Here is a 57,671-nt window from a genome sequence, read left to right on the forward strand (position 1 = left end):
GGGACCGCAGGAAAAGCAGAAGCCCAGCGTCGGCAAGAAGCTGTTCGGACGCGGACGTATGAATACAGTGACCGAAATGGAACCGTTCTATCCAGGCTTCTTCATCCACTTCGTGCCGGGCGACGATCCCCAGAACAAGAAGGGTCATCCGTATGCCATGCTGTTGCTGCGAGCCGATGAACGGGGGCACGAAATGCAGGGACCGGTCATCGAGACTCCGGGCTGGTGGACGCTGGGAATGTCTGTCACACCAGATGGCCGCGTTCACTACTACGCCCATGCCGGTGTCGAAGACCTGACTCAGGCCGACTACATCCGCTCTTCACTCCCGTACAGCATCCGCGGAACGACGTTCAACACGATCTTCTTCAACGTCTGTTCGGCAGACAACGGGCAGTCCTGGTCAACTCCCTGGATTCTGGACGAGCCCAGCGTGTACTACGGCAGTGCTCCATCGGTCATCCAGGCTCAACGCCCTGGGACCACCAGCCAGCAGCAGTAACAATCACGTCACTGCTTGAATGTCGCGATGAAAAACGAAAATCCCCCGGCATGTTCCCGGGGGATTTTTCTATTGGAAGACCACGATTCTCGACGGGATTCAGGTCTATTTGACTTCGCCATGCAGGCCGGCATCGTGCAGTGCCTTCAAGGTCGCAGCGAGATTGATCTTCTCTCCCTTGATCGTCAATGTCCCTTTCTTCTGGACAGCTTCAACCGATCTCACTCCCGCGACAGACGCAGCTGCATCTTTCGCAACGTCCACACAACCGCCGCAGCACAGGTGGACTCCGGTGACCTGAACTTCGTCAGCGGTTTTGTCGGGATCGATTTTGGACTCCGGGCCGGGGACGGAGGTTTTTCCGTAAAATCCGCTGGACGCTAATGCCTTCAGGCCTCGCTGAGCTGCAGCATCGTCAGCGGCCTCGAAGGTCACCGTTTCGTGATCCTTGTCGACATTGACGGCTGAGACACCGTCGACTTTGGAAAGGGACTGGCTGGCAGCTTTCACGCACCCGCCACAGCACAGATGCACCCCTTCCACTTTGATTTCGGCAGCCCAGACACTGGACGTTGCCATCACCATGAAAGCAAATGCAGCATGCGACAACGTAGCGAGTTTGACTCTGAACATGAGACAGGATCCATTTAACGCCGGACAGGTGTGGAGAAGTGACACACCTGAAAGATAACAGGACATTCCAGGGACCGCCAGATTTTTCTGACAGCCAGACCAGTTTGGTCTATCATGTGCAGGCGATTGAGGATTTTCACCGCATGAAAGTCCATATGATCGCCTGCGGAACGTAATAGATTATTAGCAAAACCGCTCTAGCGTTGATGGACGAGCCGGGGGGTGTTTTACCGGTCCGAGATCGAGCAGATTGATGCGAAATCGGCATCATCGTCCATCGCGAGGTCATCATCCCCCGCTGCCAGACGGAGTTGAGGCCGACCCTGCACACTCGCGAGAGCAGCACGCCGAGCGTCGGAAGAGGATTCGTCATTCCCTGAATTGAACAGGGTGAGTTCCGGGCCAGCCGGCTGATCATGCTCCTTGAGCACAGCTTCCAGTCGATCCCTCTGTTCCCGGAGAAGCAACATCCCGGTGATACCTGCCAGAAGCCCCCAGCTTCCCAGAAATGCCACCGTATTGGCTTTGACGTTGCTGCTGGAAATCTGCCGAAGGACCTGCGAGCGTTCTTCTCCCAGCTTCGACAGGACCACGGAATTCACCACGTCGGCATGAACCTGAAAATGCAGCCAGAAGCCGACCGCCAGACACAACCCCTGTGCCAGGACCAGACGGAGGTAGAACAGGTGAAAGGGCGACATCAAAATGAGTTCCATAGGGAAAAAGTTCTCCCGAAAACTAGCCTCCGAAGTCGTGATCCGCTCGAAAAAGCCGAATTTCACAATGGAAATTGCATGATGCCAATTCGCAACATGCGGTTTGTAGCGATGAGGTTGGCAACGCCCGCTGTATCGGTCACAATTTTTGACTGATTCAGGTCGAAGAAAATTCTGACACGAGAGTCGGGAGGTCGCTGACCGACCTGCTCTGGACTCTCGTCTCTTGACTCACGACGCGTCCTGAATGTGCTCCTGCTACCTCCCTACGGTGAATTGTGCCCGCTGAACTGACTGACAATATCGAACTGGCTGCCGGGCGGCTGAAAACAGGGGGACTGGTCGCGTTCGCCACGGAGACCGTTTACGGTCTGGGAGCCAATGCGCTGGATGTGACGGCAGTCGCCAAAGTCTTTGCCGCGAAGAAGCGTCCGCACTTCGACCCACTCATCGTCCACATTGCTGACGTCTCGGAGATCGAAACGCTGGTGACTGACGTCCCTGAGGTCGCCAGAACGCTGATGCAGAAGTTCTGGCCGGGGCCGCTGACTCTCGTGCTGCCGAAGGCACCTTGCGTCCCCGATCTGGTGACAGCAGGACTCCCGGGGGTCGCTGTCCGGGTCCCAGATCATCCACAGGCCCGCGAATTGATCAGACGCAGCGGAGTCCCCGTCGCGGCTCCGAGTGCCAACCCGTTTGGTCGAATCAGCCCGACCACCGCGGAACACGTGATGGATTCTCTCGGGGAACAGATTGATCTGGTCCTGCAGGGGGGCGCGTGCCGGATCGGAGTGGAGTCAACAGTATTGCACGTGCTTCAGGGTGAAGTCCCGCTGCTGTTACGTCCCGGAGGTCTGCCGCGAGAGGCCATTGAAGCTGAGATTGGTCCCATCGCGGTCCCGACCAGTGAAGGTGACGACGGGACAGCACAGGTCGCCCCGGGCCGACTGCTGAAGCATTACGCTCCCCGCAAACGTCTTCTCATCGTCGAAGACTGGACCGGAATTGATGCCAGCCCATCCGATGGGGCATTGAGCCTGCAGCCGTTTCAGGCCTCTGATCGATTCGGACAGGTGGAAGTCCTTTCCGAGTCCGGGAACCTCAATGAAGCGGCCGCCAGCTTCTTCGCAGCTCTGCGCAGACTCGATGAGAATCCCGGCATCGACCGGATCTTTGCCACCCGTTTACCCGATGAAGGGCTCGGACTGGCCTTGAACGACCGTCTGACCCGGGCTGCGCGATAGCCGACTCGCTTGAGCCCGGACACGGTTTATTTCCTGACGTGGCCGGTCTTCGGATCGATGTCGAGATTCAGCTGTTCATCATCATCCGTATAGAAAAGGAAGGCGTACATCATTTCATCGAACGACTGGTCCCCTTCTTTCACAGTGACCGTCGGATCCGGGTTAAAGGGATTGAACACGGAGTTATCGAAGTGAGCGGTTGCCTGAATGCGGGTTCCTTTGGCGAACTTCTTTGTCCCTTTCGGCCAGCGGTAGAACATCTGCCAGTTGAAGTCGTAATTGGGAATCGCCAGGAGAATTTCCCGCTTGCCGGCGGGATCAATGGCTTCGAAGACCATGTCCTTCCCCCGCAGGTGCATGTGCGTGAACATTCCGACTCCTGTGGCATTGCAGTTGATTTCTTCCGACGCCGATAAGGGAAAATGCGGATCGCCCGGCGGAATGGCAATGTGGTGATTAATACACGGAGCATGCTGCAGCCGCTTCTGGATCTTCTCTTTGGCAAAGACGATCCCAACTGAGGTTCGGTCCGTGGTCGCTTCCCCCGTCGGAACGTAATGCATTTGAAGCACCAGCAACGAACCGGCTGGGATGCATTGACCGACTCCGTCCTCCAACACGAGTGCCTCCCCCCCGGGAACATAGCCGGAAATGAGGTTTTGGGTGCTGACTTTCTCACCCGGCCGAACGTAGCCGAGATTGCAGTGATGCATCACCTCGAGATTGCTCGGCAGGATTTCGACCCGCTGTACCCATGTATCTTTGAGAAAGATTGTGGGAAGGACAGCAATCCGGTAAGGCAGAACTCCGGTCGCGGGGATCTCGGATTCGACAAGAGTCTGAATAACCAAATCGGGCTCACCGATTTTCCATTTCAACTGGGAAAATTCTCGCGGCGGCGGAAGTTTCGCGGGATCCCCTTCGACCTTCCCCTTCTGAGCCCACGCCATGATCAGTGCCCGGTCCTGGGGAGACATTTCCCGCAGGTTCTCGAATTTTCCGTGCTCGCGGGATGCGAAGTGGGGAGGCATCTGTCCCGACCGGACCACTTCGGCAATCATCCCGGCATGTGAAATCGCGTCAGAGTAAGTGATCAGGCTGAAGGGAGCTGCAGTCCCCGGGCGATGGCAATCCTGACAGTGCTTCGCCAACAAGGGGGCGATGTGTTCGTTGAAGGTCACCTGTTCCGGAACGCTGGCAGGCAGGGTGCGGAGTCCATCGAATTCAATCTGACAGCCGTCCACAGGTGTCTCGGGCACAGCGACCTCCCGGCCGGCAAGAACGTCCTCGATTGCGAGTTGCAGATCTTCGCGTGCAGTTCCCGGGTTGATCCCCCCGATCCGGACCTGGGTTCCGATGCGCCCGCGATACCGCAGTCGGAAATCGCTGTCCAGAACGACCACTTCCGGAGTTCTCAAGACCCCCAGCATGGCAGCAGCTTCCCCTTCAAAATCTTTTCCGACTGCAAACGGCAGATCTGCTTTGAGCGCCTGCCAGGCGACTTCCACAATCGGATCGCTCACTCCCACATTGAGCGCCAGAAACTGCACCTCCTGATCGCGAAACTTCTCTTCCATGGCTTTCAGCAGCGGCAGCGAGCGGCGTACCACAGGACACTGGAGCGTGGTGAAGACGACGACGTAAGCCCGCTTCTTGCCGAAATCGGAAAGAGTTCTCGGCAGGTAATGGGTGTCTGTGAACGTCCAGTTCGGGGCCACTTCGCCGATTTTCAGCCGACTTTGCGAAGGAGCGTCGGCGTGACAGACGGTTCCCAGAACGACGAGGAATCCAAGAATCTGGAAGAGCGATCGTGCCCGCATTCAGCTGTCTCCCGGCCACTTCATCCCGGGCCCCTGACAACAAATCACGTCCCGGCTCAACAGGTCTACCCTCTCACTCCCCAAATGGTTGCCAGAATCCCGCAAAAAGCAAAGCTTATCCCCTATCCACTATCCACAAAAAAAGAGCCGGAACTTTCATTCCGGCTCTCTGCTCTGGACTCTCCGTCGCACGACTCTCGACTAATTACATTCCGCCACCAGTGGACCGGCGAGCTCGTTCAGGAAGAACAGGCGGCCGGGCTGGGTGCACATGTAGCTGGAAGGAATCCAGGAGGTCGGCTCATGGCGGAGCGACATCCACAGGCTCAATCCCTGCCACAGCATGCCGCGGCCGAAGGTTCCATCGCAGCCGCCGATGATATGGTCGGCGTTGAGGAACAGGGCCGGGCCGATAGTGTTGGCGTATGCCGGAACTTTTGTCGTGCGGCTCTTGAAGCTGGTCACGGCGTTCTGCTCGATCGTCAGCGGGTGCAGTTTGGCACCGATCCGATGAGTCTGGGCCTTCCACTCTTTCTCGCTGGAGTATTCTCCGGCGAACTGCGGCTCCCAGAACGCGATATGGCAGACGCGGCCGATTCCGAAGACGACAGCGTGCTTGGCACCTTCCGCCTTCAGGTTGGCGATCTTCTCAGCGTAGGTTGGCAGGTTGTCTTTGGTTGCGAAGTTCCGCTGCTTCTTGGGGACGGTCAATTTTCCAAGAGGGCCGTAGAACGCTTCCTGCATGGCGTTCTGGAATCCGCCCGGTTCGTTCCCCGGCAGCGTGTTCCCCTTGGCATCGCTCCACTCGTCCATGTTGAAACCGTAAACGTGATCGCAGTTGACCTGCCACTCGTTCAGGAAGTAAACGGCCCAGCGATACATTCCCATCGGACCGACGGGGAGAATGATCGACAGCTTGCGACCTTCTTCGCGGGTGCGGCGGATGGTCATGGCGATCTCATGCCCCATCAAGGTGTCGAAATCCGACAGCGACGCACAGGGGACCGGAGTGAACTTCTTGTGCCACCACTTCTGACGAGTCGTGATCGTCGCGGGGTTTTCATCAATGCAGGCGTCGATCTTCGCCAGATCCCAGCCTTTGGGAAAAAAGTTCTCCAGCAGAGAACCTTCAATCGTTGACAGCAAATCCATTTTACTCTCCAGGTCGAATCGTTAGGGATACCAGTTGCAGGGAGTGTGAAATCGGTCGGAAGGCTCCTTGCAGCCAGCGGCCGGACTGCATTCCCTTCCCCGAAAATCAAAAAGTGCGATGTCACCGCATATTCCCGGGTAGTTCACGACTGTTATCGGCTACTCAGGATCCGCAGGATTCGCGACGTTATAGGTTTCCTCATCCACGTTCAACCAAGCCGGGATTTCCTCATCTTCGGGACGGCTCCGCAGGACCTGATGCGGATGAAAGCGGTTCTTATAAGCCATCGATGGGCATTCTCCGATCCAATATCCCAGATAGACGAAATCGAGGTTCAGACGCCGGGCAAGTTCGATCTCACACAGCAGGGAAAACGTCCCCGGCCCAAGATCCCGCCAGGCTGGGGCATGAAAGAAATAAACGCTCGATACCGAATGCGGAAGACAGTCGATCAGTCCCACGCCGACCAGCTCATCGCCGTCCCGATACTGCAGTTCGTGCAGGCTGGGGTACTCCCCGACCAGAAAGCTGCGGGCATAGCCTTTCATCGTGTGTCGCTGGGGTTTCCAGTCACGGCGTTCGGTCATGTCGACGTGCCAGTCGTTGTAGAGCCGAACGTGATCTTCACTGACCCCCGCCGGGTGCAGCGTGACGGTGATATGCGAATTCTTCTTCAGCGTTCTTCGCTGACTCTTGTTCGGGTGGAAGTCCTGCACCTTGACCCGGATCGGAACGCATTTCGTACAAGCTGCGCAGGCGGGACGGAAGATGTCGATTCCAAACCGTCGCCAGCCTCGCTCCAGCATTGATTCCAGCTGATGCGGACTCAGGCCGCGATAACTTCGGTATTCCAGTGCAGCGGTCTGATCCGGCAGATACGAACAGGTTCGCGGCGGTTCAGTCAGATGCAGGAGTTCTTCGGGAAGGGACAGGCCGGGCATAACGTCGACTCCCCTGAATCAGCGCGATGTCTGCACTTCCGCCGTCTTCGGCGACGCTTTCAGGCAAGAGAGGGTATGAAAACCGCGAAAGTAAACGCGTCCGTTGGCGACAGCGGGAGTCGAATAGGAAGCATCTCCCAGTTTCCCTCCCGGATACTCATGGAACGTCGGGCTGGCGTCGATCACTTTCACCAGTCCATCCTCAGAGATGCAATAGATCTTGCCGGCGATGACGACGGGGGACCCGCTGTAGTTCCCGCCGATGCGTTCCCGCCAGACGTTCTTGGAGAAGTCGCCCTGCATATCGACGCAACATGCGGTTCCATCATCGTTCCATAAATACAGGTGATCTCCGAAGACGACGGGAGTCGGAACGTACGGCATCAACTTCTTGCGGACCGAATGCACCAGCTTCTCCGGCTCCCCCTGCTTTGATGGATCAACGATGACCATTTCGGCACCGCGCCCGCCGGATCCGCAGCTTCCAAAAAGAAGTCCATTTCCGAATATGGGCGAACCGACCGTCCGTTCCGGCAAGGCTCCGGAAGCCCAGAGCTCTTCACCGGTCTTCGGATCGAGCCCTGCAAGGCCAGCGGCTCCGCTCAGGACAATCAACTGATCTTTTCCGTCCAGGTTCAAAACCATGGGAGTTGCATAGGAAGCGGTTTTTACTTTCCGGGGGGAACTCCAGCGGGTCTCCCCCGTTTTCAGATCCAGTGCTTCGATACTGCTGGGACCATTCTGATCGTTCGGGACGATGAGCAGTTCGCCATAGATCACCGGCGAGCCCCCGTATCCGTGCTCTGCCACGAAGGGGCCGAAATCCCGCTTCCAGACTTCGTTCCCCTGCATGTCGTACGCAGCGACAATGTAGTGCTCGGCATCAGCCTGAGCGACGTAGACCCGTTCGCCGTCTGTCACGGGAGTGCCGGATCCGTAGCTGTTCTTGGCATGCAGCTTGTTCGGATCGAGATGAGTGGACTTCGTCCAGCGAGTCTCTCCGGTGATCGCGTCCAGGCACAGGAGCAGTCGGGTCCCATCATCTTCGCCCGACGTCAGAAACAGGGTGTCTTTCCAGATCACAGGCGAGGAGTGACCTTTGCCGGGGAGTTTCACGACCCATTCGTAGTCCGATTCGGACCAGCTGGTGGGGACTCCCTGAAGCTGGCTGATCCCTTCACCATTGGGACCGCGAAAACGACTCCAGACCTCCTGAGCGGAAAGTGAATGTCCGATCGACACCGCAACAAGTGTGAATAACACCAAGGTTCCATGGCGCAGCATCGATCCAGTCCTGATTGTTTGGTCAATCCTGATGAACGGTCCTTAAAACAGAGTGTAACCCGCAGTCTCCAGGGACGGAACCCTCTCACTCTCGACGCGTGAAACCGAACTCACCAGGCTGCACGTCAATCACAGGCAGATTTCCATCGTCATGAATCGTTCCGGGGTTTTTGCATAGGACGCTGCCAGCTGTTGCAGGGTCTGCCAGCGCGTGGAGTGATGCGGACTTTCAAACTCAGGCGGCTCCTGGGGGAGGTTCTCAATCAGATCCTTGCGAATCAGCATGCTCCGAATCTTCTTCTGTTTGAGGTTGCCGGCCGCCTCGCAGGTCAGGCACAGCACGTATTCACGGCATTGAACGACCCCTCCCAGGTCCTGCTTCATCACTCCCGTCGCAAACCGCTCTGCAATTTCGTTGAGAACAGAATTCAGATAGTACCAGTCTTCTCCCTGCGGCAACTTGAGGAGTGGATCCTGAGCAGTCGTTCGCTGAGCTGCCTCGGTAACCACCCGAGCGGCAGCAGTGTTGAGGAAAACATCTTCACACCGCTTCTCGAGCAGCGTCCGAATCCGGAGACGGCCATCTCGAATCGAGTTCAAGGACACGTTGATGCGGTCGAAGAATTCGCGTCTCGTCCAGTCCCGTTTCGCTCGTCGGTGCCCGAGGAACCATCCGATCAGCGTGAACCCGGCAGCCACGACGATCTTGATCCAGTTCTCATTGAATTTCTCCAGCAGGAACTCGAGGACTTCTTTCATGAGAACGCTCCTTGGGTGAGGACTCAGTGAAACGGCGTGCTCGGAGAATAACAGACTTCATCCGGGAACGCAGATGGAGTCCCTGCGGAGCACATGTCCGTCAGACGGCAGGATGAGTGTCTTGAGGTGGCGGCCCCCAGTGATCTCTGGAGAGCGGCTCTGCGACACCACACACCCTCGCCGGTAACGACGGGCCGAGCGTCGACATCGACTCACCACACGGAGTGAACGGTCGACGGTTGTATCAACTGGACACCTCTGCGCTTTTGGCCGCCTCATAATCCATCCAAGCGCCACAGAGTTTCGCGAAACACATCACCCTCGATCTATTCCACCAATCGTCGACACAAAATGCAGTAAAAACACGCGGTTTGCGCAATCTGCGTAAGCACATAATTTCGTCAGAAGTGGTTAATCTGTCTGGTTTTGCTGCGACAGAAAATTCGAATTTATTTCTGGCAGATGAACTTTTCCTGTGCGACTTATTCGGAACCAGACTCCCAGAAAGCTTCTCCTGCCGCAGCAATCAATGTTTGACAGCCATTCCCAGCAAGACTCAGCTGATCAGGGTGAGTATCCCCGACTCACCCGGCTGCTGAACTTGGTGCAGCTCCTCGACAACGGCCTGCAACGCAACGCCGGCGAGCTGGCCGAGGTTCTGGGAGTCAGTCGCAGGACGGTCTTTCGAGACCTGAAAACGATGCAGAGTTGCGGCGTGCAAGTTGAATTCAACGAGCACACGAAGAAGTACCGGATGATGCGGCAGAGCAAAATCCCCTCAGCGCCGGTCAAGTCCGACGTCCTGAGTGTGGCAGCAGCACTTCTGACCTCGCAACTGAACTCTGAAATGAAGCGGGCAGTCGCCTTTCTGGAAGTCGCCTTCGCGCAGCAGCTCGGGGAATCCAAAGAACTGGAAGCCTTCGAAGCGGCCATGGAGTTCCTGAAGGACGAACGCGAGTCGCCCTCGCAACAGGTCCCCTGGCCGCTGATTCAGGTGCTGTTTCAGGGCTATCTGGAACGGAGCAAGGTTCGCATCAGCTTCACACATGACCGACAGGAGAGCACACTTCTCAGCCCATATCGCTTCGTACTCGGGGACGAAGGCTGGGAGGTCTCGGGATGGTCATCTCTGCATCGATCACGGATTCGCGTCAAAGCTGAACTGATCACCTCTGCAGAACTGACAGAGTTCAAGTTCGCGCTCCCCAGCGACTGAGCACCTGCTGCGTCATTCAACGGAAATTCACACTCCCGGAGCATCGCGGCCCCAGCGGCTGAATGCCTGAGAATCAATATCTTGCCGGGCGATTCTCGATTTGAACGATTGCAACGATCACTCCGCATCGTCCCGCTGCACAGCCTTGCACCGTCGGTGTTTTTCAAACGCCCGGATTTTCGATTTCTTAAGGAAAGTTGAGTGTCAGTGTGCCAACTGTTTGTCACTCATGCCGCGATATACACCTATGCCGACTGCAGTATGTTTGCGTATATCTGCGTGTTCCCTGCACTTGATGTTCCAGCGCTCGCGACACGGAGTGCAGCAGGTCCCGCGACGAGGCAAATGCCCTGGCGAAGATTGAGAAACACCAGTGAGGCATGAATCATGAAATCATTCACAGCTCCAGGAAATATCGCTCGCATGACCGCTTCCCCGCGATTGGGGAGCCGGGACTGCTCAGCTGTTTGAAATGGATTTCAGATCGTCACCTGAAGCGGCTTCGTGTTTCGGTGACTTCACAAGGACGGACCTTTTCATTCCCACGGATCGCACCATGCCTCTCCACCTTCGTCGAGCACTGATTATCGATGTTGCGCCGAGCAGACATCTGCCACTGAAGCATGCGCTTGGGGAACAAGGATTTCTCACGGACGTGGCAACGGACCAGTTCCAGGCCACTTCCCTGATGGAGGCTGGTGAGTTTGACCTCGTCATTCTCGACCTGAGAACTCCGCTGACGCAGGAACCGGAAATCCAGAAGACCATTCTGGCACTGGCGGTGAAATCCATCCTTGTGATTGTCAGGCCGCTGATCCTGGAAGGGGATCCCCTTGTCATCGAACAATGGCAGGAGCGAGCTGACGAACTCCTCTACCATCCCCTTGACTACCAGCGAGTCGGCTTCCGCATGAAAGGTCTGTTTGAGAAGCCCGCGACAGACTATGGGTCGGTCTCCATCTCTCAACAACGAGGGGGGCTTCGCAGGGGAGTCAGTCACGCACACTACACCGAACTTGAAGATCGCCTCGACTTCGAAGACCGATTGAAGTCGATTGATCGCTTCCTGCCCATCTCCTCCGTGGCTGCCGATGTGGTGCAGTACTGCTACTCCGGTTCCCTGAGCGCAGAAGGAGTCGCCGCACTGATTCAGCGTGACGCTGGACTGGCTGCTGAAGTTCTCCGCGTGGCACATGCCGCTCCTTATGCAGCGCGGACATCCTCCACGAAGCTGCAACTCCGCTCGGCCGTCACACGGCTGGGTCAACGCAGGGTGGCAGAGATCGCCCTGGCGGCTCAGACTCTGGGCAACGTCATGCCCATGGCGTTTCCGTGGATCGATTTCGCCACTCTGCAGAAGAGAAGTCAGGCCGCTGCGGTCGCTGCAGACTGGGTTGAGAGCCTCGACGAAGATCCCGAAGAACACGAACTCTTCCGACTGGCAGCAATGATGGCTCCCCTGGGACACGTCGTCCTCGGAACCTTGTTCGCAGAGGAATATGAAGCAGGCCTTCGGAACGGGGATTCAGAGTTCGAGAGTCTGGAAGATCTCGAAAGAACCGTCTTTCCGATGCGACACGCTCAGGCACTCGCGCACGTCTTTGCAAACTGGAATTTTCCTGAGCGGCTGACATTCCTGATCGCACACTCACAGGATTCGGAAGAAGAACTCTCACAGCTTGCCCCCCGGGATCAGAACAAGATCCGCGACCTGCAGGTGGCCATCTTTATCGGCAGGCTCGCAGTCAACAACTGGCAGCCATGGGACGAACTCCCGGCACCGCCTCCTCTGCTCAACCAGTATCTGCCAGATGAGCTGGATGAACTGTTTGCTTATCTTCACGACGAACTGAACGACAGCGTTCCGACATACGGACACGCGGCATCTGTTCAGACCCCTCAGATCGAATCCACGAGCCCGCTGGGTTATGTGAATCTGTCCCTGGGATTCGACCCGGCTCCCGCCTTGCTGGCGTCAGCCGGCATTGAAGCGACTCCATTCCGCTTCAGTCAGAATGGAAGCCAGCCTTTGTTCATCAACTGCCGGGGCATTGACCACGGCGAGTCACAGGCTCTCTCACTGGCCCGAAGTTTTCCGTCGATCATTCTCTGCGAACCGGATCAGAGAAGTTTCTACGAAGACGACGCTCAGGTCATTTCATTTCCGATCAGTTTCCGAGAGTTTCAGAATCGATGTCATGAGATTCTCAGTGGAAGCCGAAAAACTGAACGTCTCGGTTCAGTACGCACCACTTCTGTCAACGTGCGGCATTGAAGCGTCACTGAACCATCTTGATGTCGAACCGACGTCATGCAATGTCTGGTTCAACGGGACTCAGGTTCAGCCGGACACCTGACCGGGTTCGACACGACAGCTCACACTTTGCAGGCGATCAGATGGATTTTCACATTGCGAAGATCCTCAACCGCCTGCAATTCAGCGATTCAGGCGGTCCCGATCACCTGAGAAACATGGCGGGCAGGGAGCGTTCGCCCCTGACACGACTCTTCAGGGGAGTGAATTCCCCTGCCCGCCGGACGCTGTCATCTCGCACATCGTTCCTGTAGATTGCTGCAATTCCCATTACGAATGAGCAGTAATCAATGACACCCTGGATGGGGCAATTCCTCAGCGTCGTGACCTCCTGGCTGATTGGATCCATTCCATTCAGCCTGTTGATCGGTCGTATCGTGGGGGGAATCGACCTGCGGCAGCACGGCAGCGGGAATGTCGGAGCGACCAATGTCGCCCGCACGATGGGGGCGAAGTGGGGAATCCTCGCGCTCCTCCTGGACGCTGCGAAAGGGGCTCTCCCCGTCTGGCTGCTGCCAATGCTTTTTCAGATCCCACCGCATTCGCAGATCAATGTCAGCGTGATGTGCGGCATCGCTGCGATCCTGGGACACATGTTTCCCCCCTGGCTGGGATTTCGAGGAGGCAAAGGGGTCGCAACGGCGCTGGGGGTCGTCACCGTGCTGGCACCGGGCGCCATGGGATGCGCCTTTCTGGCGTTCGCAGTGACGTTCGCAATCTCTCGAATCGTCTCATTGTCTTCCATGGTCGCATCGCTGGTCTTCGCCATCGCACAGATTGTCATCGCGGGTCCGGAACTCTGGCTTCCTCAATCCCGCAGCCTGGGGATCTTCAGCATCGCAGTTCCCCTGCTCATCGTGCTGCGGCACCGCACTAACATCGTGAGACTCTGGCGCGGCGAAGAAAAGCAGCTGCGGTTCTCGAAGTCGGATCAAGTTCCGCCGGCCTCGGGCTCTGACACTGGTCGTCCTGACGCCAGTCCTCCCGGGACGTAGCGCCGCGATCCAAGTTCAATCCCGAAGCTGGGCGGGTGTTTTCCCTCCCGAACAGATCCTCGGTGGTCAACTTCAGCCGTCGACAGACTTCTCTTCAGCTCCAGCGCCGGGGCGAACTGCCGTCTTGGAAAGCTGAGAGTAGGCGGCGGCTGCCAGTCCTCGACGGGATTCGGCATTCATGAAGTGGATCAGGCGTTTACCTGCTTCCGTGGTCACGAGTTCTTCCAGCGCCTGCTTGATCTCCGCCCGGTCGAGCCCGGACCGGTAGATGATCTTGTAGGCCGCTTTGATCTCGTCTCGCTCTTTCGAGGAGAATCCGCCACGGATCAGGCCGACGCGGTTGACCCCGACCATCGCTCCTTCGTTGTCCGTCATGAAGAATGGCGGAATGTCTTGAACGATCTTTCCCAGACCGCTGATCATGCTCGCTTCGCCGATGCGGACAAACTGATGCACAGCGGCATTGCCGGAGATCACCGCCCGACGGCCGACGTGAACATACCCGCCCAGCAGCGAACCGCTGATCATGATCACTTCATCTTCCAGGCAGCAATTATGTCCAATGTGGGCATTGGTCATGATCATGCACCGATCACCGACTTTCGTGACCGATCCGGGGGTCGAGCCCCGATGGATGGTCACTCCTTCGCGAATGATGCAGTCCTGACCGATCTCAACCGATGAATCATCCCCTTTGAACGCACGGTCCTGAGGCAAGTCCCCCAGCACAGCATGGGAATGAACCCGTGTTCCAGCTCCGATCGAAAGCGGACCATAGAGAATGACACCCGCTGCGAGATGGCAACCGGCCCCCACCGTGACGGCACCTTCGATGACGACATAGGGGCCAATCGTGGCGCTGGGGTCGATCTGAGCCTGCGAATCGATAATCGCAGTGGAATGAATTGGCATCGTCCGTTGATCCCTTAAGGTTTTCGTAGATCGAAGCATTCTCGTTTACGATCATCCTGTCAATTCCAGCCGTGAAAATCTCACGGAGCCGATCCTTTGACGGCAGAATTGGCGGCATGAAGAGAAAATCGAGCGCATGAAAAAACCACCTTCCCGCACGCAGATTCATGGCGAGAAAGTGGTTGAAATTGGACTTCTGGATCATTTCGACATGTGAAAAGCGTCCGGATTTCAGGACGGGCTCACAAAATTTGTCCACCTGCCGGCGTCCGGTTCCCCGCTGGAACACTGGCCGAAACACTGCCGCCAGGCGGGCTGTGGCTCACCACCCTTATTTGGGGGGAGGATTCTCACCCAGGGGCTCGCGGCGTTCGGTGATGACCGGACACTGGGGGGCCATTTCGGCGTTCAGCTCTTTGTAGGGAGCCCATTCTTCCGGCAGATTGTCTTCGTGGAAGATCGCTGCCACCGGGCATTCCGGGACGCAGGCTTCGCAGTCGATACATTCGTCCGGATGAATGTAGAGGATCGCTTCTCCTTCGTAGAAGCATTCCACCGGGCAGACCACAACACAGTCAGTGTATTTACAGTTGAAACAGGGTTCGGCAACAACGTGTGTCATCTGCTTTTTTCCTTTAAGACCGCTGATGAACGAAGTGGAGTGTAGACTGGTCGAAGTTCGGTTTCTTCAGGAATGAGCCGGGACGACTTTGACTAGACGAATGCGACAGCCTGCTTCCCGTTGCACCTTCCATCGGAGTTGACACCGCCAGAGTTTGCACAGTTCGTTGCAGCCAATGAAAAAATCATCCCGGTTGCAGCGCTGCACGTGGTTTTAGGAGCGCGTTTCTGAACTGTCAAGATGACGGGCCGTTCTCTCAAGAGTGGCTTTGCACTATTGACATTGCGTCTCAGCGGGAAGGGGTTTCGGTGGGCAACCCAGCCTCAGTCCAGCCACGCCATCCGCCGTCCATCGAGATCACGTTCTGGTAACCCATTTTCTGAATGGCGTCGGCAGCCAAAGCGGACCGATAGCCCCCTCCACAGTACAGCACAATGGGCGTGGTGGGATCCGGGATTTTCGCTTCAATGTCCCGCTCGATCACCCCTTTACCCAGGTGCCGGGCTCCCGGGAGGTGACCTTTGGCGTACTCACTCTCTTCCCGTACGTCCACCAGTTCGAAACGTTCTCCGCTCTTCAGACGGGCATCGACATCCTGGACCGTGCATTCGCGAACCCGGGACCGGGAATCGTTGACAATCTCGAGAAACCGGGGTGCGTGTTGAGCAGCCATTGAAGGAACCTCCTGCAGGAAACGATCAGGGAACAGCTGTATTCTCGGAGAATCCCCCGCGGGGATCAATGGGATGAGCAGGGAGTCCAGAGCAGAGAGTCGAGTGCCTGAGGTATCGAACCAGACAGCTGTCCCCTGTCCCCTGTCCCCTCAACGATTCCTTGTAAGAAGTGCAAACCGTGTCGGCAGATGCCCCCCTTCATCTTGACCCTTTTTTTGGATTCTCCTAAAAATCCCGCCCACGCACTGCCGCGGCTGAATCAATCTCCTCTCTCAGCAACGGATCAACCTTTCAAAAACGCCTCTCATCCTCCTCCCAATAAAAATCAGGAAACCTCAGATGTTTGGAATTCGCACCCACGCCTGGACCGGGATCACTCTGCTGGCCACGACCTGCGGCCTGGCTGGCTCCGCCGAAGCCCAGCTCTTCCCCTGGATCAACCCCTGCGGTACCTGTGCTGCTCCTCCGATGCAGCAGATGGTCGCCGCCCCGGTCATGATGCAGACCGCTGCTGTCAGCGACTGCCCCTGCATGAAGCCGGTCACCGAGACCGTCTATCAGGACGTCGCCCGCGTCGAGTATCAGCCGGTTCAGCAGGTTCAGAAGGTCGCCAAAGTGGTGACTGTTATGGAAGACAAGCCGGTCACCACCTATCAGACTGTCAATGAAGCCCGGACCGTCGAAGTTCCGACCACCGTCGCTCAGCAGGTCACCGAAATGCAGACCGTGACCAGCAACCAGAGCTACTGGCAGACCAACTGGCAGCAGGTTCCCAAGTATTCACCATGCACCTACGATCCTCGACCAGGATTGCTCGGACAGATGAACCGCATGGGATACCAGATGCGGAATGCCTTCACCCCGAACTACGTCGCTCGTCGTGAATTCGTGCCCAATGTGGTTGCTCAGCAGGTTCCGGTCTCTCGAACCGTGCAGATCCCGACGACCCGCCAGGTGACCTACAACGTTTCCAAGCTGGTCCCGGTGACCACGACCCAGAAAGTTCCGGTTCAGCGGATGGTTTACGAAGACCAGACCGTGACCGCGATGGTCCCAGTCACCACCACTCAGAAAGTGGCTGTCGGAACCCGCACCCGGATGGTCTACTCCGGCGACCTGAACACCACCGCTTCAGCCAACTTTGATCCGGTCCCGACCGCTGCCAACAGCGCCGGCAGCACCACGGCTGGAAACGACAAGGGAACGATCCGGCAGCAGTCCGCTCCCAGCGAAGAAATGCCGATCCGCTACCCGACCTTCCAGAAGAACAACGAAGCAAATCCCGCTCCGACGGCTCACGAAGCTCCGGTGACCTCCAGCGAAGCAGCCCCCACGATCAAGGTGGCCGGCGGCTGGAAAGCGACCCGCGGTTCCGCTTCGGATCTGCAAGCCAATGCCCCCGTCCTGTCGGTGGTGCAGAAGTAGTTCACTTTGAAGTGATTCGCACGGAAGCGAAAAAAACTGAGAAAGCGGCGTCGGACGGATTCGACGCCGCTTTTTCGTTTTTGGGGATTACTGACGCTCCGATTCGATAGGGACTGCTGTTTGGGCGACTCGGCGAGAAGATGATTCAACCACGGAAAGCACGGAACTCACGGAAAAGTTCGATGACGGGCGTAAGCGGTGGGCCTCACTGAAGAGAGGTCCGCGTTCAGCTCCTCTGCGAGCGGAGAGGCGCATTGCGAGAAGGCCGCAACATTCCGTGAATTCCGTCTCTTCCGTGGTTCCTCTCTACCCCGGGTGGTCGGGCGGATATTCTCGGATTTTTGCGCATGCGGGCGGACATGCTGAACGAGACGGGAGTCGGTATACTTTCAGGCTGTAGCCAGATGCCTGCATCTGCCCACCCGATTGTTCACAGCTGATTGAATCGTTTCGCATGTCATCGATCCCGAAATCGTCCCCGCCACCGGTCGATTTGAAACCGTACTTCATGACCATGAACGACATTGATGAGTCGTTCGGAGGAAAACTGGACTGGGCAACCTTCTTCGGGAACGACAATCCGGTCGAAATTGACGTCGGGTGCGGTCGGGGACTGTTCCTCTTTCATGCCTCAGCTGCCAATCCGAATATCAACTATCTCGGGATCGAACTCGATTACAAAGAGGGTCGGCGCGGTGCCCGCCGCCTGCAGAAGCTGCAGGCCCCCAACGTTCGCGTTCTCGGGGGAGACGTCTTCTACGCGTTCAAGAAGTTCATCACGCCTCATTCGGTCGAAGCGATTCACGTTTATTTCCCCGACCCCTGGTGGAAGCGGAAACATCGCGGCCGCCGGGTCTTCAATGATCAGTTTGTGGATCTGGCAGCAGGCCTGATCCGTCATCAGGGACTTCTCCACTCGTGGACCGATGTGGAAGAGTACTTTGGCGTGATCTCCGGACTGATGGATCATCATCCGGAATTTGTCACGCTCCCCCCGCCGGAAGAACGTGCTCCGGAGGATGACATGGATTACCAGACGAGTTACGAACGCAAGAAGCGGCGGCTCGGCCTGCCGATCTATCGAGGAAAGTGGCAAAGGAAATAGACAGTTCCCGGAGTCTCTCCAAAGGGACGGGCATTCGGGATTGAATCACAAAGTGACTTAGACTTTCAAAGGGCGTCCATGTCTCAGAATGTCGTTTTGATTTCCATTCCCGGGTTGCGTCGCAGCGATCTGGCACGCATGCCCAACCTGTCCGCCCTGGCTGCCGGCGGATCGATCGCTGATCTGAAACCCACATTCCCCTGCATGACATGCCCGGTGCAGGCGAATCTGACCACGGGAGTCGGTCCGGAGAAACATGGCGTCATCGCCAACGGTTTCTTCCATCGCGAAACCGGCGAAGTGGAGATGTGGACCGCATGGAACAGCTGTTTCGAAGCCCCGCAGGTCTGGGAACTGCTGCATCGCCACGACCCAGCGATCACTTCCGCTGTCTGGTTTCCTCTGCACTCCAAAGGGGCCAGCTCCGACTACATCTGCACTCCCGCCCCGATTCACAATCCCGACGGTTCGGAATCGCTGTGGTGTTACACCAAGCCGACCGAACTGTACGGCGAACTGCGTGATCAACTCGGACACTTCCCCCTGATGAACTTCTGGGGGCCGATGGCCAACATCAAATCGACAGAGTGGATCGTGAATTCCGCAGTGATCGCAGCGGGCAAGTTCCATCCCCGATTCACCTACATCTACATCCCTCATCTGGACTACGCAGCCCAGAAGAACGGCCCCAACAGCCCCGAGGCCCTGCAGGCGGTCGTCGATGCCGATCGTGTGCTGGGTCAACTCGTCCAGGGATACAAAGATGCCGGAATGACGGACGTACATTGGCTCATCGCCAGCGAATACACGATTCAGGAAGTGACCGCTGTCGCTTATCCGAATCGTTTGCTGCAGCAGGCAGGTCTGCTCGCGATCCGCGAAGAGAATGGCCGTCAGCATCTGGTGCCCGGCGAATCCCCTGCATGGGCGCTTGTCGATCATCAGCTGGCCCATGTCTTCGTCAAAGATCCGGATGATATCGACTGGGTCGCAGACCTGTTCCGGGATCACCCGCTGGTGAAACATGTTCTGATCGGCGAAGAGCGGGCGAAGTTTTCACTCAACCATCCGCGCTCGGGCGATGTGGTTCTGATCGCGAAGCCACATGCGTGGTTCGCCTACTACTGGTGGGAACACGATTCACAGGCTCCGGAATTCGCCCAGACCGTCGACATTCATCGCAAGCCCGGTTACGACCCTGCTGAACTCTTCATCGAAATGCCCGCGAAGAAGATTCCGCTCGATGCCACACTCGTCCGCGGCTCACACGGTCATCCCGAAGAAAACGCAGCTTCCCAATGCGTGCTCGTTTCGTCCTCGCCGCTGCCCAGTCCGCAGTATCGGGATGTCGATGTCACTCCACTGATTCTCGCCGAATTCGGTGCGAACATGCCGAGGTAAACTGTCGAATGGATGCCCGTCCGCACTGCCGCGTGGCGGGCATCTCTCACTGCTTCTCCGTCGTTCCCGCTTCTGCTCCATGCAGCAACCGCTCAATTGCTTCGCGAACGGTTTTCGGGAGGAGTTTGTCGACATGCCCGCGTGACGTGTTGAGGTCGTCCAGTTCCAGTGCCCGTCGGGCTGCCCGAACCGCCTCATCCCGCTTCTGCCCCGCGTCCATTGCCAACGCAAGCTGGCTGTGCGCTCTGGAGAAGTTCGGATACAGCTGAACGGCCTTCTCCGCCGCCGAGATCGCTGCTTCAGCCGATGCGGGACTCTGGTCCTGTCGGTACTTCTGCAGCCACCAGTCAGAGAGTGTCAAGTACTCCTTTGCGGCGCGGGGGTTCAACCGGATCGCGAGCTCCTTCTCTCGAATTGCAGTATCGAACAGCTCCGCATGACTTTTTCCGGATCGCATCCATCGTTCAAAAGCGAGTGCTGCCAGCTCGTCATGCGGCGCCGAGGCCAGTCGATCCGCAGCAACGGCCTCTGCGTAAGTCTTCTCCGCCAGATTCATCCGATGTTCCACCAGCGACTCGTATCGCCCCTGTTCGAGGAGCCGCCCGACAGTCGCAACCGGGACAAGTCCCGTCCACAGACATCCCAGAAACAGCAGCACCCCGGCCCCCATCGAGACAGCGATCCCTCGAGACGTCCGGGAAACACCCTGCCCCACTGGAGTTGAGAACAGAAACAGGATCAGGATCAATTGCAGGATGGCCGGCATTCCGATTCCCCCCGCCCCCAGCAGGTGGACCAGAACAGCTGTCCCTGCCGTGAGAGCTGCCGGAAGACTCAGCACCCAGTCGCTGACCGCGCCGGTCTTGAGAGACCGGCCCTGCAAAAACTTCAGAACTGCAAAGGTGACATGGATCGCCAGCCAGCCCACGGCAATCCAGAACAGATTCCAGTCAAAAAAACCTTCGAGCAGCCATTCCTGTGCCAGCGTCAGTCCGAATGCGAATGCTCCGACAACACCTCCCGCTTTGAGAATGTCTTGCCCCGCAGACGTTGGCGCTTCAAAGTTCAGCGGAGCGCGAATCAACCGGTAGCCCCAGACACCCAGCAGGATCGTCAGCCCACCCAGCGCGAGTATTCCTCCGTTCGCCCAGACATCCAGCACCAGATTGTGCGGATCAAGAATCTCTTCACTCGCCCCGGGGAGCTTGTACTGAAAATAATGCTGCCGGAAGTTGCCCGGCCCCACGCCAAACCAGGGGTGATTAACAATCAGCCCCCACGTCGACCGCCAATATTCCTGTCGAAACGCCAGACTCTTGGGGGCCTCGCTGAGTATCTCCCAGTCGAGTCCGCCTGTCAGACTCAAAACGACAGCAAACACGACAAAGACCGCCAGCAGTCCGGCACCACCCAGCAGAATCTTCTTACGCTGCGTGCCGGGTCTGACGAGCAAACGCCCTCCTAGCCAAACGAGTGCAACCACGACGCCAACGACAGCAGTCCGGCTCTTCGTCAGGAGTAGACAACCGGAAATCACCCCGATCGCCAGCGTGATCCCCGTCGCCAGCGGAAATGAGTTCGACCGCCAGATGGGAACGTCAGCATCACTGCTCGCAGACTCTTCATCCTGTTTTCTGAATCGAAGCAGTTGCAACAGGAAGTCGAGCCCCGAAAACCAGCCGATCAGCAACAGGGCAGCGAACGAATTCGCCAATGCAAACCGACCAATCGGTTCCAGGCTGTCGCGGGTTCTCGCCAACAGTGACCGCCGGGCCCCTTCATCCAGCATCAAATAATCCGTCCCGAACTGCGACTGCAGCTTGCGGAATTCCGTCCGATCATCCGCTGAGAGTGTCCCTCCGCTGTCGAGTTGTCCCTGAATGGCCAGCAGTCGGGTCATATCTCGCCCCTGCTGTGGATACCAGACGAAATGTTGCCAGATCCCCAGTCCAGCCAGCGCGATGACGGTCGTCAGCAGGCACCATGAAAGAAGGACCCGGAAGTCCGTCCGCTGCATGAATTCCTTCAGCACAACCCACGTCACGCCGACGGAAATCCACTCCCAGAAGCAGTTCAGCGCGGCCCGCTGGTCCCCGGTGCCGGCCAGTACGAGCAGGGCAGAAATTCCATGACCTGCGACCAGCCCCGCCACTCCAACGTCGATGATGCCCAGCCGCTGCGAGAGCCCACTCCCGGTCCGCCACAGAGCCCACAGCCCCGCCGTCCCCAGTGCCAGCCAGCCGGCTGCAATCCAAAGCGTGTGCCCTTGTTCAACCCCCTCAGCCGGAACCAGCCACCGACAGAGCAAAAGTCCGATCACCAACGCCGACGCCACCGAAATCCCCGCCAACGGCGATTTCATGGAAGAAGGCTGTCGAGTTACGGTCGCTGAACGTCGAGCCACGGCTGAAAAACTTTGCGATGAAATCCTGAACAATACAAAATGCTTACGCCTTCCTCGTCAGTCTGACGGTTTGAGACACAACGGGCAACGCCACCACCGCTGATCGGCCCCAAGCAAAGGAGTCGCAGCCAGACGAGAGAATGCGTGAGGGCGTCACCGCAAGTTCAGGCTTCAAGCTTCCACAGTGTGAGACAGCAGATCCGACTCAACAGGTCTAACAGCTCCACGCAGCAGCCTCGGCGAAGACGAACACCATGTAGCCGACCGTGCCCCCCAGAGCGGATAGAGCAACCGAGAGTGCGAAGAACTCGGCGCGGCGGTTCAGACTCTGCTTTTCACGTTTTGCCAGACCAACCAGCAACAGGAACCAACGGCCAATCGCAAGCAGCACCACCAGTAAGATGAATAACAGAACCGAAAGTGAAATCGGATCACCGAGACTGACTGTGCTGTCAGCGGTATTCACCAGTTGCACCATCTGACGTGTGACCTTTCTTCAACAGTGACAATCTGATCCGACATCAGCTTTCTTTGTCGCGAGATCTTCCTTTTCGGCTGCAGTAATAAACGCATGTCGAGCCGACTGCTATTCCAGCCAGGAACAGAAGTAATCCAATCCCGACAAAGGCAACCGGCTCAAGGGAAATGTAGCTATCATGTATAAAAATATCGTCCAATTGTAAGCTTCCTTCACTGCCCGCCGACAGTCAAAACCACGGTGATTGAGCCGGTCACTTCAGGTGCCCAGCTGAACGTGATTCAACAGAATGCCCCGGAATTTCACCCGTGACGATATGACTCCACCTCGGTTGGAATCATCAACCTCGAGCGACGTTGGGACTTCCACCGACAGCCAGGTCAAAGAACCAATCCAGAGCGAACCGTCACCCATGAAAGGAATTCAAACCGATTCCATTTGCGGTTCAAACTCATCGTCCTCGTCCAGGGTGACCCCCATTTCTGCCAGTTCTTCCGTCAGCTCCACCAGTTCATCCGGGCTCACGTTCTGGCTGTCGCGGTACTCCAAAGCTTCCGGTTCAGCCACGTACTCGATGACCCCGTGGTGCTGCCTGACTGCCTGAAGGATCGTTTTCAGTTCGATCTTGAAGTATTCCTTTCGGAGATTGACACGGTTCACTCGATGCCTCGTCAGCTCGCGATGCAAGGCGTTTTCCAGGGCCGGAGCGTTGTCACAGCTGATCATCGCGTGCACATCGAACGGAAACGGCACGCTCGCATCTCCCAGCTCTCTCACGCGGTGTTGCGGATCTTCACGGCGAGTCATGCCAACTTTGAACACATTCTCACCGAATGATCCAATGTTCGAGAGAATGTAGACGTGGCCGACCTTGGTTAATTGTGCCAGCGACTTCGCCCGCTCTGCCTTCGCCTGTGCTTCAGCCAGTTGTTGCTGCAGTTCTTCGATTTCTCGGGAATGAATCCCGGCCTGCGATGCCAGTGCTTCCTTCAGCCGATCTGCCAGTTCTGCTTCCTTTTCTTCCGCATCGCGGATGGCCTCTTCATGCTCTCGCTGGAGTCGAAGTTCTTCCCTCATCTGCTGCTTCATACGCCTTTGTTCTTCTCTCAACTGCTGTTCCCGTACCTTGGTCTGGAAGGCATTCTTCAGGTCAGCAATCGCGGCCTTTTGTGCGGTCGGGGAGATCGCGTACCCCACAGCTTCCACGAATTCGAACGTTTTCGTCAGCTCGTTCTTCCTCCGCTGGTAGTTTTCAGGATCGGCGGTCAGCCTGTTGGTCATCCACTTCAGATGATCCGCAACAAGCCGGGCGGCGATGGCGTCAATCCGTTGTTCAACCGAAGCGACCGCAAGGCGATCGGCACGCGCAGCATTCAGACTCTCCTGCGCCGCACGCTTCTCCTGCTCAGCGGCCTCATAGATCTTCCGGTAATATTCCTCCACGCGGGAATTGCCGGTCGCAAGCAGAGAGTGATACCGCTCGGTCAGCTCAGCAGTTTGACTCCGAAATGCCCGTGCGAGTTCCAGAACCTTGGTGTAATGGACCAGCTGCCTCTCAACTTCAATGGCTTCAGCGTGACGCATCATCCCATAAATCCCCATGCCGACCGCAATGAGAGCACAAACCATCGGCACCATGAGTGAATTGGAGAATGACACCAGCGCCAGCAGGCTGAGGACGCACAGAATCGCCAGAAGAAGATTCGAAGTGGGATGCCCGAAGAACCCGCTGGCAGGGACTCCCGGGATTGGCGGAGGTTCTGGGAGCTTTCTGTAATCGAAGAACCAGACCACATTTCCGCAGTGTGGACACGCTTTCCGCTCAACGCCGTCCAGAGTGATTTTCTTCCGGCATTTTGAGCAGACGCGCAGCGAGTCGTCCCAGAATTTCATGGGAGAGGTGTCCTGAGTGGCCCAAGTTCAGAACGGCACCGACGCCGCCCACGTCTGGGACTTTACCTCAGACGTAGGCGACGTTCAATTGCGAGTGATCAGCAAGTTCCCATTTGAAATCGCAGCAACGACTCTCCCATCTGGAACAGACCGTTTTGCGCCTGCTGCCACTTCAGGATCAGACGGACGTACCGCTCATGCGATAGAGAAGAATCATGCTGCCTTATTCAACGGCGTTACCAGATCTCGGACTTGAGTCCGCCTGTCGGCAAAAGGAGAGAGTATTTCAGAACCGTCGCTCTCGTCATCAGACAACTTTGGCTTTCACCCAATGTGACAATAGGGTGAAAGTGGTCACGACAGGACTCGAACCTGCGACATTCTGTGTGTAAGACAGATGCTCTAACCAACTGAGCTACGCGACCTGTTTTTAGATTCTCCCCTGCAGCGGATCGTCTGGAAAACGAATCTGGCTGCGGGGAGCTCCGTTGTACTCGGAACGCTCGATTTTTGCCAACCTACTTTCCGAAATCCGGGCGGTTGATCTTCCGTCGAACTCCCGCTGCGGGTGGAGAAGAGGACGGCGGCGTCTGCGTTTAGCCCCTGCCTCAGGGGAGTGTGGCGGCGATTCAGGAAGATTGTCGTTCGAAAGCTGTGTTGATCGCCGCCGGAACGCCACACTTTCGTGAGATTCGCTCTTAGGTTCGCGAGTGCCAATGGACTGGGGATTGGTTGGTGAGGGTGCGATTGTGAACGATCAGGGTGACTGCAGAATTTCCGTGCACATGCGGTCGAGGATCGCCGGCACGAAGAGAAAGCCAGCGTAGTGGTCCACTGGCATGGTGATGTGGTGGGATGTTTCCAGGCTGGCGGCTTTTGCGAATGATTTGGCGTTCTCAATCGGGACAACCGTATCGAAGACGCCGGAGTACAGCCATGTTCGGTCCGGGTTCAGGCGATGGGCCAGACGATTGGGTTCAACCTGCCAACTGATCTCCCGGAGCTGTTCTTCGGTCACACCTGCATCTGTCAGCACCTTCTTGACCCGGGCTGCATCGCGATCGCCGTTTTGCAGCACGCTGAGAATGTCACCGCCCGAGAGGACGAGAAAGACTTTGTCATATCCTTTGTCAAGCCCGGCAGCTGTCGATGAGACGAAGCCTCCCAGGCTGGTCCCTTGAAGTGAAATTCGATCGTGAGTCAGCCACGGCAGAGCGGCGACAGCATCACGGGCTCGCCGGGCGTCGGCAATTCCTTGTCGAACCGTATGAAGCTGAAACCCTCGACCTCGTTGATCGGGTGAGCGCCGCAAACCGTAGCCGGGGAGTTGAAGGAGGAACGCATGCACGCCGCGATGTCGGAACCCCTTGGCCAGCAAACGACCAACTGGCATGCTCCTGCCGGATTCATGAATAACCACCACAGCGGGAGCCTTCGCCGGTTTCTGGTCGGCATCGCGAACCATGTACCACTCCATGACAGCGGTTGCCGCGGCGGGGTCGTCTGTCGTGATGGGCGAAGGAAATTTCACGATCGCATCCTCGCGATCTTCGCCAACAGGTGGTTCGATCAGAACCTCGAACTCTTCTGCCCTCCAGCACAGGCCAGCGAGGCATTGTCGGGCGTCCTCGTTCGGCTCCTCACCGATGTTCAGAGAGTCTTTGGCGATGAATTTACGGCCGAATGGTTCTGAAGAATCCTCGGCGAAAGAAGCACGCGCTGACAGGAAGGTGATCGAGAGCAGACAAATCAAAGAGAGAAGACGCGACATAACTGCCTGCTGTCAGGGAAATCAGACTTCGAATTCGATCACATGCCGGAATGGCAAACAGCCAGGCTTCTCGCGTGCGAAGAATGACAACTTCTCTGCAAGGAGCCTTTGCACAGCATACCTACGAGTTTGCCTCGCGGTTTCACCAGGATGATCGAATTGGGTGATGTGAAGTTCCTGGACCGAACCAAGTCGAGTCGAGCGTCCTGCGAACTGCCACTCACGCCGCTGCGTCTTCAGTATTCCCGACGCTGACGGGAAGAGGGGATGTTCATCGCCTTCCGGTACTTCGTGACCGTTCTGCGGGCGAGGTTGAATCCGTGTTTGCTCAATTCCATGACCAGTGCGTCATCGCTGAGCGGATCGGACTTGTCCTCTTTGTCGACGATTTCCTTGAGCTTGAGCCGGATGTTTTCCCAGGCGACATCTTCACCGTCGGCGGTCTTTGTCCCGCCTCCGAAGAATCGCTTCAGCGGAAAGATTCCGCGTGGAGTCGCGATGAATTTATCGTCGACCGCCCGGGAGACGGTGGTGACGTGAACACCGACGACGTCCGCAATGTCCTGCATTTTCAGCGGCTTGATGAACTCGGGCCCCTGATCCAGAAACTCGGTCTGCTCATCAACAATGGCCTGTGCCACGCGTCGCAGTGTGTTGTAACGCTGCTCGATCGAGTCGATGAGCCACTTGGCCGACTCGATCTTGCGTTTGATGAATTCTTTGGTCGCTGCATCGGGATTGCCTTCGAGCATGCGGATGTAGCGACGGTTGATGCGCAGCTGGGGGATGTATTCGTCGATGAGTTCGACTTTGTATTCGCCCGCTTCGTTCTTTTCGACTTTCAGGTCGGGGGTGACGGTCTGGATTCGCGGGGCGTCGAAGATCCGGCCGGGATACGGCTCGAGCGTCCGCATCTGTTCGATGGCTGCTTTGATGGCGTCGAGGGTGTAGCCGGTTTTACGTTCGATCAGCGGCAGACGGTTCTGCAGCACGTCGTCGAGGTGATCGCTGATCAGCGTCGACATCATTTCGCCCAGCGGCGTTTCCGGGGTGATCTGCAGAAGGAGGCATTCCTTCAGATCGCGAGCACCAACGCCGGGTGGGTCGAGTCGCTGCACAAGCTTGATCGTCTGCTCGGCGTCTTCATGCGTGATATTCGCACCGAACACCTGTGCCAGTTCCGCGAGGGAACTTTGCAGGCGGCCGTTGGCATCCAGATTGTGGATCAGATAGTCGCCGAAAGCCCGCAGGTGTTCCGGCGCATCGCAATGAAACTGTTCGAGCAGGTGATCGTGCAGGGTCTCAGGGCGATTCTCGCAGTTCGCCATGACGTCGTTTTGACGGTCCCCCTCTTCCTCGATGCGGTTGCTTGAGGGGCGCGACCCGGAGGTGTAGTTGTCGTCCGGCCATTCCTTGGAGATCTCAAGGAGCCGTTCGAAGTCGGAAGCGTTGTTGTCGTCGGTGACCATTTCCCGGCGGTCGATTTCCATCCGGGGAGGTTCCAGCTCCGCCTGGGGCTGCTCCTGCTTGTACTCTTCTTTCCGGTTGGTGACCTGTTCCAGAACGACGTTTTCAGCCAGTTCCTGGTCGATGCGTTCCTGCAGTGCCATGAGCGGCAACTGAAGAATTTCCATCGATTGAATCATGCGCGGCGCCAGCTTCATCTGCTGGCTCATGCGCATCTGCTGGGAAACGTTTAGGTGCATTGTTCTTCGATCAGTTGAGATCGGATGTGGATCGACGGAAAAACGTTGGGGTGTACGACGGTTTCTGTGAAATTCTAAAGCTCAATCTACCGTCCGCGAGCAAAAATGATTGCTGAAGATCAAAAATTCTGCCGTCCCCGCATGGCGTCGGCCAACATTTCTTTATTGGCAAACTCTAACACACTTCCGGTGGCAATCCCCCGCGCAAGCCGCGTAATTGTTACCGGATCTTCCTCCAGCAGGTTGGAGATGAACAAAGCTGTTCCATCCCCTTCCAGCGTTGGATTCGTCGCCATAATCAATTCTCGAACTTTTTCCTGCCGCACCCGGCGAATCAGCTGACCGATTGTCAAATCGTCAGGGCCAATTCCTTCGAGCGGCGCAATTCGCCCCCCCAGGACATGGTAGGTCCCCTGAAAAGCGGAAGCCGCCTCCAGTGCCGAGACGTCCTTGGGCTGTTCCACGATGCAGACGACCGTCCGGTCCCGCCGGGGATCGCGACAGATGGAACAGACTTCCTGTTCTGTCAGATTGAAGCAGACCTTGCAGCGTCGAATGGTCTTTTTCACGTCCCGAATGGCGTCTGCCAGAGCCAGCGCATCCTGTTCGCGACAGCTCAGAATATGATTGGCCAAACGTTCGGCGGATTTTCGACCGATTCCGGGTAAGGAGGCAAACTGCTCGACGAGCCGCCCGACTGCCGGACCGAAGGGATGTTGTTCTGACTGAAATCCGCGTGCCGCCATGCTTCCGGACCTGATGACTTTCTAAAGCCGATGACTCTCATTCCTGCAGGCGACTCAGGCAGTGACTCGCCTGAAAATCCATCCCGTCGCCAAACCCTCGCTGAAAACTCAATCCAGCAGGGCCTTAACTCTCCATTTCACTCTCGACCGGCATCTCGGATTCGACCGCGACCACCGTTTCTGCCAGCGGACGAACTTCTTCGACTTTCCCTCCGAAGATCGCAACCGCCATCTGGACGAACGTATCTCCATCCACGACAGACGTTTTCATCCGTTCCGGAGTCCTCGACCGTTCCTCTTTCGGGGAAACTTTCTTGACTACCGGAGCGGATTCGTCAAAGCCGACCCGAAAATCGATCTGACGACCGGCGAGTTCCTGCGCGACAGCGGAGAGCTTTTTGAACCCCTCCGATTTTTCGCAATAACTCTTGCTGAAAGAGTAGCTTCTGGGAAACAGGATTTCCAGATGATTTGGTCCAAAAATTGCTGTCTTAGACGCATTCTTCAGATGGTTCCCCAGATTCTCGGGGACTTTCGCCATCAGCGCGTTCCAGAATTCCGCCAGTGAATCTTCTCCGAACGCAACCGCATCTTCTTTTACAGACGCAGGTTCCGGTGATTTCTGAACCGAAGTTGCCGGAGCAGGAGTGGACGGCGAAGGAGCAGACACTGGAGTCGCTGCTGGCGGTGAAGTTACCGGTCTTGGGGAGAACTCAGGGCTTTTTTTTTGAAACGGAGCCGCCGGCTGGACCCGGGGTGGGGTCGCTGCAGGGGCCCCCGCAGTCGAGCTCACGCCCGTGGCCATCAGGGTGGCGATCCGGTCCAGTTGCTCAAGCGATGCCAGCCGCACAATGGCCAGTTCAAGCAGAGCCCGGGCGAAAGTGGCTCGCTGCATCCGGGATTTCGTCTCCGCCAGAATCTGCATCGCCGCTGAGATGGTCTGAAGTCCCCACCGCTGGGCCTGCTCCCGAACGAGTGACCGGCTCGACTCTGAAACGGCCGAAAGTGGAACCCCTTCTGCTCCCGCAGCGGTCACCATCAGGTCGCGTAAGTAGGCCAGAAGCTGATCACTGAAACTGCCGATCTGCACCCCTTGCTGCATCGCGGCTTCAACGGCAGCGAGAGCTTCGGCCGGCTGATTGTTGATCAGTGAATCAACCAGCGAGACGATCCGGTCATCGGATGCGGTTCCCAGCAGACGATGAACGTCGTCGGCAGTAATGCGCTCGCCCCCGAAGGCGAGCAGCTGATCGAAGAGTGACTGGCTGTCCCGCATGGACCCCGCCGCCCGGCGTGCCACCAGTTCGACAGCGTCTGCATCGACCACCTTCCCTTCAGCGAGCGCGATCTGAGTCAACCGACCGGCGATGCTGGACTGGGCAATCGTTCCAAAGTCAAAACGCTGACACCGTGAAAGAATCGTATCCGGAACCTTGTTCGGTTCTGTCGTGCAGAAGACGAACTTCACGTTCGGCGGCGGTTCTTCCAGCGTTTTCAGCAGTGCATTGAATGCTTCTTTCGTGAGCATGTGCACTTCGTCGATGATGTACACCTTGTTCGGCGACCTCATCGAACGAATACTGACGTTCGCCCGCAGCTGCCGGATGTCATCAATCCCGCGATTGGATGCTCCGTCGATTTCCAGCACGTCGACGTCGTTCCCCTCACCGATCCCGGCACAGACTTCACACTGATTGCAGGGGATGCCGTCCTTGACGTTCGGACAGTTCAGGGCTTTCGCGAAAATTCGCGCGGTGGACGTTTTCCCGACTCCCCGGGCTCCTGTGAACAGGTAGGCGTGCGCGACCCGACCGCTGCGGATGGCGTTCTGAATGGCCTGCCCCACATGCTCCTGCCCGACCACTTCGTCAAACGATTTGGGCCGGCAGCGGCGCGCTAGAACCGTGTACTGGGGATTCTGGTCGCTCATGAAGGAGGGGAGAGGGAAAAGGGATTAGGGGTCGGGGAGGAGGTGGCGGATCGTGTCCGGTTTCCTCGGTCATCATCGCATTTCAAGATCGGACCGATTTTAGTCTGTTCAGGGCCGGTCAACCAGCAACGCAAAACCCGGGGAAATCGGGGCAGAACCTGCTCTCCGCCCCGATTCTGGAATTTCTCACCCACAAACAGAACACCTACCTGTCACGCCTTGCGGATAAAATGCTCGGCGTAGCTGCGAACCTGTCGACCGTTCAGCACATGGAAGATCTTCAGCTGCTGCAACGTTTCCTGACTGAAGTGCCCCAGTGGGACATGCACCAGTTTCTTCCCGTGACGCTTGGCCAGTCGTCTCCACCCGACCCCAGGTGGGACAGCCGAGAGAATGGCAATGTGGCGCTCCCGGGAATAATGGCAGGCGGCTGCGAGGAGACGTTCCTCCAGCGTATCAGCAAAGTCGAACCGTCGATCTTCCCAGATGTCGGCGACAGGACGTGGCGGAAACAGAAACATCGTCCCACCATAAGTCGCCATGGCGATGCCCGGCCCGACCAGCTCATCCCCCAGCTGAGTTGCGAAGAACGCCAGTGTCGATTCATCCTGATGCTCGGCATGCCAGGTAATTCGCCACGGGTATTCACGGGGATCCGCCGGCGAGTCGAACAGCATGATGACGCAATCAAGACTTCCCCGACTCGGGGGATTCTCCTTGACATACAGATTGCCAGTATGCCAGTTTCGCAGCGTCTCGCGGATATCGAGTCCATCTTTGAGACTGGTGGTGAACTTCTCAGTTTTCGCCAGATCGTTCCCCATGATGCTCAGGGCGCGATCCTTGACATGCGTCCGAAAACGTTCAATGGCCACGTCCTCCGGCGGCCAGCTGCAGTGGTTGTACGGATTCCATCGCATGGCCCAGCGATCCTGATCGATCCTGGGCGGCTTGCGGTTGAGCGCACACGTCCGCCAGCTGATGGAGGGACCAGGAAGCCGATTCTTCAGCTGCGAGATTCCACCATCGGGAAACTGCCCTTTCTCGATCGACATCTGAAATTCTTCCAGCGGCAGCCAGTCCTGAAACGGATACTCGCGGGCCACTTCAGCCAGCGCGATTGCAAACTGGTCCCCCCCCAGCTGCTTGGCGGCTGTAATCAACGTATACAGGTCCGGCGTCATCCGCCGTTCGATGAGGCACAGGTTGCGGACGTATCTCAGATAGGTCGAGAGCAGATGGGTGGAAATCTTTCTGCCGCGATTCTTCAGGTCGATCTGATACTTCTCCCGAGCCGACAGGAGCATCTCCTTTACGCCATCGACAGAAAGATTCTCATCGCTGTCGAGATTGAAACGGGACTGCTCGTACAGCCCTGTAATGAATGGGAGTTCCCCCAGAAGGAAGAGAAGTGTCGAGGGACTCACACGGTACAGTTCGGGATCGTAGACCGCAGGCTCGGAGACGTCTGCCTCCTGATTCTCCAGATAGGCATCCCGGATCCAGTGCCACTGTGAGATTGAACAGACAAACAGGATCGATTGATGACGGCGTTCAAGTTCCCGAAGTCGCCAGGCCATATGGCGGATGCGCTGTTGTTCCTGCTGTGTCGCAGGGGGAGGAGACTGCACCATCAGCGCTGTGGCGAACTTCTCGATGGGAACCTGTTTGATGGCGTATGAATCCGGAAGCACCTCGTGACGAGCTTCAAACTCCTCCACCTCCAGGTCGATGAAGCTGCGGGTCATGTGTTCCTGCATCGCCAGTCGCAACGCTGCGATCACCGGTTGGCAGGGATCGATCGGAACGTAGCTGCTGACCCGCGGACGGGACTCGCCGGCGTGCCCGGTCCATTCGCTGGAGGTGTACGGCTCCGTCTCGGACTGAACTGCAATGGTAATGTTCGGCAAGTGACCGATTCCGGTTTCGACAACGCTGCGAAACGATTCCGGGAGCGGGACCGCCAGACAGTCGAACCGTTCCGAGAGCATGACCCGACGAACTTCGACGGCGAAGTCGCCGCTGCCGTGGACGACCGGGAGGCAACTGATTCGATCGCTGAACTTCAGGATTTCATGCATTTTTTCGAGCCACTTCACTTTGATCGACGATGAAGTCCATTATCGCGGATCCTGCCTGCGAATCCAGACTGACCATTATCGAAACGGGACGTCACTGGTTGACCGGCAGTCGCCCGTGTTGCCGGTAGTAATCGATGAGATCCGGGTGCTGGCTGGCGACATCATTCACGTCCCAGAAGTCTTCAGGCTTTCGGAACAGTTGAATTTCGGGATCCGATGCCGCGTCGACCGCCGAAGACTGAGCCCCTGTCAGATTCTCCACCAGCAGCCATGACGGGGTACGCACGGCACTGGCAGACTCCGAGCGGAACGTGGTGTCGGCCCAGTCGAACGATTCAGACAGATTCCTAAACGAACTGGCAGCCAGTCTGCTGAACTGCTGCAGGCTCAGGAACTCGAAATTGTCCGCGACCTCATCACCGACCCGATGCACAATGAACGGGAAATGCACGACAGGCTCGCTGACCGATTTCAACCATGTTGGACGATCGTCCGGAATTCGGCGTTCGTCCCCCGAGGCTGCGGTCAGGACGATGACGTCTCCAACGGTCAGAACGTCTTCCAGCAGGCCGAGCCAGTGGCTGAGGACACGGTCCGATTGTCGAACCTCGGCAGCATGGCAGATCAGCCGACGTTGCCACGCCGGAAGAAATGCGAACAGCGTTTCCAGTTCGTCCCGACTCCAGCGGTCTGTTGTTGATGCCTCCAGCTGTTCGACAGCCTGCTGGTGAGCGACAGGATCCTCCTGAAGCCAGCCGTTCACAGCATCGGTGACATCATCGACATCGAGTTCCTTTGCAGCATGATGAATGCAAAGCATCTGGCATTCATTCAGCCCGGGGAGTTCCGCAAAGGTGGAGATATCCCCCAGCGTCTGCGGCGAGATGTCCCATGTGCGTGCGAACATCGACGATGACGCAAGTGGGGCCGGCGCATCGGCCACGAGACCAGCCTGCGGGTTCGCGGCAGCCAGTTCCCGAAGAAGAATCCCTTCAACAGGAGGAACGATGAACTGATCCCAGACCAGCGAGCGGCTGGCGAGAGCATCGAATTCGGGCGTTGCGATTTTCCATTCACCGTAACAGCCCAGCGAGCAAGCGGGGAGGTGCTCGAAGCAGAAGACCACCGTCCGCATCAGCCTTCGTCTCCCTGTTCATGTTCCTGATCTTCATTGAGCACGTTGCTGTCGAACTGGCAATCGAGAGCCAGCCAGAACGCCCGTGCGTGCCGAAAGAACAATGCTGGAAAAATCAGGCAGAACGCAGCCAGCGGCCAGATCAATATCTGACCGGGAATCTTGAAACCGAGCCGTCCGACCATGAAGGCAATCGTCGTGATCCAGGCGGTTGTGCCGTAATTGACGTACATCGACCCCAGGTAATAACCCGCGGGACGTTCGATCTGAAAGTTACAGACGGGACAGCGGTCGTTCATCTGGAACCATCCGCGAAACAGTTTCCCCTCACCGCAACGAGGGCAGCGCAGGCGGAACGCCCGCGCCATCAGTGTTTCAAACTGGGGTCGAGGCCACTGGCGTGTCTGCGGCTGTGGATGTTCTTCAGCTGACATTATTCCGCACTCCAGACGAGCGGGTCTGTTTCCAGGCGGCTGGCCCAGGTGTGCAGCCCCGGAAATTCGGATTTCAGTTTCTCGGCCAGTCGTTCAATCGCAGGTCGCTCGGTATTGAAGTGACCTGCCAGCACCAGGGCGATTTCCCGGTCACGTGCTTCGAGCCCGGCATGAAACCGCGCCTCTCCTGTCACATACACGTCGCAGCCGACGCGCTCGGCATCCTTCAGAAACTCGGCTGCCGATCCGCAGCCAATCCCGATCGTGTGAACAATCCGGTCGAGGTCACCGAGATGCTGCAGCTGTGGAGAAATCTCCTTACGGAGTTTTGCAATCAACTCACGCAGCGTCACCGGCGTCTGCAACCGTCCCCAGCGGCCTGCCCCCAGATCTTCCAGCCCCGGAACCGCACTGCGACGCAACGGCTGAATGTTCTGCAGGCCCAGCTGTTCCGCGAGCGACTGATTGATCCCATCCCGGGCACTGTCGAATGCGGTATGCGGGCTGTAAACGGCGATTCCCTGCTTCAGGAGCTTCAGAACCATGCGACCTTCTGAGGTTGCGGTGGTTAGCTTCTGTACGGGGCGGAAGAGGATTGGATGATGGGTGAGAATCAGATTTGCCCCGCCCGCGAGTGCTTCTTCCGCGACATCGGACGTCAGGGTCAGGCACGTCATCACCTGCCCGACCTCAGCGGACTCGTCCCCCAGGAGCAGGCCGACGTTATCCCAGCTCTCCGCCAGCTCCAGAGGAGCGAAACTTTTCAGGAACTCGGTGATCTGTCGCAGCTGGTACATGGGGAGTGTCGTGGCGTCGTTCGTGGTGGTCTCTCCCTGCAGTGTCCTCGAAACCGCGGATGAAATCCAGCAGCGCACTCCGGGTTGACAGTCCTTTGCAGCCGTTATGATGCACTCTCAAAACGGCAGACTGTGTTCACAAGAAAGGGAATCCATGTTTCGGGCGAAGATCTCCGTGGCGATGAGAGCGTTTTCATCGGATCTGCGCCGGGCCCTGCAGACGGTGATGCAGATCGGCGCTCAGGGGGTGCAGTTCGATCTGCGAAACGATGTGACTCCCGCCCAGTACGGTGACACCGCACGCCGACAGCTTCTGCACTATCTGAATGAGCGCGGGCTGCAGATCGCCTCCGGCCATTTCCCGTTGCGAAGTCCACTGGCCGCCACCGAACGGATGGGAGAACGCATCAAAGCTCTGAACGACGCCATCGAATTTGCCTCCAAGCTAAAGATCCGCACGTTGACACTGCGAGCAGGCCGGATTCCATCTGAAGAGGATCAGGAGTCTGTCAAGACGCTGCAGGGGGTGCTCAGCGAACTGGCAGGGCACGGCAACCGCGTCGGCGTGACGTTGTCGCTGATTCCCTGCGGTGACACCGCTGCCGAGATGAGACAGCTCGTCGATTCCGTCAAGACAGGCCCCGTCACGGTGGATGCCGACTTAGGGGCCTGGGTGCTCAACCGGCAGCCGATCGTCGCTCAGCTGCGGGAACTGCATGATCTGATCGGGCATTTCGAAATTCGTGACGCCATTCGCGATTACGACGGGCGTGGAAAGGAGGTCCCTGTCGGGCGAGGAGAAGTCGACTGGGACGAGGTCGCTGCCCTGATCGAAGAGATGGGGTACAACGGCTGGCTGAATGTCGACCGTCAGGAAGGGTCGGATCAGGCAGGCGACATCGAACGCGCCGTCAAGTACCTGAAGAATCTGCTGCCGTCTGGATGAGTTTGCGAGATTGGACACACTCAGTACTTCCAAGTGCTCCGAGCAAATATCGTGAGAGGTCAGAGGTCGGGGAACAGGGGTCCGAAAATCACTTATTTTCCAGTGTTTTTCTGACCTCCGACCTCTGCCCCCTGACCTCTTGTTTCAATTCGATCAGACTTGGAACTACTGACACTGAGCTTCGCCGTACACTTCAATTGTGTGGCAAAACAACAAATGTGATTCGTCCTACTGCGCGACCGACTTCGATCCCTGCGGCGAACCCGCAATCGGAACACCGTTCGGGAGTGGCCGTGATGCGACCCAGAAATTCGCATCGTGGGTCAGCTGCGTCAACTTCCGATGGATGTCGAAGCTGTCCGGATAGACCCAGAATGTGATTGTCGCTGTGGGCCCCGCGTTCTTCAGAGCATTGTGAAACGCGGAGCCGGGACGCATTGCCTCATCGGCTGTTTCCGCCCGCAATGGACCGACCGGACGAATAATCCAGCTGGTCACCCCGATCCGGACCATTCCCGGGCCAGTGCGAAGTTCATCCGCAATGGTCATGCTCAGGCGTTGCAGGACATATTCCATCATGTACCCCTCCATCGGTCGGGTCGTTCCCTGATAGAACGAACGGGAGATGAGGATCTCCTTGCGACGTTCGATGTCACGCTGCACTTCCTGAGCGAGTTCCGCAATCGGGACCCGCGTCACCTTGTTCCCCTCGAGCCGGAAATGAATCTCATCGCCGGTGACGACCTTTCCGATCGGCGGAAGCTGGTGTGTCAGCTTCTCCACCGGAGCTTCATCAGGAGGAGTTTCCGCAAGACGCTGCTTCAAGGCAGCGACTTCGGCTTTCAGTCCGATCAGGTTCGTTTCCAGTGTGGAAATCTGACTCCGGTCCGAACGGAGCGTGTCCACTTTCTCAGCAATCTGACTTCGCAGGACATTGATCTGGTCGACCTGACTGAGGCGACGCTGGGCGATCTTCTGTTCTTCCGCCTTCAGTTCCTCCAACCGGCGCGCCACAAGCGAATTTTGTTCTTTCAACTGGGCCGCCTGCTGCAGCATTTCTTCGCTGGGCTTGATCTCCGGAAGCTGCGGAATTTCGACCAGATCCTCCAGCACCGGAGGAAGCGCCGGGGCCGGGCCGGCAGCTTCCTCCGCGATCGCCACAGGCACGCTGCCGGGAGGGGGAGCGACTCGCATTCCCAGCACCACCACGATCAGAATGATCAGAATCCCCACCATGTTGCACATGACGTCCAGAAAGGAGTCAGAGCCGAACATCAGTTCTTCGCTATGCTGGGACATGATCGACGTGTGGTGGCTGGATTCGTGGGAATAGAAGGGATCAGGGGGGAGATGTCGGAGGTCAGATCAGGCCTGTTATTCGAGTTTCAATTCGATCTTGGATGAGAGTCCCCAATGCTGAAGGAGCTCTTTCAGCCGGGCGTAGTGTTGATTCCCGCCGGGATGGATTTCGATTTTGAGTCGAGGTCGCCAGACGAATTTTGCAGGAGGATCACCCCAGGAATTCGCCTGAACCTGAATCATGGCAGCCACAATCTGATGGAAGTCTTCACGGCCAATTCCCGGAGGAAGATCGGCACTGGGTCCTTCCACAATCACAATGCGTTCCGCATAGAGCTGCATGACAATTTCACGTTCGATGCCGATCGCACCGCTGGTGTAGCCGCGTCCCCAGGTTCGATCCCGGCCACCATCACGGGGCATCCCCTCCTGTTTTTCAGCCAGTGGCGAGACCGGCATATCGGGGCGCTGACTCGAAGGCTGTCCGCCCGACGAACTCGAACCGGAACTGTTTGTCCCGTTGCTTTCCCCGGATGACATCCCACCGCGTGGATTCCCCTGATCGCCATACGGCTGCAGTTGGAATCCCGATCCGTTCGCCCCTGTCGCACCGGCGTTTCCAGCGGTCGTCGGCCGGCCCGGACGGCTTCCGGGTGTTGTCCCGCCTGTCGTGCCCTCTTCCGTGCCGGTGCCATTCCGCCGGGCAAGTTCTTCTGCGTAATCCTGTTCCAGCTGACTGCGGTTCTGTTGACCCGCCTGGCCGGGTCGTGCCGACTCCAGCTTCTGTCGTTGCGGTGACCAGTCCGGTCCCAGCATCCCGATTGAATCCTTGGGAGAGGCTTTCTTCAGCTGTTCGACTTCCGGGAGAGAGAACTCTCCGTCCGCGCCGACGATCTGATCGTCCGCACCACCCAGTCCACCTGCCGTCGCTGCCCCCCGCCCAGTCCCCGGACGTGAACTGTTTCCTCCGCGGACCGGATCACGCCCCCCGCCCCCCTTGCTGCCGGGGCCGAGCGAACCACGCGTGGCAATGGATGCAGGCTCCTTGATCGCCCGTTCGACAGCTGTCCGGCAGATCTCGGTCGCTTCAGGGTCGGCTTCAGGCCATTTGATGTCTGCTCCATCGGGAACCAGTTCGTAGCCGAACTCCTGATTCATTGCCTCCAGATAGCGCCGGGCGACGTAGAAGCCGACGGTCCCACCGGGCCGGACGATCAAGAGAACGTAGGGCTTGAGCTGCGTCTCTCCCTTTTTCGCGTCAGCCAGTGTCCAGTAAGTCATCAGTGCGTCGGCGCCGGCCAGCAGCGGGTTTCGCTCTGGAGAGAATTCATTGAGCGTCCGGGCAGAGATGTAAACCTTCTCGGAAGCGAACTCGACGCCATCAGCGCGGCATTCGATCAGGATCGGGCGACGATTGGTTCCCGAGTTTCCGTCGTGGGCGACGATCTCGAAGACTGGCTTGCGAATCGCCTGAGCCACTTTTTGTGCTTCGATTTCGACCTGCAGGTTCTTTCGCTCCTGCATCAGAGCGATCGCCTGCTGCTGAAAGTCGGTTTCATTCTTCCGCAGGTTGTCGTTCTCGCTGGAGGCGGCTGCCACCATTTCGACGAGCTTGTTCTTCCTGGCTTCATCCTGCTCCAGCGCGGCAGCCTCAACGAGAATCCGTTGTCGAATCAGTTCCGCTTCGCGGTCGAGCTCCTGATTCCGAGACTGCATCTCGGCCAGCAACCGCTGCCATTCCGACTGCCGGTTGCGGCTCTCCTCTTCATGCTCGAGGAGCGCCTGCCGGTGACGGGCCAGACGGGCTTCATTTTCAAGGCGACGGGCTTCGACAGCTGGGTCCACCTGCGGCGGTTCAGGGATCGACGCTTCCGGCTCGGCCATGTCGATGACCGGGTCGTCCTTGTCCGCCACGCGCATCCCGACGACAGCGATGAGAATAATGAGAATTCCCACCATGTTGCACAGGACGTCCAGGAAGGAGCCTGAGCCGAACGAGATTTCCGGACGTTTTTTACGAGCCATGAATTACTCAAAGCCTGATCCCGGCCAGGTCGCAGCCCGCCGGAAGGGTGACCGCTCCGGCAGAATTCCACCAGATGCGATCGACTGACACGCCGGTCCCGCGAGATCTTCGGCAGTTCTCGCCGATTGCTCCCGCTAGAATCCTGTGTATCGTTAAGATCGACACATTCAGCGGAGACGTTGACCGATTTCATCAGTTCCTGCCTGATGATTAAAGACGGGCAAGATTGGCAATGTCAGCAAGCCCGCGATTCGCACCGAAGTCGCGACACGGTCCCTGAGAAGTGGGGGGCTGTGCATCAGATTCAACCCCACGAGACAGCAACGAAACTGTGGGGGCAACGCGGTCGAAGCGAATTCAATGACCGGAACGAGCGGTCAATCGGCCCCGTGCATCTGGCGCGGAGGGTATCCATGCCATGCCAGCGGTTTGGCGATCTTGTCGGTCTGCTTGGTTTCCAGAGCTTTCAGGATTTCCTGAACGGTGCGATTGGTCGCCAGCTCCCGTTCGAGTTTCTTGATCACCTCGCCGGGAACCTGCAGTGCCCCCGCTCCGGGTCCACCCGCCTGAAACGACCCCTTCTGATTGAAGACGGCCCAGTAGACAGCTCGCGGATGCGCCTTGGCACCATCACGGGCTTTCTCCGCAGCGGCCCCCTTCACCCGTTGACCGCTCACCTGATACAGATCCCGACGTTCAAAGATGACAGCCAGAACATTCCAGTCGTTTCCTCCAAACAGACCAAACATCGTGACTGTCCTTGCTGTTGTCGCTCGGGTGTTCCGCTGACCTCGCGCCGGGTTCGGCCGATCCGTTGAGAATTGCGAGCCTATTGGACCGCAGCCCCTTCTCAAGGTCAATGGAACGGGACTCTCGAGCAGTGTCTCACCGGTTTCGAACTTTCCCCGCTGTTGCGTTGGTGGATCGGCACGAGGTTCCTAGAATTCAGGGTGCAGCATCTGTGCTGCCATGATTTCGTCCTGATGCCAGATCTGCCATGAGCCCGATTCCCCAGTCCGAAGCCTCGACCGTACGGCAAATTCTCATCGTTGAAGATGAGCCTGTGATCCGCAACACCCTGGCGGAGTTTCTTTCGAGCGAAGGCTATCAGGTCACCAAGGCCGCCACCGTTGAAGAAGGGATGGCCCGGGCCAAAGAGAAAGATTTTCATCTGGCGATCTGCGACATCCAGTTGCCCGACGGAGACGGCATCAAGCTGATGCGTCTGATGCACCGCATCAACCCCTCCATGTTCGTGCTGATCATCACTTCTTACGGGACCGTGGAGTCGGCGGTCGAAGCCTTCAAGGCCGGCGCGTTCGACTACCTGACCAAACCGGTCATCTTCGACGACCTGGCAAACAAACTGCGACGCGTCTTCGAGTACCGGGATCTGTATCTGGAGAATCAGAAGCTTCGTCGCGAACTGGCCCAGCCCAACCGTTTCGACCAGATCGTCGGATCCAGCGAGCCGCTGCGTGTGCTTCAGGAAGCCATCGGCAAAATCGCGGTCACGCATTCGAACGTTCTTCTGGCGGGCGAAACCGGCACCGGGAAAGAACTCTTCGCCCGGGCGATCCATTCTGTCGGACCGATGCGCGAGGAGAAGTTTCTGGCGGTCAACTGCGGAACCCGTCCGGTCGAACTGCTGGAGGCAGAACTCTTCGGCAGTGAAGCGGGTGGCAAGAACCAACTGGGAATTCTGCGAACTGCCGGCAGCGGCACCGTCTTTCTGGATGAGATCGCCAGCCTGCCGATGGGGACGCAGACCAAGTTGCTGCGTGCCATCGAGTATCAGGAGAGCATGCCTTCAGGCGGGTCCGAAACGTATGCCGTGAACTGCAGGATCATTTCATCGACCAGCGAAGACCTGCTGCGACTGGTCGGTGACGGCAAGTTCCAGGAAGACCTGTTCTATCGACTCGACGGCGGAAAGATTCGGATTCCGCCGCTCCGCGAACGTCTGGACGACATTCCTGAGCTGGTCGATCATTTCATCGCCAAACATTCAAGGGCACTCCGTAAACGGGTGATCAGCGCCTCCAGCGAGACCATCCGCCTGCTGATGTCCGCCCAGTGGAAAGGGAATGTTCGCCAGCTGGACAACGCGATCGAGCGGGCGGTGATCATGTGTGACGGAACACAGATCGAACCCAGCGACCTGCCTCCAGACCTGCTCGGACTCGGACAACCTCTTCCGGACACCGACGACTTGCGAAGTGCATTACGACATTACGAGCGTCTTCATATCACCCGCGTCCTCAGACAGTGGCCCGACAAGCGTGAGGCAGCCAAGCGCCTCAAGCTCGGCCTCTCCAGTCTGTACCGGAAGATCGAAGAGCTGAGTATCGAACTTTAAGTGCCACTTTCCTTGCTGCCGGTCTCTTTTTGATCGGCCGATATGAACGAATTCCCGAGGCGTTCGCAAAGATTGCCCCTTCTCGCGCAAGTGGAAAGCGGATGCGATGAGCGTCCCACCAGCATTTCATTTTCAATCCGAACGTCGCTGCCGGTGCGCCATCATCGCTCCTCGTGGTCGTTAGGCGACCGAGCTGCCCACTGACTTTCGCCTGAAAGACCAGCCCTTCGAGCTGTGCAGCTGGGAATTCTCGCTTTCACTGCGGTGATTTGGCTTGTGCCGCTGAATCGACTCCCCGGGGGCACATGAATTGCCGGGAGTCGAAGTGCCCCGTCCAGAAGCCTGTCGGCGTGCCTCTCGTGTGCCTGAACAGGCGGTGCTCATGACGACGTGCGAAGACCGCGATTCTGAAAAGGAGGACCTCCCATGAAACCGGATCGACTCACTCCCGCAAAACGAGGCATGGCTTCCGCCCGCAAAGAGGCTGAGATGATCGACGAGGCCATTGCCGAATCTTTTCCTGCCAGCGATCCACCGGCCATCACGCCGGCTGACCAGCTGGATCCACCACGCCAGCCGCGTGATCCAGCGAATCCCGTAAGACGGCCGACGTCGGACTCGTCGAAGAAAGTGGAGAAGCGCCGCTGAGCGGCCAGCAGACTGCTCTCTTTCACCAACGATTCACAGAACGGAGTGATATACATGTCCCGCTTTGAAACCGCGACAGCGACCGAAGGAACGGCCCCTTCCCATTCCCCGCCCGACGTGATGTTTGCACCGGGGATCGGCATGGCCCGGAAGCTGGGTTGGTTCAGTCTGGCACTCGGAGCAGCCGAACTGCTGGCCCCGCGGATGATCTCCCGGGCAACCGGAGTACGCAACGAATCACTCATTGCAGCTTACGGCCTGCGTGAAATCGTGTGCGGGATCGGCATTTTGACGACGGCTCGGCCAGCAGGATGGATGTGGGCACGCGTTGCAGGGGATGCGCTCGACCTTGCCACCCTCGGAGCTGCCTGCACAAACGGAACCTGTCAGGAACGTCAGGCAGCAATGACGGCGGCCACTGCCGTGGCGGGTGTCACCATGGCCGACTTAGTCACCGCATCGGGTCTGACAGCTGCTGCACGGCTCGAAGGATGATTACCTCTTTCTCAGAACACAGAGACGATTGTCGTTTCGCAAAGGAGTTTTGGAATGAAAGCAATCTGCTGGCATGGGCGAGGAGATGTCCGCTGTGAAAGCGTTCCAGATCCGGTGATCGCAGACCCGACGGACATGATTGTCCGGATCACCGCCACCGCGATCTGCGGATCGGACCTGCACCTGTACGACGGACTCATGCCGACCATGCAGGCGGGAGATGTCCTCGGACACGAACCGATGGGAATCGTCGAAGAGGTCGGGCGCGAAGTGAAGAACTTCTCCAAGGGAGATCGCGTTGTCATCCCGTTCACCATTTCGTGCGGACAGTGCTGGTTCTGCGAAAACCAGCTGTTCTCTCTTTGCGATCAATCCAATCCGAACGCGGAAATTGCCCGCAAGGTGATGGGACATTCGCCAGCGGGTCTGTTTGGGTATTCGCACATGCTCGGCGGCTTCTCGGGAGGTCAGGCGGAATACATGCGGGTTCCGTACGCGGACGTTAGCCCGCTGAAGATCGAGTCCGATCTGCCTGATGAAAAGGTTCTGTTCCTCTCAGACATCTTTCCCACCGGCTACATGGCCGCCGAAAATGCACAGATTCAGCCGGGCGACACCGTGGCTGTGTGGGGTTGCGGACCTGTCGGCCTGTTCGCCATGCAGAGTGCGTGGATGCTGAAGGCCGGGCGTGTGATCGCAATTGATCGCGTCCCCGAGAGACTGGAACTGGCGCGGACGTTCGGAAAAGCGGAGACGATCGACTTCAGCCAGCTGGATGTCTACACAGCGCTGATGGAGATGACCGCCGGACGGGGTCCCGACAGCTGTATTGATGCTGTCGGGGCTGAAGCTCACGGAACGGGAACCTGGGATGCGATCTATGATAACGTCAAACAGAAGTTTGCTCTCACGACGGACCGGGCCCATGTCCTGCGGGAAGCGATTTTCTGCTGTCGCAAAGGGGGGACCCTGTCCATTCCCGGCGTCTACGTCGGCTATCCCGACAAGTTGCCGTTCGGAGCCCTGATGAACAAAGGGCTAACAGTCAAAACAGGTCAGACCCACGTCGCGAAGTATCACCGGATGCTCTTGAAGAAGATCGAAGCGGGGGAAATCAACCCGGCCCAGATCATCACGCATCGGGTGTCTCTCGAAGAAGCACCCCGAGCCTATCAGACCTTCCGCGACAAACGGGACCAGTGCGTGAAGGTCGTGATTGTCCCTTGAATCCCCGCTACCCGTGAACTGAACCCGCTGAAAAGAACCACAGGTCCAGGGCCGCAGCTACCAGCAAGCCCAGGCTGATCACCGCGTTCACATTGAAGAATGCCGTGTTCACCCGGGTCAAATCGCCGGGGCGAACCAGCCAGTGCTCATAGGCGAGGAGCAGGCTCACGCAGATGACCGCAACCAGAAACAGCGGTCCCAGGCCCGAGAGTTTCCAGAACACGAACAGACAGATGATCGTGATCAAATGGCTGATCAGAGCAATGCGCAGCGACCCTACGACCCCGAATTTCGCGGGGAGTGAATTGAGCTTCTGTGATTTGTCGAAGTCCACATCCTGCGTCGCGTACAGGATGTCAAATCCACCGACCCAGAAAAAGATGACCGCTGCCAGCGAGACCGGGATCCAGCTGATCTGTCCTGTAATCGCAATCCAGGTGGCGATCGGCGAGAGCATCAGGGCGGCGCTGAGCCAGTAATGGCAGAAGGCGGTCCAGCGCTTCGCGTAGGAGTACCCCAGCAGAAACAGCATCACCGGGATGGAAAGCCGTAAGGGCCATGGATTCGGAAGGAATAACAGCGTGGAAGCGACGAACGCAGCCACGCATCCCAACGTAAACAGGGTGACAAACAGCGGCGAAAGTTTACCAGCCGGAATGTGCCGCTGGGCGGTGCGCGGGTTACGGGCATCGTAGTCGCGATCGACGAGCCGATTAAATGCCATGGCTGCAGCCCGGGCGAAGACCATGCACAGCAGGATCCCGAGTAATTGACGGGATTGAAAAGGAACCTCACGCCAGGCGAGCATGGCGGCCAGAAGTGCAAACGGCAGGGCGAAGACCGTATGGCTGAAGCGGATGAGCCCCAGAACATCGGTCATCTTCTGTCGGAATGTGGTCGGAGTAATGGTGGTGGCGGTCATCGAAAATCAGGGGGCGAAATTGGCTGAAAACCAGAGTTGATGCGTACTTTCTCAGCTCGTGTGCCACGGCTCTGCGAGCCGTGAGAATTCAAGTTTGGCGTGAGTGATCTTTCGTTTTTTTCTTTGCAACCAGACTGAAGCGTTCGGCACTGCTCACAGAGCAGTGGAACCCTGTCCGATTATCAACACAGATTGGGCAGGACAGGTATGAACTCAGGTTTGCATGCTGGCAGATTCTTTGCGTCGCTGCATGAAGTAGACCCAGTTCCCGGCGATGATCAGGCCAATCATCAGCAGGTGGGCGACCATCTGCGGCCCCATCCGGCGGTTGGCCTCCAGATACTTCTCGTTGACGACACCGCCCCCGTAAGCCTTGTTGACGATCGCTTCGTACTCGGCAGCCCCTTTGATCGCTCCGAGCATTCCCACGAGCTGCTTGGGAACGTACGGATAGAACAGGGGAGCCTGCACGCCGGTGACGCCCGCCACAATGCGAATCTTTTCAGGATATGGAGTGACCGCGTACTGCACCCATTCCTTGGTGCCCGGATACGCCCCGCTCACATTGATGATCAGACTCAGGTCCTGCAGGTTCGCCACGTCTTTGCACATGGGAATCTGGTCGATGTTCGTCCCCCGGGCATCGGTGGTGTACAGACCCCGAAGGTTCGTGACGATCACCTTGATCACCCCTTCATACCCCGACTTGTAACCGAGGTTCACGTAATCCTCGCCGTATTTCAGGTCGGGGAAGTCGGAACGGATGACGGTTTCAATCGCTTTCTCGATCATCTGCGGTCCGACCGGGACCAGCGTGATGAAATACATTTTCAACTTCTTCTCACAGCAATGCCGTGTGAAGGCGGTGGCCATCGGGCCGAGTTCCCCTTCCGTGGACGGGTCGTAGTCCCAGGCCATCAGCACTTTCGACCCGGGGGGAAGAGCTTCGATGGCGTCGAAGACGTTCTGCGTCATCAACGTCGGTGTCTCCGGAAACGTCACCCCGAAGAGTATCGGGATCGCGACCGCCAGGGCCATCATCAGGAAGACCCAGCGCCGATCAAGATTCTTCAGGATTTCGTACATGAGAGAAAGAATCGACGGTGTAAAGCGACTTCATTTCGTACAGACGAGTTATCGGATTACAGAAAGTTTTACCACGGAGTCACGGAGACACCGAGAGACTTCCGAACGATTCGCCGCTGAGCGGGTTGCGATCAAACGTTATAAACGAAAGCTGTCATCAACTCCCCTCACTCAGTTCGCAATTGGTCCTCTTGACCTCTCCGTGTCTCCGTGTCTCCGTGGTAGATTTTCGTTTTATCTCATTTTCAGCCAGTTTCCCATGTCAGGGCCGGGATCGAGCCCCAGGTGCTCGTATCCTTTTCTTGTCACGATTCTGCCGCGTGGAGTCCGCTGCACCAGGCCAGATCGCAGCAGAAACGGTTCGATATCATCTTCCAGTGTGTCCGGCGGAATGGACATGCTGTGGGCGATGGCAGTCAGTCCGGCGGGCCCTCCTCCGAAAACTTCAATGACCGTCTGCAGGTAACGTCGATCCTGTTTCTCGAGCCCGAACAGGTCGATCTCCAGAACGCTCAATGCGTATTCCGCAATTTCCGTCGTGATTTCACCGTCGGGGTGCCGTAATGTCGCAAAATCCCGGGTGCGGCGCAGAATGTTATTGGCTTTCCGCGGCGTTCCCTGGCTGCGACAGGCGATCTGCCGGGCAGCGGTCTCGGTGATGGTCGTCTTCAGCTTGCGGGCGTTTCGGCAGACGATCTCGACCAGATCGTTCTCTTCATAGAAGTCGAGATGTTCGCGATAGACGAAACGGTCCCGCATCGGCGCGGTCAGCAGTCCAGCCCGGGTGGTCGCTCCGATCACGGTGAACGGCTTGAGCTGCATATTAATGGTGCGGGCGTTCAGACCTTCTCCGAGGGAGATGTCGATCCGGAAGTCTTCCATCGCGGGATAAAGGAACTCCTCCACCGCCGGGCGCAGCCGATGGATTTCGTCAATGAACAGCACCGACCCCTGGGTCGCATTCGTTAAATAGGGAAGCAGGTCCTTGGGAGCGTCCAGCACCGGACCGGCAGCGATCTGGCAATCGACCCCCAGCTCGCGGGGAATGACGGTCGCCAGCGTGGTCTTTCCAATCCCCGGAGGGCCGTCCAGCAGCAGGTGCCCGAGAACGTCGCCCCGTTTGCGGGTCGCATCGAGAATCACCTTCAGGCGGTCGACCACTTTGCGCTGGCCGATCACGTCTTCAAGCTGCTGAGGCCGCAGCTGCTCATCGAGTTCCCGGTCCTCCAGGTCGAGCATGGGAACCGGAAATGGTTCCGGAAGGGGCTCATCCTGATCTTCGTTTTCCTGAAAAATCCGTTTCCGGGCCATTTGCCCCATCCTCTCTCCGGGGGCTGCCGGAGGATCGAGTACATCAAAGGAACTGATTGTTCAGAGCACGTGGCGTGGGCAAATGCACTCCATTGCCTGTCTCCAGGTGCTCGTACTGGGAGAAAATACCGTAATACTGTTCTTCCGTCCATGTTCAGGCAGAGCATTCCACGGGGGATTGGAGCAGATTTCCGGCAGAATCTGCAACTTTTGCCGTTCTTGCAACCCGAGTCGGCAGTTTGGCTCCAAAACTTGAATTCCTATTGCCTGCATTTTTCAGGACGGTTAGCTTTCCTGCTCCTATCCACCCATCAGAGGTGCAAAAACGGTGCATCCGCCCGTCTGAAGCCTCTTTGCAGAATACTCGCCCTTCCCGATTTCCCCCAAAAGGGACTCCGACATGCCTGCCGGATCAGTTCCGAAAACATCCATGAACTTCCTCACCGCCTCTCGCAGCGAGTCACTCCCCATGGTCTGGCGACTTTATCGGTTTGGACTCGCAACCGCCGGACTGGCCTGGATCTGTATCGCTTCCACACTGTGCGGATGCAGCAGCGCCAACGGCTGGGCCAAGAATCAGTCCGGCAAGGGATACTATAATCGGGGCAATTACGCTGCGGCTCGCAGTGAATTCGAACGAGCCCTGCTCGACAGTCCCTACAACGCCACCTATGCCTACAACGTCGGCAAGGCGATGGAGAAGGAAGGGGACATTGCCGGCGCTGAGCAGATGTTTCAGCATGCAATGACTCTGGATCCGACACATCAGCCCTCGTACCGCGGGATGTCTGACCTGCTGGTCGCACAGGGGCGGCAGGATGAAGCTGCTGCCCTGCTGACCGCCTGGAGCCAGACTCAGCCCTACTCCTCTGCCTCCCACGTGGAAATGGCTGCACTGCAGCGGAAGAGTGGGAACTACGCTGCGGCTGAACAGGAAATCAACACCGCTCTGCAGATCCGCCCACGGTCGCGACAGGCTCTCAATGAGCGTTCCCGGCTGTATCAGGCAACCGGTCGTCCGAACCGCGGAGGTGGCCCGTTCTCCGAACTCGCACTCACCTCCCGCACTCCACAGCAAGCGATGCAGCCCCGTGCGGACATGGTTTCTGCCACCCCTCAGACATCCGGTGCACTGCACATGGCCGCCACAATGCCTCAGAAAGATCCCACGTTGCTGGGCGGGGTGATTCAGGCCAGCTATTCCAATCCACAGTCCACCTCCATGCAGGCCGGTGTGCCTCAGATGATGACCGCCTCGCCTCCGCAGATGCATCAGGCAAATATGTTCCCCGCAGGTGCCGCTCCGGGCATGAGCGCTCAGGGCCCCTGGATGCCTGCTCCGGGAGTACAGCCGCAACCCGCCGTACCAATGATGACTCAAGGGAACGTGCCGCAGATGATGCCGGGGCAGATGCAATTCGCCCAGCCTCAGATGACGCAATATCCTGTTCCGCAGCCGACGATGGGCCCCGTTCAACTGATGCAGCCGCAGATGGCTCCCGGATCCATGCCGACCGGTCCTGCTGCTCAAATTCCCCATCAACCCGTGGAACTTGGCGAGCCCGTTCCTGTGACGCAGGCAGCCCCCGGCTTCCCCGTCACCCCCACCAGCTGGTCAACCAGTCCTGAAGCAACCAATGCCCCGCTGTTCGATCAGCAGGAAATGGTTGGAGCTGCTCCCGTGGTGCAGGCCTTCTGAGAGAATTGCCCGGGCCGGTGGCCCGTCACTTCCCTGGACTGAGTTTAACGGCCAGCGGACACGGCTTCCCGAACCGGTTGTCGCCCCGCGAGAATCTGGGCAATGTGCATCACCGCCAGCGGCTTGTGTTGCCTGCGGATCAGCCCTTCCAGGTGCATCAGGCAGGACATGTCGCCGGCGGTAATGACCTCCGCCCCCGCCTGCTCGTGATCCTGAATACGGTCGTTCCCCATCATGCAGGAGACCGCTTCCTCAGCGACGGCAAAGGTCCCTCCGAATCCGCAGCATTCATCCACGCGCTGAAGCGGAACGAGTTTCAGATCCGAGACCATGCTCAGCAGCGTGACGGCCTTGTTCTCGAAGTGCTCCATCCGTTCTGAAGAGCTTCCCAGACGCAGGTCACGCAGTCCGTGACAGCTGTTGTGCAGCCCCACACGATACGGAAAGCTGATCTCCAGTTTTTCAACCCGCAGCACGTCGACCAGAAACTGCGTCAGCTCAAACGTTTTCTTTTTGACGTTGAGGTACGCGGGGTCATGTTCCGGAAGCAGCGTTTCGTAGTGATGCGTCACCATGGCGACGCAGCTGCCCGAGGGGCAGACGATGTAATCGTATGGCTGAAAGATCTCGACAAACCGCCGGGCCAGCGGAGCAGCATCGTTCCAGCAACCCGAGTTCGCCATCGGTTGCCCGCAGCAGGTCTGTGCTTCGGGGTAGTCGACTTCGCAGCCGAATTTCTCAAGGAGTTCGACCGTCGCCATGCCGACGTCCGGATAGAACTGATCGATGTAACAGGGGATGAACAGTCCGACGCGCATGTTGTCCGCAGATCTTGAGTAAGTGGAATAACGGCAGTTCTGAAGTGGAGATCGTGAAGGGGTCAGGGGGCAGAGGTCAGGAAATTCATGCTTCCAGTGTTTTCCTGACCTCCGACCTCTCACCTCTGAATTCTATTCCCCGACCAGAACCATTGAATGACGAAAGAGAGTAACCCCTATCCACCACTCTGGTCAAAGGCGAAGATCTCATCCAGAGCTGCGGTCCAGGGAAGTGGCAGTCGCTTCCCCGCCAGCACCTCCAGTTCCTGAGCGAGCCGGGCAAGGCCCCGTTCGATCGGGACACAGACGGCAGCGGGCCAGAACTGGCGGGTTCTGCGGTCCGAGGCGCACCAGGGCCCTTGAACGACAATGAACCGGGAGAGGGGCGATGCCTCCAGCAACTTCTGAATTTCGTCGGGCATGAATTCATCGGACCAGTGTTGCAGGACGAGCGTGATCTCGGCGGAAAAACCGGAGTTCAAAGCAGCCTGGACTGTCGGAAACGCGCGGGATTCGTTCGCAGACTGCAATGCTGCAGCCACAACCTGTTCCATCCCGACGGCTTGGCCGATCAGCATCAGAGTGGTCGCTTTTCCGTCAGTCATCCTTATGCTGACTCCGTTGTCGAAGCATCTGTAACTCTTCCACGAAATCGTTGACGTCCTGAAACGATCGATAAACGGAAGCGAAGCGGACGAACGCCACCTGATCAACGCGACGCAGCATCTCGCAGACCTTTTCACCGATGAAGCGTGATGGCACTTCCCGCTCGAAGGTTTCGTAAACGGAGTGTTCGACGCTGCTGAGAATTTCTTCGATCTGGTCGGGACTGATGGGGCGTTTGTAGCAGGCCTTTTCAATTCCGGTCCGCATGCGTTCACGGTCGAACGGAACCCGGCTGCCATCTTTTTTGATGACCTTCAGCGGGGACTCTTCCATCTTCTCGTACGTGGTGAAGCGACGCCCGCAATGCAGGCATTCACGTCGTCGTCGAATGACAAATTCCTGGCTTCCGCGGGAGTCCACAACCTTGCTTTCTCCCTGGCGGCAAAATGGGCACATCATAAATGTGTCTGACTCCTCACTGCGTCCATGACTTTGTCCGGCTCGACCCGGGGCCTGCAGCAATCCCTGAAGGACACCGGCTTTCCCACGAAACCATCATTCGCGGAAGCGACGATTTGACTTCGACCGAGGAGCTGCGGACGGCACCATTTCCCCATCCTCCCGTACTTCATGCCCCCTGCATGAGTGATGCGGCTCAGGTTAGCAGAATTTCTCTCAGGTGTCCCGGATCTTCTCTCGGAATTCGCGCCGATGTGGGATTGTCAAAGCCGGGGAATTGACCAATCGCACGGTGCAGGCGACACTGATTCAGGTGGGGCACGCTCCACTTTGAGGAACGGCCGAAGGAATCGGAAACTGATTCATCCCGATCCCGCTTCCATACTCAGGCCGAGCCGTTACCAAAAGAAAGTGACTTTCATGTCCTGGATTCGCAGCGGTGTTCTGAACCTGATCGCATTCTGCAGCCTCCTCCCGCAACTGTGCGGTGCAGCCGCTCCGACAGCGGAAGAAATCGACGCCGCCATCGGTCGTGGAGTCGACTTCCTCAAGACGACGCAGGGGGACGATGGAACCTGGACATCGCCAACCTCGCTGGGAGTCACCGGTCTGGTCACGTATTCATTACTGATCAGCGGGGTCCCGGTGGACGATCCCGCCGTTCAGGCAGCGTTGAAGAACATTGAAGCCAACATCCAGCCCGATGGCGGCATCTACCACAAAGATTCGACTCACAAAAACTATGAGACCGCGATCATGCTGCAGGCGATGGTCGCTGCCAACGCAGACGGCCGTTATCAGTCGCAGATCGACCGGGCAGTCAAGTTCGTCAAGGAACTGCAATGGGACGATGCGGAGAGTGCCCCCCGGGAGAATCCGAATTTCGGAGGAGCCGGATATGGAAAGAGTGCTCGCCCCGACCTGTCCAATACCGCCTTCTTCCTGGATGCCCTGAAAGCAGCAGGGGTTTCTTCACATGATCCCGCGATGCAGAATGCCCTCGTCTTCGTCTCCCGTTGTCAGAACCTCACCGGTCCCCACAACGACACCACTTTCCCCGAAAAAGTGAACGACGGCGGGTTCTACTACACACCATCCGCAGGCGGGTCGTCACAGGCCGGCGAGACCCCAAACGGAGGACTGCGATCGTACGGAAGCATGACCTACGCCGGTCTGAAAAGCATGATCTACGCCGGTCTCACGGAGGACGACCCTCGCGTGAAAGCTGCCGAAGAGTGGCTCAGGAAGTTTTACAGCCTTGAAGAGAATCCCGGCATGGGCCAGCAGGGCTTGTTCTACTACTACCAGACTGTCGCCAAGACGATGGAAGCCCTGGGGCGAGAAGACTTCTCGGATGCGAACGGAACCCGCCATCTCTGGCGGGTCGAACTGGCCGATCAGATTCTCTCACGGCAGAAACCCAACGGCAGCTGGCTGAATGAGACTCCCCGCTGGATGGAAGGGGACCCGAATCTGGTGACTGCCTATTCGCTGATTACCCTCAAGTACTGCAAGCCGGGCAGCGGCAAATAAGCCCCGAATCGTCAAGCGGCGTGCGATTTCGATAGAATTCAAAGCCATCGCGAGAGGCGGAGCAAACGCCTTCCCCTCGCGATGGCTTCGTTTTGAGAGACGACTTTCACCCCTTCCTGACAGGCAGGTGAATTGGTCAGCCAATTCCTCAAGCGCCAATTCGCTTTTACCCGATAAGATCGTGAAGACCGGTTCTTTCCATCGGTTCGACGGTTGAATTTCACAATTCTCACGGGGATAGGCCAGTTTCGGTCAAGTTTTGATGAACGGTCACGTCGTCAGCCTGATTGCTTTGGTCCCGATGCTGCTTCACAGCGTCTGGGGCTGCTGTTGGCATCATGACCATGCCCGTTCGAGCCGACCGAGTCTCGTTGCTGCATCGGGCGCTCACTGCGAGACTGACGCGAACATTGGATTCCACGACTCGGACCACGAGCATCCCGGACAAAGCGATCACCCGCCCGGCAGGCCGTGTCATGGCGGAGCCTGCGTCTACCGGACTGCCCCGCTTCGACATGCCCTCCATCTCGATCAGATGCGGCCCGCAAGCCTGACCTGCGGAGGGATGCTCAGCATCGCTGACCTGCTCGGCCCGCAGGTCGTCGCCGAGACTCAAGGGTGTGTGGATCAGCTGCCCGCTTCTTCCGGGGAGCGCCGCGCCCTCTCACAGGTCTGGGTCGTCTAAGCCCCCAGCCAGGTCTCAGATCCGGCCCGGAGACTCGTTTTGCGAGAACATCTTCCCGCCCGGACGACCTCTGATCACTTTGGCCGCTCGGTCGATCTTGCAAACTGGCCCGATGCCGTCTTCCGCCCAACGGACTCCGGCACCCCCAACCGGCCCTCAACCTCGAATTCACGAATTGAAATTTCACGACGAAAAGGAGTTCGCTATGACGTCGTTCAAACTGCTTCGCGCATGTTTCCTTGGAACCTGTCTGCTGACCTGTCAGATCGCTGCCGCCCAGCAGCCGTCAGCTGCTCCCACGCTGCAGATAACGCTGACCCAGTCCGCACAGGATGGAAAGTTCACGTTCATTGTCTTCTACCGTGATGCCGGAGACAGCCTCAACAAGTTTCACCAGCAGCTGCAGAGTGATCTCGCCCCGCTGGCGAGTCAGGCTGTGCTCACGTCCGCGCAGGTCGACTCTCCTGCGGAGCAGGCACTGGTCGAGAAGCTCGGAATCAGCCGGGCTCCGATGCCGATGGCTGTCGTCATCGCCCCCAACGGTGCTGTGACCGGGCTCTTCCCACGTTCGATTTCCGCGGATCAGATTGCAGCTTCCCTGGTCCCGCCGACCATGATGCGCTGCATGAAAGAACTGCAGGAGCAGAAGCTGGTGTTTGTGTGTCTGACCAAAGCCGGTCGGGCGGAAGTCCCCGACGCAGTGAAATATGTTCAGCAGCTGCCGCAGTTCAAGGATCGCATTAGCGTCGTCGAAATGCAGCTGGATGATCCGGCCGAAGCACGGTTCTATCAGCAGATGAAGGTGAACGCCAGCCAGGTCACCGGACCGTATGCCGTTCTGATCGCTCCGCCGGGTGCGCTCATCGGGCACTTCACCGGACAGACCACGGGAGAACAGCTTGCAGCCGCCATCCATAAGGCGGGTCAGTGCTGCGATGATCCCAACTGCAAACACAACCATGCTCCGCAGGCGAGCGGCCCCCGGCCAAACGCACGGTAACCACCGATCGTCCCATCCATCGCAAAGAGGAGTGACTCCACATGACACTACGATCGATGATCTGGAACGAGCTGAAGTCCCGGCCGTGGTCCGCCCTGTCCAACAGCCTTGCGATCCTGCTGGGGGTCGCAGCCCTGGTCGCCATCCGGCACGTCACCTACTTCTCCGAGAAGGAAGTCTCGCAACAACTCTCCCAGCTGGGTGCCAATATTCTCATCCTCCCAGCGGAGGCCACGTTGCAGGACTATTATGCTGCCGACAAGAACGGCGGCACTCTGCCTGAAGAGCATGTCTCCGAGATCTATCTGGCAGGACTCACGGGGATTGAACAGGTCTCCCCCCGTCTAAATGTGCCGGGGGAATTGAAGGGGGTTCCGGTGACGGTGACCGGCATCCTGCCTCAGGCGGAGTTGACTGCCCAGTCGTCCTGGCAGACCGCAACTATGTTCACAGCTCCGAAGGGACACGAAGGCTGTCAGAAGGCCAAACTGACCACCGCCGACCTCGAAGGGACCGACTCTCTCGTCACCCACCGTGCGATTCAGAACCTCAAACCGGATGAAGCGGTTCTCGGTGCCGACGTCGCTGGCCGTGCCAATTTTTCTCGAGGCGACCGGATCAAGCTGCTTGGCAAGTCCTTCAGGATCCTTGGTATTCTGCCTGCGACAGGAACGGTTGATGACTCGCGGGTCTTCGCACATCTGCACACGGTGCAGGATGCGTCCGGCAGTGGTCCCGTCTGCAATGCCATCGAGGTGATCGGGTGCTGTGAAGATGCTGCCGGGGGACTGGTTCCCGAGCTGCGCAAGCTTCTTCCCACCACCAAAGTCGTCACCATTTCGCAGGTGGTGCAGACACAGGTGGGGGTCAACCGGATGATGGCCAACACATCCTGGTTTGTGCTGGCGATTCTGGTGACCGTCGGGGGAACGAGTCTGGCCGGTTCGATGATGGCCAATGTCCGAGAACGTCGTCGCGAAATCGGAACACTCATGGCACTGGGAGCAACTCCGCGATTCGTGCAGCGTCTCTTCCTCGGCAAAGCCCTGATCCTCGGGGCGGTTGCAGGCAGCGTTGGCTTTACGCTGGGGCTGATTGCTGCAATTGCCGCCGGTCCGGCCTGGGCAGGCGTCACAGTTTCGCTACTGCCGGCCACATCACTTCTCGCGGTGTTGATTGCGACGGTGCTGGCGATCGTTTCCGCCTGGTGGCCCGCACGGAAAGCGGCTGCGCTGGATCCATGCCTCTGTTTTCAGGAGATCTGAGATGTTTCGATTCGAAAACGTGGTGAAGACGTATACCCGGCGCGGCGAACAGGTGACCGCACTTCAGTGTGAAAATCTCGCCTTCGAAGCGGGAGAGTACATCGCCATCGTCGGCCCCAGCGGCAGCGGCAAGACGACGTTGCTCTCGCTGCTGGGAGGAATGCTCTCCCCCACCTCGGGGAAGGTGCATCTCGGAGAGACGTCGATCTATGACCTTTCCACAGCTGAGCGTTCGGCCCTGCGCAGCCAGCGGATGGGGTTTGTCTTTCAGACGTTCAACCTCATTCCTTATCTGACCGCACTGCAGAACGTCCAGATTCCTCTCTGCCTGCTGAACCTCAGTCGCGAGGAGCAGGAAGCCCGGGCGGTCGAAATCCTCAACCGCTTCGGCCTGCACGGACGACTGCACCATCGACCGGCGGAACTGAGCGTGGGACAGCAACAGCGTGTTGCCCTCTCAAGAACTCTGGTGAACAACCCACAGATCATCCTGGCGGATGAACCGACCGGGAACCTGGATCCCGAGAGTCGGGAAACGGTTCTGGATGCGTTTGATCGAGCCCATCAGGATGGGCGTACGGTCATTATGGTGACCCACGATCCGGTGGCTGCCAGCCGTGCCTCCCGGACACTCACCCTGCGAGAAGGTGTGCTGCAAAACCATCTGCAGATGCCGCAGCGACACACTGCCTGACGGACATTCTCACAGTCAAATCGTGAACACGGGCAGAGAACTCTGCCCGTGTTTTCGTTTGGCGAACCGGGGACGCTACTTCAGATTGCCCCAGTCCTGCACCTGAATCTTCGCACGTTCGCCGCAGATCTCTCGAATGCGGGAGATGAGGGAGTAAGTCCGCCCGGAGACTTCCGTGGCATCACGGGATTCAAAGTTGATCCGCAACAGCGGCTCGTTGTTGGACGCACGAACGTTGAACCACCATTCCGGGGTGTAGTTCTGCACTTCACGGTACGTCTTCCCGGTCGGATCTCCTTCTTTGTCGATCGTAAAGACGTCGTCCACGGTCGCATACTGCGGGACACGCGGATGGAACACGCTGATGCCGTCGATGTCCAGGACATAGTTGTTTGCGGTCTCGACGGAGTTCTCCTGCTTGAGCAGACTGATGATTTCCGCGCTCATCTTCTGCCAATCGCTGCATTCGACGCGCAGGTTCACTTCGCCGCTGTTGGGCCACGGACGCAGCTGACCCAGCAGCTGGGAACAGCTCAGTCCCGACTCCAGCAGCATGTCCCAGAACGTGATCATCGCGAACAGGCCGGAATCCAGGCAGTAGGTGTCCGGGAAGTTGTAGTGCGCGGAAGACTCGCCTCCGAAAACAGCGTCCTTCTTAACCAGTGCCACTTTAACCGCATCCTGACCGACGCGGGAGATCACAGGCGTTCCACCGGCCTGTCGCACCGTTTCCGCCACCAGCCACGAAGAGACGGCGGAATAGACGACCGCTCCCTTTTTGCCGTTCTTCTCGACCAGACTCTTCGCCAAAGCCGCCAGAAGAACAGAACCGGAGACGAACTGCCCCCATTCATCCACGAGGAAGACACGGTCGGCATCGCCATCGAACGCTGCCCCGAACCGGGCCCCTTCTGCAATGACCGTTTCCTGCAGCAGCTTCACCGCGCCGGGCAGTCCCGGATTCGAAGGACGGGTCGGGAACGTCCCGTCAATCCGCTCAGCCACCGCGAGCAATTCGACCTTCGCACCTTGTGCGGCGAGCGACTTCTTGAGCAGCGGCCGGAACAATCCCCCCACTCCGTTCCCCGGGTCGAGCACGATTTTTCCAGACGCATCTTTCAGGCGCGACGATCGACCGACCGCAGCGTCGACAAATTTCTGATGCAGGTCCATCCGGCCCTGCTGCGGGAAGGGGAGACTTGATGTCGCTGCTGCATCGCCATTGGCTCCATCTTTCAGGAATCGGGGCTGCAGCTGATCGAGCGGTCGCAGGATGTCCAGTCCGCCGGTCTGGGCGTTTTTAACCACAGCTTTGATGCCGTTGTATTCGGCGGGATTGTGAGAAGCGGTGACCATCACCCCTGCGAGTGCCCCGTTCAACTCGGTTCCGACGGCCCATTGCACCATGTCGGTCGTCGCGAGTCCGGCAGGAATGGGGATCGCACCTTCCGCAGCCAGTCCCTGAATCAGAGCTGCGTAAATCACCGGTGAGGAAACTCGTC

Annotated in this window: 50 protein-coding genes and 1 tRNA gene (2 of these 51 only partly in view); 19 read left to right on the plus strand and 32 right to left on the minus strand. The window is 57.9% G+C overall.

The window, feature by feature from the left end; all coding sequences use genetic code 11:
• Window positions 1-502, plus strand: partial view of a hypothetical protein gene (locus SH661x_RS16895; RefSeq protein WP_437223840.1) — the end only. The gene continues 524 nt to the left of window position 1, outside the view; the window shows 502 of its 1,026 coding nt (coding positions 525-1,026); its start codon lies off the left edge, out of view; its stop codon occupies window positions 500-502.
• A gap of 105 nt (window positions 503-607) precedes the next feature.
• Here the strand turns inward: SH661x_RS16895 and SH661x_RS16900 are convergent, their stop codons facing one another.
• Window positions 608-1,135, minus strand: coding sequence for a cation transporter (locus SH661x_RS16900; protein ID WP_437223843.1), 528 nt, complete (start codon window positions 1,133-1,135; stop codon window positions 608-610).
• 227 nt (window positions 1,136-1,362) lie between these two features.
• Entirely contained in the window at window positions 1,363-1,836 is a 474-nt protein-coding gene (locus SH661x_RS16905) for a hypothetical protein (RefSeq protein ID WP_437223846.1), read from the minus strand.
• 293 nt (window positions 1,837-2,129) lie between these two features.
• Here SH661x_RS16905 and SH661x_RS16910 point away from each other — a divergent pair, with 293 nt between their 5' ends.
• Window positions 2,130-3,095, plus strand: coding sequence for an L-threonylcarbamoyladenylate synthase (locus SH661x_RS16910; RefSeq protein WP_437223848.1), 966 nt, complete (start codon window positions 2,130-2,132; stop codon window positions 3,093-3,095).
• A 26-nt stretch (window positions 3,096-3,121) separates the two neighbouring features.
• On the opposite strand, the gene SH661x_RS16915 is transcribed toward SH661x_RS16910, so the two are convergent.
• The 5 genes from SH661x_RS16915 to SH661x_RS16935 form a co-directional block, all read right to left on the minus strand.
• Window positions 3,122-4,915 carry a redoxin family protein gene (locus SH661x_RS16915; RefSeq protein WP_437223850.1) on the minus strand — a complete coding sequence of 598 codons (1,794 nt, stop codon included), beginning with the start codon at window positions 4,913-4,915 and terminating at the stop codon, window positions 3,122-3,124.
• A 201-nt stretch (window positions 4,916-5,116) separates the two neighbouring features.
• Window positions 5,117-6,067, minus strand: a complete 951-nt coding sequence (locus SH661x_RS16920; protein WP_437223853.1) for a 6-phosphogluconolactonase — start codon at window positions 6,065-6,067, stop codon at window positions 5,117-5,119.
• A gap of 159 nt (window positions 6,068-6,226) precedes the next feature.
• Complete coding sequence (locus tag SH661x_RS16925; protein WP_437223855.1) at window positions 6,227-7,009, minus strand: arginyltransferase; 783 nt, start codon at window positions 7,007-7,009, stop codon at window positions 6,227-6,229.
• Between the two features lie 18 nt (window positions 7,010-7,027).
• Window positions 7,028-8,293: an outer membrane protein assembly factor BamB family protein gene (locus tag SH661x_RS16930; RefSeq protein ID WP_437223858.1), complete on the minus strand. Its 1,266-nt coding sequence runs from the start codon at window positions 8,291-8,293 to the stop codon at window positions 7,028-7,030.
• A 129-nt stretch (window positions 8,294-8,422) separates the two neighbouring features.
• Window positions 8,423-9,052, minus strand: coding sequence for a hypothetical protein (locus SH661x_RS16935; protein WP_437223860.1), 630 nt, complete (start codon window positions 9,050-9,052; stop codon window positions 8,423-8,425).
• Between the two features lie 529 nt (window positions 9,053-9,581).
• On the opposite strand from SH661x_RS16935, the gene SH661x_RS16940 reads away from it, so the two are divergent.
• From SH661x_RS16940 to plsY, 3 genes are all read left to right on the plus strand, one after another.
• Window positions 9,582-10,268 carry a helix-turn-helix transcriptional regulator gene (locus SH661x_RS16940; protein ID WP_437223862.1) on the plus strand — a complete coding sequence of 229 codons (687 nt, stop codon included), beginning with the start codon at window positions 9,582-9,584 and terminating at the stop codon, window positions 10,266-10,268.
• A gap of 655 nt (window positions 10,269-10,923) precedes the next feature.
• Window positions 10,924-12,543: an HDOD domain-containing protein gene (locus SH661x_RS16945; protein ID WP_437223865.1), complete on the plus strand. Its 1,620-nt coding sequence runs from the start codon at window positions 10,924-10,926 to the stop codon at window positions 12,541-12,543.
• A 329-nt stretch (window positions 12,544-12,872) separates the two neighbouring features.
• A complete protein-coding gene (gene plsY, locus SH661x_RS16950; protein ID WP_437223867.1) occupies window positions 12,873-13,577 on the plus strand; it encodes a glycerol-3-phosphate 1-O-acyltransferase PlsY in 705 nt (234 codons plus the stop codon).
• 72 nt (window positions 13,578-13,649) lie between these two features.
• Here plsY and lpxA read toward each other — a convergent pair whose 3' ends face one another.
• The 3 genes from lpxA to SH661x_RS16965 form a co-directional block, all read right to left on the minus strand.
• Entirely contained in the window at window positions 13,650-14,489 is an 840-nt protein-coding gene (lpxA, locus tag SH661x_RS16955; protein WP_437223870.1) for an acyl-ACP--UDP-N-acetylglucosamine O-acyltransferase, read from the minus strand.
• Between the two features lie 331 nt (window positions 14,490-14,820).
• On the minus strand, window positions 14,821-15,111 hold the full coding sequence (locus tag SH661x_RS16960) for a 4Fe-4S binding protein (protein WP_437223872.1): 291 nt from the start codon (window positions 15,109-15,111) through the stop codon (window positions 14,821-14,823).
• A 289-nt stretch (window positions 15,112-15,400) separates the two neighbouring features.
• Entirely contained in the window at window positions 15,401-15,784 is a 384-nt protein-coding gene (locus SH661x_RS16965; protein WP_437223874.1) for a rhodanese-like domain-containing protein, read from the minus strand.
• Between the two features lie 340 nt (window positions 15,785-16,124).
• Here SH661x_RS16965 and SH661x_RS16970 point away from each other — a divergent pair, with 340 nt between their 5' ends.
• The 3 genes from SH661x_RS16970 to SH661x_RS16980 all read left to right on the plus strand — a co-directional run bounded on the left by SH661x_RS16970 (window position 16,125) and on the right by SH661x_RS16980 (window position 19,716).
• A complete protein-coding gene (locus SH661x_RS16970) occupies window positions 16,125-17,210 on the plus strand; it encodes a hypothetical protein (RefSeq protein WP_437223876.1) in 1,086 nt (361 codons plus the stop codon).
• Between the two features lie 454 nt (window positions 17,211-17,664).
• Window positions 17,665-18,315 carry a tRNA (guanosine(46)-N7)-methyltransferase TrmB gene (gene trmB / locus SH661x_RS16975; protein ID WP_437223879.1) on the plus strand — a complete coding sequence of 217 codons (651 nt, stop codon included), beginning with the start codon at window positions 17,665-17,667 and terminating at the stop codon, window positions 18,313-18,315.
• Window positions 18,316-18,393: 78 nt separating this feature from the next.
• The gene (locus SH661x_RS16980) at window positions 18,394-19,716 is read left to right on the plus strand and encodes an alkaline phosphatase family protein (protein ID WP_437223881.1); all 1,323 of its coding nucleotides are present in this window, start codon (window positions 18,394-18,396) and stop codon (window positions 19,714-19,716) included.
• Window positions 19,717-19,762: 46 nt separating this feature from the next.
• Here SH661x_RS16980 and SH661x_RS16985 read toward each other — a convergent pair whose 3' ends face one another.
• The 12 genes from SH661x_RS16985 to SH661x_RS17040 all read right to left on the minus strand — a co-directional run bounded on the left by SH661x_RS16985 (window position 19,763) and on the right by SH661x_RS17040 (window position 35,169).
• The gene (locus SH661x_RS16985; RefSeq protein WP_437223883.1) at window positions 19,763-22,078 is read right to left on the minus strand and encodes an O-antigen ligase family protein; all 2,316 of its coding nucleotides are present in this window, start codon (window positions 22,076-22,078) and stop codon (window positions 19,763-19,765) included.
• 256 nt (window positions 22,079-22,334) lie between these two features.
• Complete coding sequence (locus SH661x_RS16990; protein ID WP_437223885.1) at window positions 22,335-22,598, minus strand: hypothetical protein; 264 nt, start codon at window positions 22,596-22,598, stop codon at window positions 22,335-22,337.
• 423 nt (window positions 22,599-23,021) lie between these two features.
• Window positions 23,022-24,491 (minus strand): GIY-YIG nuclease family protein, encoded by a 1,470-nt coding sequence (locus SH661x_RS16995; protein ID WP_437223888.1) that lies wholly within the window; start codon window positions 24,489-24,491, stop codon window positions 23,022-23,024.
• Between the two features lie 351 nt (window positions 24,492-24,842).
• Window positions 24,843-24,916: transfer RNA gene (locus tag SH661x_RS17000), tRNA-Val, on the minus strand.
• A gap of 332 nt (window positions 24,917-25,248) precedes the next feature.
• A complete protein-coding gene (locus SH661x_RS17005; protein ID WP_437223890.1) occupies window positions 25,249-26,262 on the minus strand; it encodes an alpha/beta hydrolase family protein in 1,014 nt (337 codons plus the stop codon).
• A gap of 236 nt (window positions 26,263-26,498) precedes the next feature.
• Complete coding sequence (gene rpoN, locus SH661x_RS17010; RefSeq protein ID WP_437223893.1) at window positions 26,499-27,968, minus strand: RNA polymerase factor sigma-54; 1,470 nt, start codon at window positions 27,966-27,968, stop codon at window positions 26,499-26,501.
• Window positions 27,969-28,087: 119 nt separating this feature from the next.
• Window positions 28,088-28,714 (minus strand): recombination mediator RecR, encoded by a 627-nt coding sequence (recR, locus tag SH661x_RS17015; protein WP_437223895.1) that lies wholly within the window; start codon window positions 28,712-28,714, stop codon window positions 28,088-28,090.
• Between the two features lie 124 nt (window positions 28,715-28,838).
• Window positions 28,839-30,644: a DNA polymerase III subunit gamma/tau gene (gene dnaX / locus SH661x_RS17020; protein WP_437223898.1), complete on the minus strand. Its 1,806-nt coding sequence runs from the start codon at window positions 30,642-30,644 to the stop codon at window positions 28,839-28,841.
• A gap of 212 nt (window positions 30,645-30,856) precedes the next feature.
• Window positions 30,857-32,725 carry a hypothetical protein gene (locus tag SH661x_RS17025; RefSeq protein WP_437223901.1) on the minus strand — a complete coding sequence of 623 codons (1,869 nt, stop codon included), beginning with the start codon at window positions 32,723-32,725 and terminating at the stop codon, window positions 30,857-30,859.
• A gap of 91 nt (window positions 32,726-32,816) precedes the next feature.
• Entirely contained in the window at window positions 32,817-33,860 is a 1,044-nt protein-coding gene (locus tag SH661x_RS17030) for a hypothetical protein (RefSeq protein WP_437223903.1), read from the minus strand.
• The gene (locus SH661x_RS17035) at window positions 33,860-34,294 is read right to left on the minus strand and encodes a DUF983 domain-containing protein (protein ID WP_437223906.1); all 435 of its coding nucleotides are present in this window, start codon (window positions 34,292-34,294) and stop codon (window positions 33,860-33,862) included. Before SH661x_RS17035 ends, SH661x_RS17030 begins: the two co-directional genes overlap by 1 nt.
• Entirely contained in the window at window positions 34,294-35,169 is an 876-nt protein-coding gene (locus SH661x_RS17040) for a Nif3-like dinuclear metal center hexameric protein (RefSeq protein ID WP_437223909.1), read from the minus strand. Before SH661x_RS17040 ends, SH661x_RS17035 begins: the two co-directional genes overlap by 1 nt.
• Window positions 35,170-35,245: 76 nt before the next feature.
• Between SH661x_RS17040 and SH661x_RS17045 the strand changes: the two genes are divergently transcribed.
• Window positions 35,246-36,037: a sugar phosphate isomerase/epimerase family protein gene (locus SH661x_RS17045; RefSeq protein WP_437223912.1), complete on the plus strand. Its 792-nt coding sequence runs from the start codon at window positions 35,246-35,248 to the stop codon at window positions 36,035-36,037.
• Between the two features lie 228 nt (window positions 36,038-36,265).
• Here the strand turns inward: SH661x_RS17045 and SH661x_RS17050 are convergent, their stop codons facing one another.
• The 3 genes from SH661x_RS17050 to SH661x_RS17060 all read right to left on the minus strand — a co-directional run bounded on the left by SH661x_RS17050 (window position 36,266) and on the right by SH661x_RS17060 (window position 40,111).
• The gene (locus tag SH661x_RS17050) at window positions 36,266-37,336 is read right to left on the minus strand and encodes a hypothetical protein (protein ID WP_437223915.1); all 1,071 of its coding nucleotides are present in this window, start codon (window positions 37,334-37,336) and stop codon (window positions 36,266-36,268) included.
• A gap of 75 nt (window positions 37,337-37,411) precedes the next feature.
• Window positions 37,412-39,361, minus strand: coding sequence for a hypothetical protein (locus SH661x_RS17055; RefSeq protein ID WP_437223917.1), 1,950 nt, complete (start codon window positions 39,359-39,361; stop codon window positions 37,412-37,414).
• A 378-nt stretch (window positions 39,362-39,739) separates the two neighbouring features.
• Window positions 39,740-40,111, minus strand: coding sequence for a hypothetical protein (locus SH661x_RS17060; RefSeq protein WP_437223920.1), 372 nt, complete (start codon window positions 40,109-40,111; stop codon window positions 39,740-39,742).
• Between the two features lie 248 nt (window positions 40,112-40,359).
• Between SH661x_RS17060 and SH661x_RS17065 the strand changes: the two genes are divergently transcribed.
• From SH661x_RS17065 to SH661x_RS17080, 4 genes are all read left to right on the plus strand, one after another.
• On the plus strand, window positions 40,360-41,721 hold the full coding sequence (locus tag SH661x_RS17065; RefSeq protein ID WP_437223923.1) for a sigma-54-dependent transcriptional regulator: 1,362 nt from the start codon (window positions 40,360-40,362) through the stop codon (window positions 41,719-41,721).
• A gap of 426 nt (window positions 41,722-42,147) precedes the next feature.
• The gene (locus SH661x_RS17070) at window positions 42,148-42,369 is read left to right on the plus strand and encodes a hypothetical protein (protein ID WP_437223926.1); all 222 of its coding nucleotides are present in this window, start codon (window positions 42,148-42,150) and stop codon (window positions 42,367-42,369) included.
• Between the two features lie 54 nt (window positions 42,370-42,423).
• The gene (locus SH661x_RS17075) at window positions 42,424-42,864 is read left to right on the plus strand and encodes a hypothetical protein (RefSeq protein WP_437223928.1); all 441 of its coding nucleotides are present in this window, start codon (window positions 42,424-42,426) and stop codon (window positions 42,862-42,864) included.
• Between the two features lie 54 nt (window positions 42,865-42,918).
• Entirely contained in the window at window positions 42,919-44,091 is a 1,173-nt protein-coding gene (locus SH661x_RS17080) for a zinc-dependent alcohol dehydrogenase (protein WP_437223931.1), read from the plus strand.
• 7 nt (window positions 44,092-44,098) lie between these two features.
• Here SH661x_RS17080 and SH661x_RS17085 read toward each other — a convergent pair whose 3' ends face one another.
• From SH661x_RS17085 to ruvB, 3 genes are all read right to left on the minus strand, one after another.
• Entirely contained in the window at window positions 44,099-45,013 is a 915-nt protein-coding gene (locus SH661x_RS17085) for a UbiA-like polyprenyltransferase (protein ID WP_437223934.1), read from the minus strand.
• A gap of 213 nt (window positions 45,014-45,226) precedes the next feature.
• Window positions 45,227-46,099, minus strand: a complete 873-nt coding sequence (locus tag SH661x_RS17090; protein ID WP_437223936.1) for a hypothetical protein — start codon at window positions 46,097-46,099, stop codon at window positions 45,227-45,229.
• Window positions 46,100-46,333: 234 nt separating this feature from the next.
• Window positions 46,334-47,410: a Holliday junction branch migration DNA helicase RuvB gene (gene ruvB, locus SH661x_RS17095; protein WP_437223939.1), complete on the minus strand. Its 1,077-nt coding sequence runs from the start codon at window positions 47,408-47,410 to the stop codon at window positions 46,334-46,336.
• 400 nt (window positions 47,411-47,810) lie between these two features.
• Between ruvB and SH661x_RS17100 the strand changes: the two genes are divergently transcribed.
• Window positions 47,811-49,109: a tetratricopeptide repeat protein gene (locus SH661x_RS17100; protein ID WP_437223942.1), complete on the plus strand. Its 1,299-nt coding sequence runs from the start codon at window positions 47,811-47,813 to the stop codon at window positions 49,107-49,109.
• Window positions 49,110-49,153: 44 nt separating this feature from the next.
• Here the strand turns inward: SH661x_RS17100 and SH661x_RS17105 are convergent, their stop codons facing one another.
• The 3 genes from SH661x_RS17105 to nrdR form a co-directional block, all read right to left on the minus strand.
• Window positions 49,154-49,927 carry a (Fe-S)-binding protein gene (locus SH661x_RS17105; RefSeq protein WP_437223944.1) on the minus strand — a complete coding sequence of 258 codons (774 nt, stop codon included), beginning with the start codon at window positions 49,925-49,927 and terminating at the stop codon, window positions 49,154-49,156.
• Window positions 49,928-50,103: 176 nt separating this feature from the next.
• Window positions 50,104-50,532 (minus strand): hypothetical protein, encoded by a 429-nt coding sequence (locus SH661x_RS17110; RefSeq protein WP_437223946.1) that lies wholly within the window; start codon window positions 50,530-50,532, stop codon window positions 50,104-50,106.
• Window positions 50,525-50,992, minus strand: coding sequence for a transcriptional regulator NrdR (nrdR, locus tag SH661x_RS17115; protein WP_437223949.1), 468 nt, complete (start codon window positions 50,990-50,992; stop codon window positions 50,525-50,527). Before nrdR ends, SH661x_RS17110 begins: the two co-directional genes overlap by 8 nt.
• A gap of 420 nt (window positions 50,993-51,412) precedes the next feature.
• Here nrdR and SH661x_RS17120 point away from each other — a divergent pair, with 420 nt between their 5' ends.
• The 5 genes from SH661x_RS17120 (at window position 51,413) to SH661x_RS17140 (ending at window position 56,169) form a co-directional block, all read left to right on the plus strand.
• Window positions 51,413-52,525, plus strand: coding sequence for a hypothetical protein (locus SH661x_RS17120; protein ID WP_437223952.1), 1,113 nt, complete (start codon window positions 51,413-51,415; stop codon window positions 52,523-52,525).
• 262 nt (window positions 52,526-52,787) lie between these two features.
• Window positions 52,788-53,210 (plus strand): hypothetical protein, encoded by a 423-nt coding sequence (locus SH661x_RS17125; protein ID WP_437223954.1) that lies wholly within the window; start codon window positions 52,788-52,790, stop codon window positions 53,208-53,210.
• Between the two features lie 205 nt (window positions 53,211-53,415).
• A complete protein-coding gene (locus SH661x_RS17130) occupies window positions 53,416-54,210 on the plus strand; it encodes a hypothetical protein (RefSeq protein WP_437223957.1) in 795 nt (264 codons plus the stop codon).
• 41 nt (window positions 54,211-54,251) lie between these two features.
• A complete protein-coding gene (locus SH661x_RS17135) occupies window positions 54,252-55,475 on the plus strand; it encodes an ABC transporter permease (RefSeq protein WP_437223959.1) in 1,224 nt (407 codons plus the stop codon).
• 1 nt (window position 55,476) lies between these two features.
• A complete protein-coding gene (locus tag SH661x_RS17140; protein ID WP_437223961.1) occupies window positions 55,477-56,169 on the plus strand; it encodes an ABC transporter ATP-binding protein in 693 nt (230 codons plus the stop codon).
• Between the two features lie 75 nt (window positions 56,170-56,244).
• Here SH661x_RS17140 and SH661x_RS17145 read toward each other — a convergent pair whose 3' ends face one another.
• Window positions 56,245-57,671 carry the 3' portion of a hypothetical protein gene (locus tag SH661x_RS17145; protein WP_437223963.1) on the minus strand. Its footprint extends 160 nt past the window's final position, so 1,427 of the gene's 1,587 nt are visible here — the last part of the coding sequence; the start codon falls outside the window, past its right edge; the stop codon is at window positions 56,245-56,247.

It is taken from the genome of Planctomicrobium stercoris, assembly GCF_051465655.1.
Classification (GTDB): domain Bacteria; phylum Planctomycetota; class Planctomycetia; order Planctomycetales; family Planctomycetaceae; genus Planctomicrobium.

Coding starts and splice junctions, on each gene's coding strand:
- SH661x_RS17075 (WP_437223928.1), top strand. CDS start 42,424: ATGTCCCGCTTTGAAACCGCGACAGCGACCGAAGGAACGGCCCCTTCC.
- ruvB (WP_437223939.1), bottom strand. CDS start 47,410: ATGGCCCGGAAACGGATTTTTCAGGAAAACGAAGATCAGGATGAGCCC.
- SH661x_RS16940 (WP_437223862.1), top strand. CDS start 9,582: ATGTTTGACAGCCATTCCCAGCAAGACTCAGCTGATCAGGGTGAGTAT.
- SH661x_RS16925 (WP_437223855.1), bottom strand. CDS start 7,009: ATGCCCGGCCTGTCCCTTCCCGAAGAACTCCTGCATCTGACTGAACCG.
- SH661x_RS17120 (WP_437223952.1), top strand. CDS start 51,413: ATGTCCTGGATTCGCAGCGGTGTTCTGAACCTGATCGCATTCTGCAGC.
- nrdR (WP_437223949.1), bottom strand. CDS start 50,992: ATGATGTGCCCATTTTGCCGCCAGGGAGAAAGCAAGGTTGTGGACTCC.
- SH661x_RS17050 (WP_437223915.1), bottom strand. CDS start 37,336: ATGTCCCAGCATAGCGAAGAACTGATGTTCGGCTCTGACTCCTTTCTG.
- SH661x_RS16935 (WP_437223860.1), bottom strand. CDS start 9,052: ATGAAAGAAGTCCTCGAGTTCCTGCTGGAGAAATTCAATGAGAACTGG.
- SH661x_RS17100 (WP_437223942.1), top strand. CDS start 47,811: ATGCCTGCCGGATCAGTTCCGAAAACATCCATGAACTTCCTCACCGCC.
- SH661x_RS16960 (WP_437223872.1), bottom strand. CDS start 15,111: ATGACACACGTTGTTGCCGAACCCTGTTTCAACTGTAAATACACTGAC.
- SH661x_RS17090 (WP_437223936.1), bottom strand. CDS start 46,099: ATGTACGAAATCCTGAAGAATCTTGATCGGCGCTGGGTCTTCCTGATG.
- SH661x_RS17005 (WP_437223890.1), bottom strand. CDS start 26,262: ATGTCGCGTCTTCTCTCTTTGATTTGTCTGCTCTCGATCACCTTCCTG.
- SH661x_RS17025 (WP_437223901.1), bottom strand. CDS start 32,725: ATGCATGAAATCCTGAAGTTCAGCGATCGAATCAGTTGCCTCCCGGTC.
- SH661x_RS16915 (WP_437223850.1), bottom strand. CDS start 4,915: ATGCGGGCACGATCGCTCTTCCAGATTCTTGGATTCCTCGTCGTTCTG.
- SH661x_RS17105 (WP_437223944.1), bottom strand. CDS start 49,927: ATGCGCGTCGGACTGTTCATCCCCTGTTACATCGATCAGTTCTATCCG.
- SH661x_RS17065 (WP_437223923.1), top strand. CDS start 40,360: ATGAGCCCGATTCCCCAGTCCGAAGCCTCGACCGTACGGCAAATTCTC.
- SH661x_RS17110 (WP_437223946.1), bottom strand. CDS start 50,532: ATGACTGACGGAAAAGCGACCACTCTGATGCTGATCGGCCAAGCCGTC.
- SH661x_RS16980 (WP_437223881.1), top strand. CDS start 18,394: ATGTCTCAGAATGTCGTTTTGATTTCCATTCCCGGGTTGCGTCGCAGC.
- SH661x_RS17135 (WP_437223959.1), top strand. CDS start 54,252: ATGACACTACGATCGATGATCTGGAACGAGCTGAAGTCCCGGCCGTGG.
- SH661x_RS17045 (WP_437223912.1), top strand. CDS start 35,246: ATGTTTCGGGCGAAGATCTCCGTGGCGATGAGAGCGTTTTCATCGGAT.
- SH661x_RS17085 (WP_437223934.1), bottom strand. CDS start 45,013: ATGACCGCCACCACCATTACTCCGACCACATTCCGACAGAAGATGACC.
- SH661x_RS16995 (WP_437223888.1), bottom strand. CDS start 24,491: ATGAAATTCTGGGACGACTCGCTGCGCGTCTGCTCAAAATGCCGGAAG.
- SH661x_RS16985 (WP_437223883.1), bottom strand. CDS start 22,078: ATGAAATCGCCGTTGGCGGGGATTTCGGTGGCGTCGGCGTTGGTGATC.
- SH661x_RS16930 (WP_437223858.1), bottom strand. CDS start 8,293: ATGCTGCGCCATGGAACCTTGGTGTTATTCACACTTGTTGCGGTGTCG.
- SH661x_RS17060 (WP_437223920.1), bottom strand. CDS start 40,111: ATGTTTGGTCTGTTTGGAGGAAACGACTGGAATGTTCTGGCTGTCATC.
- SH661x_RS17070 (WP_437223926.1), top strand. CDS start 42,148: ATGAAACCGGATCGACTCACTCCCGCAAAACGAGGCATGGCTTCCGCC.
- lpxA (WP_437223870.1), bottom strand. CDS start 14,489: ATGCCAATTCATTCCACTGCGATTATCGATTCGCAGGCTCAGATCGAC.
- SH661x_RS17035 (WP_437223906.1), bottom strand. CDS start 34,294: ATGTCAGCTGAAGAACATCCACAGCCGCAGACACGCCAGTGGCCTCGA.
- SH661x_RS17055 (WP_437223917.1), bottom strand. CDS start 39,361: ATGGCTCGTAAAAAACGTCCGGAAATCTCGTTCGGCTCAGGCTCCTTC.
- SH661x_RS17130 (WP_437223957.1), top strand. CDS start 53,416: ATGACGTCGTTCAAACTGCTTCGCGCATGTTTCCTTGGAACCTGTCTG.
- SH661x_RS16905 (WP_437223846.1), bottom strand. CDS start 1,836: ATGTCGCCCTTTCACCTGTTCTACCTCCGTCTGGTCCTGGCACAGGGG.
- SH661x_RS16965 (WP_437223874.1), bottom strand. CDS start 15,784: ATGGCTGCTCAACACGCACCCCGGTTTCTCGAGATTGTCAACGATTCC.
- trmB (WP_437223879.1), top strand. CDS start 17,665: ATGTCATCGATCCCGAAATCGTCCCCGCCACCGGTCGATTTGAAACCG.
- recR (WP_437223895.1), bottom strand. CDS start 28,714: ATGGCGGCACGCGGATTTCAGTCAGAACAACATCCCTTCGGTCCGGCA.
- SH661x_RS16920 (WP_437223853.1), bottom strand. CDS start 6,067: ATGGATTTGCTGTCAACGATTGAAGGTTCTCTGCTGGAGAACTTTTTT.
- SH661x_RS17125 (WP_437223954.1), top strand. CDS start 52,788: ATGAACGGTCACGTCGTCAGCCTGATTGCTTTGGTCCCGATGCTGCTT.
- plsY (WP_437223867.1), top strand. CDS start 12,873: ATGACACCCTGGATGGGGCAATTCCTCAGCGTCGTGACCTCCTGGCTG.
- SH661x_RS16990 (WP_437223885.1), bottom strand. CDS start 22,598: ATGGTGCAACTGGTGAATACCGCTGACAGCACAGTCAGTCTCGGTGAT.
- SH661x_RS17030 (WP_437223903.1), bottom strand. CDS start 33,860: ATGCGGACGGTGGTCTTCTGCTTCGAGCACCTCCCCGCTTGCTCGCTG.
- rpoN (WP_437223893.1), bottom strand. CDS start 27,968: ATGCACCTAAACGTTTCCCAGCAGATGCGCATGAGCCAGCAGATGAAG.
- SH661x_RS16970 (WP_437223876.1), top strand. CDS start 16,125: ATGTTTGGAATTCGCACCCACGCCTGGACCGGGATCACTCTGCTGGCC.
- SH661x_RS17080 (WP_437223931.1), top strand. CDS start 42,919: ATGAAAGCAATCTGCTGGCATGGGCGAGGAGATGTCCGCTGTGAAAGC.
- SH661x_RS16900 (WP_437223843.1), bottom strand. CDS start 1,135: ATGTTCAGAGTCAAACTCGCTACGTTGTCGCATGCTGCATTTGCTTTC.
- SH661x_RS17140 (WP_437223961.1), top strand. CDS start 55,477: ATGTTTCGATTCGAAAACGTGGTGAAGACGTATACCCGGCGCGGCGAA.
- dnaX (WP_437223898.1), bottom strand. CDS start 30,644: ATGAGCGACCAGAATCCCCAGTACACGGTTCTAGCGCGCCGCTGCCGG.